The organism is Mobiluncus mulieris ATCC 35243 (genome assembly GCF_000160615.1).
Taxonomy (GTDB): domain Bacteria; phylum Actinomycetota; class Actinomycetes; order Actinomycetales; family Actinomycetaceae; genus Mobiluncus; species Mobiluncus mulieris.
In genome coordinates this window covers 1-57,036 of the sequence record NZ_GG668520.1, presented here as the reverse complement: position 1 = coordinate 57,036, position 57,036 = coordinate 1, and the positions used below count along the sequence as shown (strand labels likewise).

The 57,036-nt window shown below is 52.8% G+C and carries 52 protein-coding genes and 3 tRNA genes (1 of these 55 only partly in view); 32 read left to right on the top strand and 23 right to left on the bottom strand.

The window, feature by feature from the left end:
• Positions 1-417, top strand: partial view of a serine hydrolase domain-containing protein gene (locus HMPREF0577_RS08225; protein WP_004013353.1) — the 3' portion only. The gene continues 549 nt to the left of window position 1, outside the view; only the last 417 of its 966 coding nucleotides appear in the window; its start codon lies off the left edge, out of view; the stop codon is at positions 415-417.
• Positions 418-430: 13 nt separating this feature from the next.
• Here the strand turns inward: HMPREF0577_RS08225 and HMPREF0577_RS08220 are convergent, their stop codons facing one another.
• The gene (locus HMPREF0577_RS08220; protein ID WP_036342755.1) at positions 431-1,099 is read right to left on the bottom strand and encodes a TrmH family RNA methyltransferase; all 669 of its coding nucleotides are present in this window, start codon (positions 1,097-1,099) and stop codon (positions 431-433) included.
• Positions 1,100-1,121: 22 nt separating this feature from the next.
• Here HMPREF0577_RS08220 and pyrE point away from each other — a divergent pair, with 22 nt between their 5' ends.
• Together pyrE and fbaA are read left to right on the top strand one after the other, a co-directional pair.
• A complete protein-coding gene (gene pyrE / locus HMPREF0577_RS08215; protein WP_004013351.1) occupies positions 1,122-1,691 on the top strand; it encodes an orotate phosphoribosyltransferase in 570 nt (189 codons plus the stop codon).
• A gap of 138 nt (positions 1,692-1,829) precedes the next feature.
• The gene (gene fbaA, locus HMPREF0577_RS08210) at positions 1,830-2,855 is read left to right on the top strand and encodes a class II fructose-bisphosphate aldolase (protein WP_004013349.1); all 1,026 of its coding nucleotides are present in this window, start codon (positions 1,830-1,832) and stop codon (positions 2,853-2,855) included.
• 136 nt (positions 2,856-2,991) lie between these two features.
• Here fbaA and HMPREF0577_RS08205 read toward each other — a convergent pair whose 3' ends face one another.
• Positions 2,992-3,861, bottom strand: coding sequence for an SDR family NAD(P)-dependent oxidoreductase (locus tag HMPREF0577_RS08205; RefSeq protein WP_004013348.1), 870 nt, complete (start codon positions 3,859-3,861; stop codon positions 2,992-2,994).
• Between the two features lie 65 nt (positions 3,862-3,926).
• On the opposite strand from HMPREF0577_RS08205, the gene HMPREF0577_RS08200 reads away from it, so the two are divergent.
• Positions 3,927-4,865, top strand: a complete 939-nt coding sequence (locus HMPREF0577_RS08200) for an HAD-IIA family hydrolase (RefSeq protein WP_004013347.1) — start codon at positions 3,927-3,929, stop codon at positions 4,863-4,865.
• 27 nt (positions 4,866-4,892) lie between these two features.
• Positions 4,893-5,759: an exodeoxyribonuclease III gene (locus HMPREF0577_RS08195; protein ID WP_004013346.1), complete on the top strand. Its 867-nt coding sequence runs from the start codon at positions 4,893-4,895 to the stop codon at positions 5,757-5,759.
• Positions 5,760-5,769: 10 nt separating this feature from the next.
• On the opposite strand, the gene HMPREF0577_RS08190 is transcribed toward HMPREF0577_RS08195, so the two are convergent.
• Together HMPREF0577_RS08190 and HMPREF0577_RS08185 are read right to left on the bottom strand one after the other, a co-directional pair.
• On the bottom strand, positions 5,770-6,990 hold the full coding sequence (locus tag HMPREF0577_RS08190) for a DUF4032 domain-containing protein (protein ID WP_004013910.1): 1,221 nt from the start codon (positions 6,988-6,990) through the stop codon (positions 5,770-5,772).
• A gap of 126 nt (positions 6,991-7,116) precedes the next feature.
• Positions 7,117-8,235, bottom strand: a complete 1,119-nt coding sequence (locus tag HMPREF0577_RS08185) for an ABC transporter ATP-binding protein (protein WP_004013344.1) — start codon at positions 8,233-8,235, stop codon at positions 7,117-7,119.
• 189 nt (positions 8,236-8,424) lie between these two features.
• Here HMPREF0577_RS08185 and HMPREF0577_RS08180 point away from each other — a divergent pair, with 189 nt between their 5' ends.
• The 6 genes from HMPREF0577_RS08180 to HMPREF0577_RS08155 all read left to right on the top strand — a co-directional run bounded on the left by HMPREF0577_RS08180 (position 8,425) and on the right by HMPREF0577_RS08155 (position 14,360).
• Positions 8,425-9,999, top strand: coding sequence for a serine/threonine protein kinase (locus HMPREF0577_RS08180; protein WP_004013343.1), 1,575 nt, complete (start codon positions 8,425-8,427; stop codon positions 9,997-9,999).
• Positions 10,000-10,109: 110 nt separating this feature from the next.
• Positions 10,110-10,182, top strand: a tRNA-Thr gene (locus HMPREF0577_RS08175).
• Between the two features lie 42 nt (positions 10,183-10,224).
• On the top strand, positions 10,225-10,926 hold the full coding sequence (locus tag HMPREF0577_RS08170) for a uracil-DNA glycosylase (protein WP_004013340.1): 702 nt from the start codon (positions 10,225-10,227) through the stop codon (positions 10,924-10,926).
• Positions 10,927-10,995: 69 nt separating this feature from the next.
• Positions 10,996-11,658 carry a LytR C-terminal domain-containing protein gene (locus HMPREF0577_RS08165; protein WP_004013339.1) on the top strand — a complete coding sequence of 221 codons (663 nt, stop codon included), beginning with the start codon at positions 10,996-10,998 and terminating at the stop codon, positions 11,656-11,658.
• Between the two features lie 185 nt (positions 11,659-11,843).
• Entirely contained in the window at positions 11,844-13,469 is a 1,626-nt protein-coding gene (gene groL / locus HMPREF0577_RS08160; RefSeq protein ID WP_004013338.1) for a chaperonin GroEL, read from the top strand.
• A 390-nt stretch (positions 13,470-13,859) separates the two neighbouring features.
• Positions 13,860-14,360, top strand: a complete 501-nt coding sequence (locus HMPREF0577_RS08155; RefSeq protein WP_004013337.1) for a hypothetical protein — start codon at positions 13,860-13,862, stop codon at positions 14,358-14,360.
• A gap of 110 nt (positions 14,361-14,470) precedes the next feature.
• Here HMPREF0577_RS08155 and HMPREF0577_RS08150 read toward each other — a convergent pair whose 3' ends face one another.
• The 4 genes from HMPREF0577_RS08150 to HMPREF0577_RS08135 form a co-directional block, all read right to left on the bottom strand.
• Positions 14,471-14,761, bottom strand: a complete 291-nt coding sequence (locus HMPREF0577_RS08150; protein ID WP_004013336.1) for a WXG100 family type VII secretion target — start codon at positions 14,759-14,761, stop codon at positions 14,471-14,473.
• Between the two features lie 141 nt (positions 14,762-14,902).
• A complete protein-coding gene (locus tag HMPREF0577_RS08145; RefSeq protein WP_004013335.1) occupies positions 14,903-15,952 on the bottom strand; it encodes an HD domain-containing protein in 1,050 nt (349 codons plus the stop codon).
• A 123-nt stretch (positions 15,953-16,075) separates the two neighbouring features.
• Positions 16,076-17,695: a sensor histidine kinase gene (locus tag HMPREF0577_RS08140; RefSeq protein WP_231282639.1), complete on the bottom strand. Its 1,620-nt coding sequence runs from the start codon at positions 17,693-17,695 to the stop codon at positions 16,076-16,078.
• 66 nt (positions 17,696-17,761) lie between these two features.
• Positions 17,762-18,487: a response regulator transcription factor gene (locus HMPREF0577_RS08135; protein WP_004013333.1), complete on the bottom strand. Its 726-nt coding sequence runs from the start codon at positions 18,485-18,487 to the stop codon at positions 17,762-17,764.
• Positions 18,488-18,717: 230 nt separating this feature from the next.
• Between HMPREF0577_RS08135 and HMPREF0577_RS08130 the strand changes: the two genes are divergently transcribed.
• The 5 genes from HMPREF0577_RS08130 (at position 18,718) to panD (ending at position 23,261) form a co-directional block, all read left to right on the top strand.
• Positions 18,718-19,734, top strand: a complete 1,017-nt coding sequence (locus HMPREF0577_RS08130; RefSeq protein WP_004013332.1) for a Rossmann-like and DUF2520 domain-containing protein — start codon at positions 18,718-18,720, stop codon at positions 19,732-19,734.
• A 20-nt stretch (positions 19,735-19,754) separates the two neighbouring features.
• Positions 19,755-20,243, top strand: a complete 489-nt coding sequence (locus tag HMPREF0577_RS08125) for a PH domain-containing protein (protein ID WP_004013331.1) — start codon at positions 19,755-19,757, stop codon at positions 20,241-20,243.
• Positions 20,240-22,006, top strand: a complete 1,767-nt coding sequence (locus HMPREF0577_RS08120; RefSeq protein WP_004013330.1) for a PH domain-containing protein — start codon at positions 20,240-20,242, stop codon at positions 22,004-22,006. Before HMPREF0577_RS08125 ends, HMPREF0577_RS08120 begins: the two co-directional genes overlap by 4 nt.
• Positions 21,984-22,823, top strand: coding sequence for a pantoate--beta-alanine ligase (gene panC, locus HMPREF0577_RS08115; RefSeq protein WP_004013329.1), 840 nt, complete (start codon positions 21,984-21,986; stop codon positions 22,821-22,823). Before HMPREF0577_RS08120 ends, panC begins: the two co-directional genes overlap by 23 nt.
• 87 nt (positions 22,824-22,910) lie before the next feature.
• A complete protein-coding gene (gene panD / locus HMPREF0577_RS08110; RefSeq protein WP_004013328.1) occupies positions 22,911-23,261 on the top strand; it encodes an aspartate 1-decarboxylase in 351 nt (116 codons plus the stop codon).
• A 217-nt stretch (positions 23,262-23,478) separates the two neighbouring features.
• On the opposite strand, the gene HMPREF0577_RS08105 is transcribed toward panD, so the two are convergent.
• Positions 23,479-23,742, bottom strand: a complete 264-nt coding sequence (locus HMPREF0577_RS08105; RefSeq protein WP_211579619.1) for a hypothetical protein — start codon at positions 23,740-23,742, stop codon at positions 23,479-23,481.
• A 109-nt stretch (positions 23,743-23,851) separates the two neighbouring features.
• Between HMPREF0577_RS08105 and lysS the strand changes: the two genes are divergently transcribed.
• Both lysS and gluQRS read left to right on the top strand, forming a co-directional pair.
• Complete coding sequence (lysS, locus tag HMPREF0577_RS08100; RefSeq protein WP_004013326.1) at positions 23,852-25,408, top strand: lysine--tRNA ligase; 1,557 nt, start codon at positions 23,852-23,854, stop codon at positions 25,406-25,408.
• Positions 25,408-26,391 carry a tRNA glutamyl-Q(34) synthetase GluQRS gene (gluQRS, locus tag HMPREF0577_RS08095; RefSeq protein ID WP_081443334.1) on the top strand — a complete coding sequence of 328 codons (984 nt, stop codon included), beginning with the start codon at positions 25,408-25,410 and terminating at the stop codon, positions 26,389-26,391. Before lysS ends, gluQRS begins: the two co-directional genes overlap by 1 nt.
• Here gluQRS and HMPREF0577_RS08090 read toward each other — a convergent pair.
• Positions 26,330-27,484 (bottom strand): NAD(P)H-dependent glycerol-3-phosphate dehydrogenase, encoded by a 1,155-nt coding sequence (locus HMPREF0577_RS08090; RefSeq protein WP_004013324.1) that lies wholly within the window; start codon positions 27,482-27,484, stop codon positions 26,330-26,332. The two genes, gluQRS and HMPREF0577_RS08090, sit on opposite strands and share 62 nt — an antisense overlap.
• 163 nt (positions 27,485-27,647) lie before the next feature.
• Here HMPREF0577_RS08090 and HMPREF0577_RS08085 point away from each other — a divergent pair, with 163 nt between their 5' ends.
• Together HMPREF0577_RS08085 and HMPREF0577_RS08080 are read left to right on the top strand one after the other, a co-directional pair.
• Entirely contained in the window at positions 27,648-29,072 is a 1,425-nt protein-coding gene (locus tag HMPREF0577_RS08085) for a DUF1727 domain-containing protein (RefSeq protein ID WP_004013323.1), read from the top strand.
• Positions 29,069-29,938: a type 1 glutamine amidotransferase gene (locus HMPREF0577_RS08080; protein ID WP_004013899.1), complete on the top strand. Its 870-nt coding sequence runs from the start codon at positions 29,069-29,071 to the stop codon at positions 29,936-29,938. Before HMPREF0577_RS08085 ends, HMPREF0577_RS08080 begins: the two co-directional genes overlap by 4 nt.
• Before the next feature lie 4 nt (positions 29,939-29,942).
• Here the strand turns inward: HMPREF0577_RS08080 and HMPREF0577_RS08075 are convergent, their stop codons facing one another.
• Both HMPREF0577_RS08075 and HMPREF0577_RS08070 read right to left on the bottom strand, forming a co-directional pair.
• The gene (locus HMPREF0577_RS08075) at positions 29,943-30,518 is read right to left on the bottom strand and encodes an NYN domain-containing protein (protein WP_004013321.1); all 576 of its coding nucleotides are present in this window, start codon (positions 30,516-30,518) and stop codon (positions 29,943-29,945) included.
• Between the two features lie 125 nt (positions 30,519-30,643).
• Positions 30,644-32,665, bottom strand: coding sequence for a TPM domain-containing protein (locus tag HMPREF0577_RS08070; RefSeq protein WP_248613770.1), 2,022 nt, complete (start codon positions 32,663-32,665; stop codon positions 30,644-30,646).
• Between the two features lie 225 nt (positions 32,666-32,890).
• On the opposite strand from HMPREF0577_RS08070, the gene HMPREF0577_RS08065 reads away from it, so the two are divergent.
• The 3 genes from HMPREF0577_RS08065 to HMPREF0577_RS08055 are packed head-to-tail and all read left to right on the top strand — an operon-like array spanning position 32,891 to position 35,579.
• Positions 32,891-33,268, top strand: coding sequence for a cold-shock protein (locus HMPREF0577_RS08065; protein ID WP_004013319.1), 378 nt, complete (start codon positions 32,891-32,893; stop codon positions 33,266-33,268).
• Between the two features lie 43 nt (positions 33,269-33,311).
• Positions 33,312-34,085, top strand: a complete 774-nt coding sequence (locus HMPREF0577_RS08060) for a DUF3027 domain-containing protein (RefSeq protein WP_004013318.1) — start codon at positions 33,312-33,314, stop codon at positions 34,083-34,085.
• 45 nt (positions 34,086-34,130) lie between these two features.
• On the top strand, positions 34,131-35,579 hold the full coding sequence (locus HMPREF0577_RS08055) for an NCS2 family permease (RefSeq protein WP_004013316.1): 1,449 nt from the start codon (positions 34,131-34,133) through the stop codon (positions 35,577-35,579).
• Between the two features lie 69 nt (positions 35,580-35,648).
• Here the strand turns inward: HMPREF0577_RS08055 and serC are convergent, their stop codons facing one another.
• Positions 35,649-36,776, bottom strand: coding sequence for a phosphoserine transaminase (gene serC, locus HMPREF0577_RS08050; RefSeq protein WP_036342749.1), 1,128 nt, complete (start codon positions 36,774-36,776; stop codon positions 35,649-35,651).
• Between the two features lie 111 nt (positions 36,777-36,887).
• On the opposite strand from serC, the gene HMPREF0577_RS08045 reads away from it, so the two are divergent.
• From HMPREF0577_RS08045 to HMPREF0577_RS08030, 4 genes are all read left to right on the top strand, one after another.
• A complete protein-coding gene (locus tag HMPREF0577_RS08045; protein WP_004013313.1) occupies positions 36,888-37,601 on the top strand; it encodes a metal-dependent transcriptional regulator in 714 nt (237 codons plus the stop codon).
• Positions 37,602-37,746: 145 nt separating this feature from the next.
• The gene (locus HMPREF0577_RS08040; protein WP_004013312.1) at positions 37,747-38,583 is read left to right on the top strand and encodes a C40 family peptidase; all 837 of its coding nucleotides are present in this window, start codon (positions 37,747-37,749) and stop codon (positions 38,581-38,583) included.
• A gap of 115 nt (positions 38,584-38,698) precedes the next feature.
• A tRNA-Arg gene (locus HMPREF0577_RS08035) sits at positions 38,699-38,774 on the top strand.
• A 132-nt stretch (positions 38,775-38,906) separates the two neighbouring features.
• Positions 38,907-43,097 (top strand): hypothetical protein, encoded by a 4,191-nt coding sequence (locus HMPREF0577_RS08030; protein ID WP_004013311.1) that lies wholly within the window; start codon positions 38,907-38,909, stop codon positions 43,095-43,097.
• Positions 43,098-43,386: 289 nt separating this feature from the next.
• Here HMPREF0577_RS08030 and HMPREF0577_RS08025 read toward each other — a convergent pair.
• From HMPREF0577_RS08025 to HMPREF0577_RS08005, 5 genes are all read right to left on the bottom strand, one after another.
• Positions 43,387-43,459: transfer RNA gene (locus HMPREF0577_RS08025), tRNA-Ala, on the bottom strand.
• Positions 43,460-43,599: 140 nt separating this feature from the next.
• Complete coding sequence (locus tag HMPREF0577_RS08020; RefSeq protein WP_231282638.1) at positions 43,600-44,676, bottom strand: hypothetical protein; 1,077 nt, start codon at positions 44,674-44,676, stop codon at positions 43,600-43,602.
• 105 nt (positions 44,677-44,781) lie between these two features.
• The gene (locus tag HMPREF0577_RS08015) at positions 44,782-45,438 is read right to left on the bottom strand and encodes a GNAT family N-acetyltransferase (RefSeq protein WP_211579632.1); all 657 of its coding nucleotides are present in this window, start codon (positions 45,436-45,438) and stop codon (positions 44,782-44,784) included.
• A 38-nt stretch (positions 45,439-45,476) separates the two neighbouring features.
• Positions 45,477-46,667, bottom strand: a complete 1,191-nt coding sequence (locus tag HMPREF0577_RS08010; RefSeq protein ID WP_004013308.1) for a molybdopterin molybdotransferase MoeA — start codon at positions 46,665-46,667, stop codon at positions 45,477-45,479.
• Positions 46,667-47,590, bottom strand: a complete 924-nt coding sequence (locus HMPREF0577_RS08005) for a UTP--glucose-1-phosphate uridylyltransferase (RefSeq protein WP_004013307.1) — start codon at positions 47,588-47,590, stop codon at positions 46,667-46,669. The genes HMPREF0577_RS08010 and HMPREF0577_RS08005 overlap by 1 nt, the downstream gene beginning before the upstream one ends.
• A 69-nt stretch (positions 47,591-47,659) precedes the next feature.
• Between HMPREF0577_RS08005 and HMPREF0577_RS08000 the strand changes: the two genes are divergently transcribed.
• Both HMPREF0577_RS08000 and HMPREF0577_RS07995 read left to right on the top strand, forming a co-directional pair.
• The gene (locus tag HMPREF0577_RS08000; RefSeq protein ID WP_004013306.1) at positions 47,660-48,325 is read left to right on the top strand and encodes a 5-formyltetrahydrofolate cyclo-ligase; all 666 of its coding nucleotides are present in this window, start codon (positions 47,660-47,662) and stop codon (positions 48,323-48,325) included.
• 135 nt (positions 48,326-48,460) lie between these two features.
• Positions 48,461-49,057 carry an RcpC/CpaB family pilus assembly protein gene (locus HMPREF0577_RS07995; RefSeq protein WP_004013305.1) on the top strand — a complete coding sequence of 199 codons (597 nt, stop codon included), beginning with the start codon at positions 48,461-48,463 and terminating at the stop codon, positions 49,055-49,057.
• Positions 49,058-49,130: 73 nt separating this feature from the next.
• Here HMPREF0577_RS07995 and HMPREF0577_RS07990 read toward each other — a convergent pair whose 3' ends face one another.
• The 3 genes from HMPREF0577_RS07990 to trpX are packed head-to-tail and all read right to left on the bottom strand — an operon-like array spanning position 49,131 to position 52,030.
• Entirely contained in the window at positions 49,131-49,976 is an 846-nt protein-coding gene (locus tag HMPREF0577_RS07990; RefSeq protein ID WP_004013304.1) for an ABC transporter ATP-binding protein, read from the bottom strand.
• 28 nt (positions 49,977-50,004) lie between these two features.
• Entirely contained in the window at positions 50,005-50,925 is a 921-nt protein-coding gene (locus HMPREF0577_RS07985) for an ABC transporter permease (RefSeq protein WP_004013303.1), read from the bottom strand.
• Between the two features lie 52 nt (positions 50,926-50,977).
• On the bottom strand, positions 50,978-52,030 hold the full coding sequence (gene trpX / locus HMPREF0577_RS07980; RefSeq protein WP_004013302.1) for a tryptophan ABC transporter substrate-binding protein: 1,053 nt from the start codon (positions 52,028-52,030) through the stop codon (positions 50,978-50,980).
• Positions 52,031-52,398: 368 nt separating this feature from the next.
• On the opposite strand from trpX, the gene HMPREF0577_RS07975 reads away from it, so the two are divergent.
• Positions 52,399-52,668, top strand: a complete 270-nt coding sequence (locus HMPREF0577_RS07975; protein WP_004013301.1) for a hypothetical protein — start codon at positions 52,399-52,401, stop codon at positions 52,666-52,668.
• Between the two features lie 233 nt (positions 52,669-52,901).
• On the opposite strand, the gene HMPREF0577_RS07970 is transcribed toward HMPREF0577_RS07975, so the two are convergent.
• Together HMPREF0577_RS07970 and HMPREF0577_RS07965 are read right to left on the bottom strand one after the other, a co-directional pair.
• Complete coding sequence (locus HMPREF0577_RS07970) at positions 52,902-53,531, bottom strand: MarC family protein (RefSeq protein WP_004013300.1); 630 nt, start codon at positions 53,529-53,531, stop codon at positions 52,902-52,904.
• Between the two features lie 47 nt (positions 53,532-53,578).
• Positions 53,579-54,427, bottom strand: coding sequence for an undecaprenyl-diphosphate phosphatase (locus HMPREF0577_RS07965; protein ID WP_004013299.1), 849 nt, complete (start codon positions 54,425-54,427; stop codon positions 53,579-53,581).
• A 155-nt stretch (positions 54,428-54,582) separates the two neighbouring features.
• Here HMPREF0577_RS07965 and HMPREF0577_RS07960 point away from each other — a divergent pair, with 155 nt between their 5' ends.
• Together HMPREF0577_RS07960 and HMPREF0577_RS07955 are read left to right on the top strand one after the other, a co-directional pair.
• Positions 54,583-55,569 (top strand): ABC transporter ATP-binding protein, encoded by a 987-nt coding sequence (locus tag HMPREF0577_RS07960; protein WP_004013298.1) that lies wholly within the window; start codon positions 54,583-54,585, stop codon positions 55,567-55,569.
• Complete coding sequence (locus tag HMPREF0577_RS07955; protein ID WP_004013297.1) at positions 55,566-56,843, top strand: ABC transporter permease; 1,278 nt, start codon at positions 55,566-55,568, stop codon at positions 56,841-56,843. The genes HMPREF0577_RS07960 and HMPREF0577_RS07955 overlap by 4 nt, the downstream gene beginning before the upstream one ends.
• The last annotated feature ends 193 nt before the right edge of the window (positions 56,844-57,036 follow it).

Sequence of the window (57,036 nt, the reverse complement as noted above, 5' to 3'; positions counted from 1 at the left end):
CTGGTGGGTTCACCCGCCTGGGGAGCCACCAGCCCGATAAACGATTTGGCTAAATTAGCCGCCGAGCTGCTCAACCCTACCAGAACTCCGCTGAGCTCCAGTGATATCGCGGGCTTCGCCCGCCCAGTACGCCCAGGTTTGCGCGGCATGCTGCCCGGATATGGACACCACCGCGACAATCTGTGGGGAACCGGGGTCGAGATTCACGGACATAAAACCCCGCACTACCTGCCCCCAGAGTTTCCTTCCGAGGTCTTTGGACACTTTGGACAATCGGGTTCCTTTATCTGGGTTGACCTTGGCGCGGGGGTGGCCGGCGTTTTTTTGGGAGGCCAAAACTTCGGTTCCATCCACAAGGCGCTATGGCCACAGTTAAACACCCAGATGCGTCACTTGGCGCTTAGTGCCCAAGGCTAGGCTCCGCCAAGGCCTAGGGGAGCCGGCGGGGATAGGCTCGCACCCACGCCCACATCGAGATAGCGGCCGCGTGTCCCACGTTCAAAGAACGGGTGGAACCATACTGGGTAATTTGTATCAAATGGTCCAAAATCTCTTGAGTCGCGGGGGTGATACCCGAGGACTCTTCCCCGAAAATCATCAAGCAACGCCGGGGCAGCTCGCAGCTCTCCAAGTTTTCGGCGCCAGGAAGGTTATCCATCCCCACAATAGTCAAGGCTTTTTCAGCAGCGTAGGTCGCCAAAGCGGCTGGCACCTCATGAAATTGCAGATGCAGATAGCGGTCGGTAACCATCGCGCCGCGACGATTAAAACGCCTCCGCCCTAAAATATGCACCTGGCGCACCCCCAAACCGTTAGCGGTGCGGATAATCGAGCCGATATTGAAGTCATGCCCGATATTTTCTACGGCTATCTCCAGGCAGGGTGCGGATAAATCCTCGGGATGTGGGTTTAACTCCCAATCCAACTGGGCGGTGATAGCCGCATTGCTCCAATAGCGAAACCGGTCGGGAACATTGCGCCGGTCACCTTCTCTCAGTAAAGCCGCGTCGTAACAATCCCCCATGGGCAGCGGCTGATCGGTCGGCCACGGTCCCACCCCAACCTCAGATTCTTCATCAGAATAGTTCGTTTCTTGCACGCATTCACTCTATGCTAGGAATGTGAAAAACAACGACCCGCAACTGTCAAGACTAACCGAATTGGTAAAAACCCTGTCCGTGGTGCACGGCAAAGTCACCCTAGCCTCCGGGAGGGAGGCCGATTTCTATGTGGATATGCGCCGCGCCACCCTACACCACGAAGCCGCCCCGCTAATTGGGCATGTCATGATTGATTTACTCGAAGAAAACGGCTTCCCCATCTCCGAGATAGATGCGGTGGGGGGACTGACAATGGGAGCCGACCCGGTGGCTAGCGCCATGCTGCACGCGGCGGCCGCCCGGGGGCTAGACCTTGACGCTTTCGTAGTGCGGAAAGTTGCCAAAGACCACGGGATGAAACGCCAAATCGAAGGACCTGAGGTGGCGGGCAAGCGCGTGGTGGTGTTGGAAGACACCTCGACCACCGGGGGCTCGCCGCTCCAGGCTGCGAATGCCCTGGAAGCTGCGGGAGCTAAAGTGGTGGCCGTGGCCGTGATTGTGGATCGCGACACCGGAGCTCAGCAGCGAATTGAGGAAGCTGGTTATCCGTATTTTGCGGCCTTACACCTAGCGGATTTGGGTCTGTCCTAGAACCGGGGTTTACATTTGCGACTCGACGATACGCGAATTTGCGAACAACTGATTTTCTCCGGCCATCAAGGCGAAAAAAATGGAGAAAAGTGAAAGAATATAGGGGTCATATCGACAACAAAAAGAAGGAGTTTTACTGTGCCTATTGCAACCCCAGATGTTTACAAGGAAATGCTCAAGCGCGCCAAGGAGAACAAGTTCGCCTATCCCGCTATCAATGTCACCTCTTCGCAGACCTTGACAGCAGCTTTGCGCGGTTTCTCTGACGCTGAGTCCGATGGCATCATCCAAGTGTCGGTTGGCGGAGCGGAGTACTGGTCTGGTTCCAGTATTAAAGACCGTGTCGCTGGTTCCCTGGCTATGGTTGCCTATGCCAAGGAAGTTGCCAAGAACTACCCCGTAACGGTAGCGCTGCACACCGACCACTGCACTGAAGACAAACTGGCCTCGTGGACAGAAGCTTTGATTGACCTCGAAATTGAGGAAGTTAAAGCTGGCCGCTTGCCATTCTTCCAGTCCCACATGTTCGATGGTTCTTCTATCCCGCTGGATCGGAACCTGGAAGTCGCCAAGCGCTTGTTGCCGAAGGCTGTGGCTGCCAATACCGTCCTAGAAGTTGAAATCGGTGTTGTTGGTGGTGAAGAAGACGGTGTGGTTGGCGAAATCAACGAGAAGCTTTACACCACCACTGCAGACGGCATCAAGACGGTAGAGGCTCTGGGTCTGGGCGAAAAAGGTCACTACCTTACCGCCTTGACTTTCGGGAATGTCCACGGCGTGTACAAGCCGGGTCATGTGAAGCTGCGCCCGGAACTGTTGGGCACCATCCAGCAGGAAGTCGGGGCGCACTTCAAGGCGGGTGACCGCCCCTTCGACCTGGTGATGCACGGTGGTTCCGGCTCTACTGCCGAGGAAATCGCCACCGCTGTCGCCAACGGTGTAATTAAGATGAACGTCGACACCGATACCCAGTATGCCTACACTCGTCCAGTTGCTGACTGGATGTACAAGAATTACGAGGGCGTACTTAAGGTTGACGGCGAGGTTGGTATCAAGAAGCAATACGACCCGCGTGCTTGGGGCAAGGCCGCCGAAGCTGGGATGGCTGCCCGCGTGGTTGAAGCCTGCCAGCGTCTTGGATCCGATGGCACTATGATGAAGTAATTCCAGCCTTAGAACTGAGCGTTGGGGGAGTCCGTAAGGGCTTCCCCAACGCTTTTAGCTTTGTACCAACCGGTTCAAAATCCAGTTTGTGCGACCGAATCAATCGGATTCACAGCGCAGTGCAAAACAACCTATTTCACAGTGCCCGGTTGAAAAAATGTGAACCAAAGTACCGACGCATCAACCAGCGGGGTGCGAAACGAGAGGCCGCTAATACAATTTTGTAACGAATGGTCGGGGTGACCAAGGCTCGGCGACGGCGCGCCGCCTCAATAGTTTCTTGTACCACTAGAGAGGGGTCGACGAAACTAATTTTTGGCCATACCCCGACGTTCATCCCGGCCGCTTCATGAAACTCGGTGTGCATCAGCCCCGGGGCTACGGCGGTGACGGACACGCCGGAGCCACGCAATTCGGTGCTTAGGGATTCCGAGAAAAACCGCACCCAGGTCTTTAGTGCCGCATAGGTTCCCATAGCGGTGTAGGCGGTCGCAGAGGACACATTGATTATTACTCCACCACCGTGTGGCTGGGAAACGGGGACTCCACAGCGTAAAAAGTGTACCGCTCGGTACAGTGTGGGGTTTTTTCTGTGGGGTTCATGAGGCGCCACTCGGGAAACTCGGCGTAGCATCGCGCGTGCCCCTTCCCAGCTTAATCGAGCCACGACACGTCCCATCAGCTCTAAAGCCTTTTCTTCCTGTGTCCAATCTCCGGACACAAATGTTTGTCCGAGTCCGAAGCCCGCATTGTTAACCAACACGGCAACGGGGCGCGATTCGTCATGCAGACGCCTAATTACCGTATTTTGTCCTGCCGCAGTGCTTAGGTCTGCCGTTAAAACTTCGACTTTCACCCCGAGGGTGGCGCGGATTTTCCCGGCCAGGGCTTCGAGACGATGTGCTCGTCTGGCTACCAGAACCAGGTTAAGGGGTTCGGCGGCCAGTTGCCAAGCAAATTCTTCCCCTAAGCCGCTGGAAGCCCCGGTGATTAGTGCCCACTTCATATCGTATCCTTTGTGTTTTCAGGTTTTGTCCTTTAACCTTAAAATGAACAGTACGTCGTAGGCCAATGTTGTTCTCGCTGGTGTGTCGGCGAGGATTTGTGGCGTTGGGAAATCCCCAACGATTATCAGGGGGGAAGTTCGCTTTGAAAACCAAAATTACCGACCAGCTAGAAGCCATGATGGATGCCACTTTTGGCACCAAGCAACAACGTGAACAGGAGATTAATCCGCCAGTTAAAGAGCTCAAGTACTGGCTTACTGATATGGATGGGGTTCTGGTTCATGAGGAGCAAGCCATCCCCGGTGCTGCGGAGTTTTTACAAACCTTGCGGGATAAAGAGCGTGAATACCTTGTACTGACAAATAACTCGATTTTTACCCCACGTGATCTTTCAGCGCGTTTGGCGGCTTCCGGGTTGGAGGTTCCCGAGGAACGTATCTGGACTTCAGCCTTGGCCACGGCCTCTTTTTTAAAGACCCAATCCCCGAAATCTACTGCCTACGTGGTGGGAGAAGCTGGGCTGACTACGGCTTTGTACCAGGCTGGCTATGTTATGACTTCGACGGATCCCGAATACGTAGTATTAGGAGAAACCCGCTCCTATTCTTTTGACCAGATTGCCACGGCGGTGCAGCTGATTAGCAAGGGTGCGAAGTTTATTGCCACCAATCCGGATACCACCGGACCGACAGCGGACGGTCCGATTCCCGCTACCGGGGCGATAGCCGCGATGATAACTGCCGCCACCGGAAAGAAGCCGTACTTTATCGGTAAGCCTAATCCGGTTATGTTTCGCACTGGATTAAACAGAATTGGGGCTCACTCCGAGGAAACCGCGATGATTGGTGACCGCATGGATACGGATATGCTTGCTGGGGTCGAATCCGGACTGCATACCTTCCTAGTGCTGACGGGTTCTACTAAGGCCGAACAAATTTCGGATTTCTCGTACCGCCCCAATGAAGTCATGCCCTCCATAGCGGATATTATCGAACGGGTTTGAGTGTGACCTTTAGATAAAGGGAAAACGGTGCGTATTTCCACTTGGAACATTAACTCTATCCGAAGCCGCTTGCCCCGGGTGTTGGATTTTTTGTGCCGCTCAAACGTTGATGTCCTTGCCATGCAAGAAATCAAGTGTCGGGTTAGTCAGTTTCCCGTTGAGGCTTTCTTGGCTAGTGGGTATCAAGTTTTTGTTAATGGCTTGAACCAGTGGAATGGGGTGGCTATAGCAGTGCGCGCCGATTTGGACGCACAGGTTTTAGGCACTGAATTTAGCGGGAAAATTCCCCAGCCACCTTTTGGCAAACCGCCGGTAGTTGAACCGAGAGCCTTGGGGGTTCGCGTGGCGGGAATCGAGTGCTGGTCACTCTACGTGCCCAACGGCAGGGAAATAGATAATCCCCATTTTGCTTATAAACTGGCGTGGTTAGAGGCTCTGCGTTCTCATGCGCACACCCTGTTAGCTGCTAACCCCACAGCTTTAGGTCTGTTCATGGGAGATTTTAATATTGCCCCTTGCGACGAGGATGTCTGGGATATTCAGGAATTCGTGGGAGCAACCCATGTTTCCGTTCCAGAACGCGAGGCTTTTGCGCGGCTGCTCCAATCCGATACTCTGGCACAGGCTGTTAGCCTGGATGAAACTGCAATTTCCCGTATTGGAACAGACAGTACAAATTGCGGGGGCTTAGTGGAAGTGACCCGACAGTTCGCGCCGGGATGGACATACTGGGATTATCAAAAAGCTAGGTGGCGGCGCAACCAGGGTATGAAAATAGACTTCGCCCTGGCCACCCCAAATTTGGCGGACAAGATTACGGGAGCTTTTATTGGCCGAGAGGAGCGCGACGGGGAAAAACCCTCCGATCACGTCCCGGTGGTATTAGAACTATAAGTCTGAGAGTCTAGGCTCCCAAGAGTGCTGCCTCATCAGGTTTCGAAGGCAAAATCTTGCGAATATAAGAGTCAATAGCCTCTTTCATCGGAATCTCTCGTTTGGCATTTTCCGAGAGGAACCAGCGGTGTTCTAGCACCTCATGAAAAATTTGAGCGGGTTCCAGCTTAGCCTGTAATTCCGGGGGAAGCGCGGCCACAATCGGTTCAAAAACCTCGGTGAGCCAACGATGCGCTACCAATTCCAGTGGGGCGTCATTGAGATTATTTAAGGCTCGGTAGGTTTGCATGTCGTTAATCATGCGTCGTCCCTGATTTTCTTGTACATCCAGGCCAGTTAGGCGCATCACCTGGCGGTGATAGTGTCCAGAATCCACCACCTTCGGTTTAATCAATAACCTCGAAGTACCACCGGTTTCATCAGCCTTCATTCGCAGCTCGCCCACGTCGAAACCCAGGTTGTTCAAACGGCGAATCCGGTCTTCTACCCGCCAGCGCTCCGAAGCGGAAATGGCTTCTTCCGACGTCAGTTCGTTCCACAGAGCGTCATAGCGGTCTTGAATAAGATTTCCGATTTCAATGGCATCAGCATCTTCGTCCAAAACCCCACCCGCCTGGAGATCCATCAGTTCCCCGATAATATTCGTGCGTGCCAAATCAATATCATAAGACCGTTGTCCAAAGGACAAGCCTTCGGGATGTAGCTCTCCGGTTTCTGCATCCACCAGATATCCGGCAAAGGCTCCGGCGTCCCGACGAAATAGGGTGTTGGACAAGGATACGTCGCCCCAAAAGAATCCTGCCAGGTGGAGGCGTACCAAAAGTACCGCCAAGGAGTCAATCAGACGCGTAGCGGTTTCGGGTCGCATCAATGAAGTGAACAAAGCTCGGTAGGGTAGAGAAAAAGGCAGATGCTCAGTGATTAAGGCACTGTTGAGTTCTTCGCCGGAATCGCTGGTGCGGTTGGTGACAACTGCTAAAGGGTGAACGGTGGGCTGCTCGAGGCGAACTAAATCCCGCAACAGGGCGTATTCTCGTTGCGCCACCTCGGCAGAGATTTCCTTGACTGCCAAAATACGTTCTCCCAGGTTCACGAAACGCACCACGTGGCGAGAAATTCCGTGAGGAAGGGAGGCGATAAAAGGCTCGGACCACTCTTTCAGTGGCAGATTCCACGGTAAATCGAATAAATCCGGCTCGGTAGTAGCAGCGGTAATAGATAGTGCAGACACGTTCAAATTCTTATCTATTTTTCTCTCAAATGCTAATTACATACAGCATTACTAGCCCCGAGTTAGTCGGTCGGAGACGGGTAACCGTCTCCGACCGACTAACTCGGCAAGGAGTAATTAACCTGACTATTCCGGCAAACGCATCCCGGTGGAAGCACTGAAAACGTGCTGGTGTCCGGGGTTAATCTTTACATTTAACACGCTGCCTGGCTTGGGGGCGGTACGCGGGGGAACCCGAACCACTAGGTGGTCATCCGTAACTGAACCCGAGGTTCCGGCTTCGTCGCCCTGGAAGTGCCCATAAACATAAGCGTCGGATCCCAGTTCCTCGGTAACATCAACAATCACTGGCATAACTCCCGGGCCTTCTTCGGTGGTTATGGACAGGTCTTCGGGGCGGAATCCGATGGTAACCTCACCGTTATCCGCATCCACCATGGCGGAACGCTGTGCTGGGGAAATCGTTAGCGTGGCTCCAAAGAGTTTAGCTACCTCGCCCTCGACTCTGAACTTGCGTAGGTTCATGGAGGGGGAACCAATGAAGCCGGCTACGAATTCGTTAGCCGGAACCTGGTACATTTCATCGGGGGTTCCTGCCTGTTGGAGGATGCCGTCTTTTAGCACTGCGATGCGGTCGCCCATCGTCAAAGCCTCGGTCTGATCGTGGGTCACATAGAGTGTAGTGACCCCCAGGCTACGTTGCAGCGAGGCAACCTGAGTGCGGGTTTGGACACGCAGCTTGGCATCCAGGTTCGACAGGGGCTCGTCCATCAAGAATACTTGCGGTTTACGAACAATGGCTCGTCCCATGGCCACGCGCTGCCGTTGCCCACCGGAAAGTGCCTTTGGTTTGCGATCTAGATACTGCGTCAAGTCCAAGGTCTTCGCAGCTTCCTCGACTCGGCGATTAATCTCGTCCTTGGGAGTGCCGGCAATTTTGAGGGCAAAGCCCATATTGTCGCGAACTGTCATATGCGGGTACAAAGCGTAGTTCTGGAACACCATAGCAATGTCCCGATCTTTGGGTTGCACATCCGTGACATCCTTATCGCCGATTAATATCCGACCGGAGTTGACCTCTTCCAAACCGGCCAGCATCCGCAGCGAGGTGGATTTCCCGCAGCCCGAAGGCCCCACCAGAACCAGAAACTCCCCGTCCTTAATCTCTAAATCTAGAGCATCAACTGCGGGAACAGTAGACCCTGGATAGATACGGGTGGCCTTATCAAAAGTAACAGTAGCCATATCAAATTCATCCTTTCACCGGCAGGTACGTGCCGGACGTTCCGAGTAAAAGGTAGTAGCCTAAGGGGCGGAAACGGCTCCATTGCCCTACCGTCGAAGTTATCGACACCAAATAGTATGCCAGAAAATCCAGAGCGTAGCTAAGTTTTTATCTCGTGTTTGCCCGATTTCTTTCGGTATTCTGAAACTATGACCGATTCCCGCCACCTGTTAGGACAAGATGTTGGTGGATATGTGCTGGAAAGACCCCTCGGGAAAGGGGCTTCCGCCACTGTCTATTTGGCGCGTAATATCGAGGGTAATCAGGTGGCTTTGAAACTTTTGTCCCCTGATATTTTCCTGGGGGAACGCCGTCATGAGGATGAATTACCCGGTCGGCAGCGACTGCGTGCCGAGGCGGCGGCTTTAACCAAACTCGATGTGCCGGGAGTGGCGCACGTGTTGGATCTAGAAATTGACTCGGACGTGGCAGCGTTTTTAGTAACCGAATACATTGCCGGTTCCACCCTGGAAGAAGATGTGCGCCAAGGCGGGGCGTGGCGACGCGAAGATGTCTATGAATTGGGCACATTGCTGGCAAAAACTTTGCAAGCGGTTCATGCCCGAGGAGTGTGTCATCGGGATATTAAACCGGCCAATGTAATTCTTGGAACGAATGGTCCAATTTTGATTGACTTCGGGATTGCCTTTGCTACCGGGGAGGCGCATCTGACACAAACGGGTTTGGTGGTTGGTACCCCGGGGTTTATTTCTCCCGAGGTTATTTGTGGTAATCCGCCAAGTTACGTTGATGACTGGTGGTCATTAGGAGCCACTTTACTATTTGCTCTCACTGGGAAACCACCCTTTGGGGCAGAATCTCAAACTGTGCAGATTTCCAGGGTTCTAGCTGGTAATCCGGCTGTTGAAACGCTTGATGTAGATTTAGCAACCGTCTTTAGGGATGCATTAGCTCCCCAAGAGTCCCGGAGCGCTGACTTTAATGCAATTCTGAAAGCGTTAGCTGTTCCGCTGCAAATTTCGTTGCACGATAAGGGTGGTTGTACCGAGCGGTACAATATAGAGTCTCCCACAACTGTATTAACCCCCGCCGTAGAAATAAGTCCGATTCCGTCAAGCCCAGAACTTTCCTGGCAACTAGAGGCTTCCCCTGAGCGTGGTGAAGAAGAGGAAACCGCTCCTGATTCGAAGTTAATCCCCCTGCTGGAGTCAGAGTCCCCATTAGAAAATGAAGATTCCGAGACCTTGTCGGTTTTCACTCCAAGAAGACTGCCTTTCTTGGTGCTAGCAGGGATTGTTTCCTGGGCTCTTTTGGGAACCCGCGAAGAACTCATTGCCGGGGTGGCGGCACCGCTAATTTTGTGGCTGTTCGCGGCTGCGGGCTGGCAAACACGTGCGAAACATAAACTCTTTTCTGTACCTACAGCGTTGGTTAAAGGGCTGTTTACTGCTCTGCCAAGTGCATTTGTTATCGGATTTTTCTTGGGTGGTAGCCTTGCAATCAAAACCGGATTATTCCCCCACTTTCCTGGAATTAACACCACGATTCTTGGTTTTTCTGGACTAAGTATTCCACAAACTATGGTCTTACGACTAGGGATGCTGGCGATAGGGGGCGCTTTAACCTGGTGGCTGCCGAGCTCTGCCCCCGCCAGAACCGGGGCACGTATCGTACTGCGGAGGTTTTTTCCACAGTGGGGAACCCGGTTTTTGGTCGGGGTAGTACTTTTATCCGCCGCGTTTTTCGTCGTCGTCCGAGCCTGAAATAGTGAGATGCTGGCAATATAATGGGGATTTCGAACCGTGTCAGGCCGCGATGAGTGCAAACTTTGGTTTATATCCCAAGATGTGAGAAAATCGCTATGAAAGCAACCGCCACTTTAGCTCAGTTGGTAGAGCACCCGCCTTGTAAGCGGACGGTCAACAGTTCGAGTCTGTTAAGTGGCTCCGTTCCAACGGATACCGAGTCGGTTTTCGGTGTTTCTTCGGATGATTAAACCCAGAAATAAGGATGGAACCATGAGTGGCTTGGAAAATATCATGGCACCTGATTGGGCCAAGGTGATGCAGCCAGTAGAATCCCAGATTCACGCCATGGGAGATTTCCTTCGAGCGCAAAACGCAACTGGGCGTGGGTATTTGCCTCCGGGAAAGCAAATATTCAACGCATTTACCCGGCCGATGTCTGCAGTGAAAGTACTGATTGTGGGGCAAGACCCCTATCCCACCCCGGGGCACGCTATGGGTCTCGCCTTTTCGGTAACTCCAGGTACAGAAATCCCGCGATCCTTACAAAACATCTTTAAGGAACTCGAAAGTGACCTTGGTTTTAAACCGCCCAATTCAGGGGATTTAACTCCCTGGGCGAATCAGGGAGTGATGCTACTCAATCGTTGCCTCAGCGTGCAACCCGGGGCGGCCGGTTCCCACCGGGGCAAAGGCTGGGAAGTCATCACAGAGTTCGCGATTCGAGCCCTGGCCAGTCGGAAAGATAAAGCTTTGGTGGCTATCCTGTGGGGGAATGATGCACGTTCTACCAAGCAATTCATGCCCCAGATTCCGGTTATTGAATCCGTGCATCCCTCGCCACTTTCCGCTGCTAGAGGTTTTTTCGGTTCGAGACCCTTTAGCCGAGCCAATCAGCTACTCCAAAGCTTGGGAGCCACTCCTGTGGACTGGCATCTGGCCTAATTCGGCGTGTTTAATACATTTAGGCGTGGCACATAGCAAATCCCATTCTGATTAGCTACCTTTAAAACTGTGAGTGAAGCGCAGTATCCCGAGGACGAATTCGACCGGATTGGTAAACGGCTGCCGCAAGGGGCACACCGACCCGGTCAGCCCTGGTGGCACGGGTTTTTACCCTTCGTTATTGCAGTTATTGTCGCCCCGTTACTGGCCTGGGTTATGTTACTGTTGATAAACTCCCATCCGGCGGATACCAGCACCGCCGACGTATCCTCGAAAGCTAGTCAGCCCGCAAATCAAAGTGTTTCGTCTGAGGCTACGCAAACACCTCATGAATCGGAAGCCGGAGACGAAAGCCCGGCCGCCCCGGAAAGTCCCTCTACCAGCGAAAGCCCCACGACCCCCGAAACCACGGGTACTTCGGCGGACAGCTCGAATGCTGCCCCGCAAGAGACAGAAGGGGGTAGTGTTGACAAATCCAGCTCGGTGGAGGTGTTTAATGCTTCTGGGATTAATGGTTTAGCCGCAGGAGTTAAAGCCAAAATTGTGGCTAAAGGATACGCCACGGTGACTGCCAGCAACTTTACGGGAACCAAACCCAAACAAAACACCATCTACTACTCGGCCAACCACGAAGCTCAAGCCAAAGAGATTCAACAGGTGCTGCAGATCGACATGCTGGTGCAGCAGCAAGGAATCAGTGGGGTGCAAATCGTGTTGGTCGAGAAGCTTTGAATCTGTAAAACTTGCACTCTCGAGTCTAGAGTGCAAATATTGAGTTAGCACTCGGATAAGGCGAGTGACAAAAAAGATGGTGAACGAGGTAAGTCTGCACCAGAGACAGGAACTGGTATGGTCAAGCCGTCCGTCGCGGGCGTTCCCCATCACCGCAATACTTACTCAAGCGGAGGTAAAACTAAATGGCAAAGATGATTGCCTTTCAGGAAGAGGCTCGTCGCGGCATGGAGCGCGGCCTGGACTTGCTGGCTGACACGGTGAAAGTTACTTTGGGACCCAAGGGTCGCAATGTGGTGTTGGAGAAAAAGTGGGGTGCACCCACGATTACAAACGACGGTGTATCAATCGCCAAGGAAATAGACCTGGCTGATCCCTACGAAAAGATTGGGGCGGAACTGGTCAAGGAAGTTGCTAAAAAGACTGATGATGTGGCTGGTGACGGCACCACCACCGCAACTGTTTTGGCACAGGCTATCGTGAAAGAAGGATTGCGTAACGTCGCTGCCGGAGCCAATCCGATTGCTTTGCGCCACGGTATTGAAAAGGCTGTGGATGCGGTGGTGGAACGGCTGATTGCTGATGCGGTTGAGGTCAACACCAAGGATCAGATTGCGGCTACCGCCTCGATTTCTGCCGCTAACGAGGCTATCGGCGAAATGATTGCCGAGGCCATGGAAAAGGTAGGCGAGGAAGGCGTTATCACCGTTGAAGAATCCAATACTTTCGGTTTGAACCTCGAAGTCACCGAAGGGATGCGTTTTGACCGGGGCTACATTTCCCCGTACTTTGTTACCGACGCTGATCGTCAAGAAGCCGTTCTGGAAGATGCCTACATTCTGTTGGTAGACCACAAGATTTCCACCATCAAGGACTTGGTGCCGTTGTTGGAAAAGATTATGCAGGCCGGGAAGCCATTGGCGATTGTGGCCGAGGATGTTGACGGCGAGGCATTAGCCACTCTAGTAGTCAACCGAATTCGTGGTGCCTTGAAGGCCGTGGCTGTCAAAGCACCGGGTTTTGGGGATCGTCGCAAGGCTATGCTGCAAGACATGGCGATTTTGACTGGCGGTCAGGTTGTTTCCGAAGACGTCGGTTTGAAGTTAGAAAATGTGGGTATCGAAGTACTCGGTACCGCCCGTAAGGTGGTTGTCACCAAGGATGACACCACTGTTGTTGATGGCGGGGGAGATAAGGAGCTCTTGGCGGCGCGCATCAAGCAGATTCGTGCGGAGATTGAAAAGACGGACTCTGACTATGACCGTGAAAAACTCCAGGAACGTCTGGCGAAACTTGCCGGTGGGGTAGCGGTTATCAAGTCTGGTGCAGCCACCGAGGTGGAACTCAAAGAGCGTAAGCAACGCATCGAGGATGCGGTGCGTAATGCCAAAGCTGCTAAGGAAGAAGGCCTGGTTCCCGGTGGTGGGGTGGCTTTGATTCAAGCCGCCAAGGAAGCCTTTAGCACCTTGAAGCTCGAGGGTGACGAAGCCACCGGTGCCAGTATCGTTGAAGTTGCGGTCGAAGCTCCGTTGAAGCAAATTGCTACCAATGCGGGTCTTGAAGGTGGGGTTGTGGCCGAGAAAGTTCGTAACCTGCCTAAGGGACAGGGGCTGAATGCTGCCACTGGTGTGTATGAAGACCTTCTGGCTGCTAAGGTGGCTGACCCGGTGAAGGTAACCCGTTCTGCTTTGCAAAACGCCGCTTCTATCGCAGGTTTGTTCCTGACCACCGAAGCCGTGGTTGTGGACAAACCAGAACCTCCGGCTCCAGCGCCGGCGGCTGGTGGTGACGACATGGGTGGGATGTACTAGACCACTACTCCGGTCGGTGACCGATAGCTAGATACTTTGGGCGGGACGGCTTAGGCCGTCCCGCCCAAAGTATCTAGGGCAAGATTCGGGTTAGACCTTCCCAGCGAATCGCGGGGCACCTCTTGGCGATTTAATCCAAGTTTTTGGGTATCACAATGCGTTTGAGACCTTGAATGTTAGGACAAAACCTGATTGTTTAACGTTGGAAACCTGGGGTTTTACCCAAAAAATATCGAAAAAAACCTAATAAAGCCTGAGAGCTTCCCGAAAAATAAAACTAAGGATACAATAGTATCTGTCAGGAAAAACCGCAGACCTTCACATCTACAGGGAAAAATGGTGAACTAGTCGCCAGGAAACCTGAATGAAGGCTTAGAGTTAAGGCAGGATATGATGAAACGACTGATTGGTGCAGCAATGGCGCTAGTGCTGAGCGGATTTATGGTTCCTCTAGCCGGTGCGGCCGCCCAGGCTCCCTCACCCGAATCGGTTCCGGGCAAGTCTGGTTCCTCGGTTGAATTTGTGCAGCTTGATACCCTGACCGATGGTCCACAGGTTCGCGCTCAGGGTGCTTCCTTGGCGGCTGGCGAAAACAACCAAAACCTGGGTAATGACTTGTCTGTTCCTGCCGGGCCGGAAGTTGTCGGGCAGAGCCGTCCAGTTGCTAAGTCCGGAGTTATGCCGCAAGCCCCGCAGGCCGCCCCTAAAGGTGACGTGTCGAAAATCAACCCTAATTCTCCCCGAGCTTTTGTGGCATCCCCGATTCAGTCGGTTCCTGGTGTGGTTTCGTTCCTTCTAATCATGGGGCTGTGTGTGGGCGCTGGTCTTGGAGCCGCCTGGGCTATTTCTTTGATTACCGGCAAAAAGATAGACCTCGGTTTCTCTCGCTAGAAACGTTTCCCTCTTTTGAGGAGCATCCAATAGCTGAGATAATTCTAATGAGCGGAAGGCAAAGGCCTTCCGCTCATTAGAATTATGGAGGTATTGAACACGGTTAATTCTTAGGAAACCGCAAAAAGTGAGGCTGCTTGGGATTCGGCTTGTGCATAGGTTTGGGAAGCAGTAGCTAGTTGTAAACCAATCTGGCGCAGATTATCCTCAACTACGGTTTGAGTGGCTCGCCATTGCTGCGCCAATGACTCGAAAGCGGCTGATGCCGTGCCGGTCCAGGTGGATTGCAAATTCACCAGATTCGCCATCATCGCTGAAACCTGGTTCCGAACTTCTTCCGCGCAAGCCTGGGTTTGGCTCGATGCCATCGAGACGGCTTCGCTATCGACTTGTAACTGCATATTCTTCTCCTTTACGTAGGTTTTTTAGGATGAAAGCCGTATTGGCTTTCTGATACCCAGACTAGAGAAAACTGGCCGCATGGCCTAGTAAAAAAAATTCACCCTGTGGAAACAGGGCGAAAACAATTTCTTGTGGAAAACTTACTTTTTCGGGTCTGACATGGGCTTTAATAAACTTTCCTCGGGTTTTAAGGCTTTAATAACCATGGTGTCCATAATCTCTTCGACGTTTTCCAAGCTGGACCCCAAATCAGCATCGTCTATGGGAGCCAAGGGATTCACTTCTTCCGTATCAGTGGAGTCTGTTGGGCTTGGCGTCAGAGCTTGTGTCAATCTGGTTGCTGGCTCCGCCGTCGTGTCGGTTGCCGGGGTGGCTGCTGGTTGGGTAACCACAGGGGCTTGAAATCCTACAGCACTCTTCCTCCCTTCGGCGGGTATGGATATTTTTTTGGAGGATACCTCGGAATCCTCCGAAAAATCACCAGGCTGGTGAGTCTGGGGGGATTCCGCCGGCAGCCCCCCAGCCTTTAGGAGACGTTCCTGCTCGGCTCGTATGTTTTCTCGTGCCGGTTCTTCCCAAGTACTAGCCATGTGCGTATAGAACAGTTGCGGGCGTGCCAGGAGGCTTACGATGATGCTCAGGCGCGTCTGGCGGAACTCGGCATCAGAATAAGCGTGATACTCCTGGCGAATTAAGCGCAAATAATCCAGATAATCTTCGGGATCAGCGGCTAAAACTGCTAAATCAGCATCGGATAGCACTTGGGCATCAATATCTTCATTGGATTTGTGCTGATAGAGGCTTTCAATCAAGGCTACAACCTTGGCCACAGTCTCACGGGGCATACCTACTGATTCTAATTTTTCGGCAGCAAAACGGGCGGAAGCGAGAATATCAATGCCACCTAGTCCTTGTGCTATCGCGTCTGGGGAAACATCAAAGATAGCACCGTGAAACCACGCGGCTAGCCGCAAGGCTTCAATATCGCGCGCCTGCTCGGCCAAGAACTCAACATTTTCCAGGGTGTCTTTCAAATGGGTGAGGTTGTGATAACAGCGCTCTGGTGCAGACCAAACCTGAGCCAACTGTGTGGCCAAAGCCTCTAGGTCTCCACGACTGGCGGTGGCACCCAAATTGGAACTAGACCGGGCAAAACCAGAAATGAGCCACTGAGGAACTGTCTCAGTCATACCCTCGACACCCCATCTTTCCTTTGTAAGCCGTTAGTGATTGCCCATTCGGACATCCCTGGCAACCACGCCAGTATATCTTGAATCAAAGTTTCGGGGTAACTTAGCCCCAAATACCTTCATTTAGGTATTTGGTGGTGGGGGCGGTGGCGGGGGTGGGGTTGGTTTTGACCGGGTATGCATGGTGCTTTCCGCTGGTACATGAGGTGCCTGACAGGGCAGCTTGATGCGGACGGTAGCCCCACCACCCGGGGTGGTCAGCATCGCCACCGTGCCGTTATGTGCCGAAACGATTCCCGAGACAATGGCTAAGCCCAAACCGGTACCGCCCGTGGTGCGAACCCTCGAAGCATCGGCGCGGAAAAAACGCTCGAATACTTTCTCGGCATTCTCCGGATCTACCCCTAAACCATGGTCACGAACTTCAATAACGGCACAGCGTTGATAAGCCGGAATCTTAGAAGCCTCCGAGACCCGTAGGTTACGTCCCATTTCATCGGGCCACATGCGGTAGCCAACCGCAATTTCCACGGCGGTACGCGGTGGTGTGTGCTGACGTACATTGGACAACAGATTCGCAATTACCTGAGAAATTTTTTCTGAATCAACCACCGCGTACACCGGTAGCACATCTTCGATACTTTCGTTACCTAAATTCAACAGCGCCACGGGGCGTTCGGGATCAATCACCGTCTGGTCGGAAAGTGCATTGCGTGCAATCGCAGTCAAATCGGTGCGTTCAAATACCATGGGACGGCGTTCGTCTAGACGTGCTAAAGTCAGTAAATCTTGTACCATGTTTCCCATGCGGGTAGCCTCTGACTCGATTCGAGCCATGACTTCGGCTTGCCGTTCCGGCTCCACCCCACCCATCCGGTATAACTCTGCGTAGCCTCTGATAGCGGCGGTGGGAGTGCGCAGTTCATGAGACGCATCCGAAACAAAACGGCGCATTTTTCGTTCGGAGAGCTCCACAGCTGAGAACGCCTGTTCCAAGTGCGAAAGCATGATGTTTAGTGAGTTTGAGAGGGAACCCACTTCGGTGGTGGTAGGAGCCGGAGGGATACGTTTGCTCAAATCCCCCGCCGCGATTTTATTCGCCACGCTTTCTATCTGATGCAGAGGTCTAAACGCCCGTCCTACTAAAATGTTGCTCAAAAATGTGCCAACCATGGCGATAATCAGGGTGGAAATCATCACGGTAATGGTCAAAGCCTGAATCATGTTCTTTTGTGGAGCCATCGACAGCCCTACCGTCACTGCCCCTGCAACCTTTTTATTTTGGGTCAGCATGATAGAAAGAATCCGCCAGTTTTGCCCCTCCTTAGTTGAAGGTACGGTGGTACCTGGCATTATCAGGGAAGAAGAAGTGGCGATAGCGGGAATATCTTTTTCGGTAGGCAGGGAGCTGAAAGTAGGCACCCCCGCCTCACGTTTGGTGGTGTCGGTGACAAACTCACGGTCAGGTTTGTTAAAGCTCTTCATGAAATGCACATAGACGTAATAGTCATTGGGCAGCATTTTGTATAGTTGTGAGTAGTCTTCGAGATTAGCCGCATTGGGGCCAAGCACCCGTGCCGCCGCCGAGAGTTGGGCATCTTGCTGATTCGTCAGATAGGTACTGAGAGACACGATGGTGACAATTCCACCAGTGGCTAGGGCAATCAGCATAGAGAGGGCAAACAGCACCGTTAATCTGGTCGTCAAAGCCAGAGAATTCCACGTTTTAGTCGGTGCTCGCACTGGCTGCCCCTTTGCGCTGTTAGAAGGTCAAAACATTTTCGTAACCATGGGTGATTGCGAACGATTCTATTCGTTGGGATCGCGCAGCAGATAGCCCACTCCGCGACGGGTTTGAATCAGCGATGGGGGGATATTCCCGTGTTCATCAGGCACATCTAGTTTGCGCCGCAGATAGGAAATGTATGATTCCACAATCGCTGCATCGCCTTCCCAATCGTATTCCCACACATGGTCGAGAATCTGGGATTTGGATACTACACGTCCCTCGTTGACCATCAAATAACGCAGCAGCTTAAATTCGGTGGGGGACAAATCAATGAGTTTTCCGTTGCGATGCACCTCGTAGAGATTGTCATCCAGCTCCAAATCTGCTACCCGCAGCAGTGGCTGCTCTGAAGAACCGTGTTTGGTGCGACGCAAAATCGCGTTGATACGCGCCACAACTTCTTCCAGCCCGAAAGGTTTGGTGACGTAGTCGTCACCGCCGGCCTGCAGTCCCTCTACCTTGTCGCGCATGTCGTCTTTAGCGGTCAGGAACAGGATTGGCATATCAATCCCGGCGGCGCGAAGTTTTCGGGTGACCGTAAAGCCGTCCATATCAGGCAGCATTACATCAAGAATCACCAAATCGGGTTTCTCAGTGGTGGCTAAACGCAAGGCTTCGGTGCCATCTCCGGCGCTAAACACTTCATATCCGGCGAATCGGAGCGATGATGCCAAAAGATCACGAATATTTGGTTCATCGTCAACAACGAGAAGACGTGCTTCAGTCACTGCAGGTTCCATAACCATCCCTCTAACTCGGTAGCTTTGCTTTGAACTTCGGTTTCGCACCCCCCTCAGGATACTCTATCGCTGGGTACAAAAACGGGCAAAGCGCTTAAGTCAATCCTAGTAGCAAATGGTGGGTAATGGTTGAATCTGGAGGCAGTTTCGGGTGCTTTGGGTTCATGAGGTGCTAACGGGACTCCGTCTCGAAGTGAGATTACCCCACGAGGTTTCGAGGGTTTAGCATTTGGGTTATGAACCAAGATTTTGAACCCGAGTGTGCCCAGACCCCGATGGCAGCAATCGCGCCCCCGATATCGGTGCCGATTACTCGCAGCGCTACCCTAAATTTCGGAGTTATCGGGATGGGCGCGGTGGGACCAGTATTGGCGGCTGCCTGGAAACAGGCGGGGCATAATCTGGTGGGGGTTACCGCGCGTTCCGCAGGTTCCCGAGAACGCGCGGCGGCCATGCTGCCAGGGGTGCAATTTGTTTCACCCCAGGAACTTTGCGCCCAAGTGGATTTGCTGGTGTTTACGGTGCGAGATATTGAGTTGGCGGATTTGGTCGAAAACCTCGCTTCGCAGGGGGTTTTTCGTACCGGACAGCTGGTGGCTCACACTGCTGGCGCCTTTGGCTTAGAGGTTCTATCTCCGGCTGCGGAATCCGGAGCCATTCCTTTGGCTTTACACCCAGCGCAAACATTCTCGGGAACATCCTTGGATCTAGCTCGCCTGCATGGATGCTTCTGGGCGGTAAACGCACCCTTAGCGTTGCTGCCGGTAGCTCAGGCTTTAGTGTTGGATATTGGGGGAATCCCACGAGTGTTGGCGGATGGAGCCCGCCCGCTTTACCATGCTGCCCTGGCGCATGGGGCGAATCACCTGGTCACCTTGGTGACGCAAACGCTTCGGGCACTTCAAGTGGCGGGAATTGAAGATTCGGCTAGTTTCGCGCAGCCTCTCATGAAAGCAGCTTTGGAACGAGCGTTACAAGAAGGGGAAGCAGGACTGTCCGGCCCCATCAGCCGCGGGGATGCCCCCACCATAGCCAAACATCTGCGGGCTTTAGAAAACGGGCAATGGCGCGATTCCGAAGATTTAGACCCGGCCTTGCCCCGAGATGACCTTGCCGATTTACCCAGTACTTACCGTGCCCTGGCTGCAGCCACTGCCGCGCGGATATTGAATCGTGGGGGGATAAACGAGTTGCAATACAAACAAATTGAAGGCATTCTAGGGAATTGTGCTCCTGCCAGGCAAGAAAGGTAAATAGTAGCTAAGATGGAGCTATGGACGCAGATATATTTAACCCTGCTGGGGTGAAATTCAAGCCGATTTCGCTGAAATCTATTAGTGCTCGCTACATAGTGTTGTTTATTTGGATTGCCGTTATTGCTATCGCTATCGCGTTAGGGGCTTTTTTTTCACACCAGCCCTTAATCTATACTGCGGAAGCCGTTCCTGCTGTGTTGTTGATATGGCGGATGTGGTTGATTCCACGCCAAGTGCGTGCCTGGGGCTATGCTGAAGGGGAAAAAGATCTTTACATCCGCCGGGGTATCATGTTCAGGAAAATGTGGGCGGTTCCTTACGGGCGGATGCAATTTGTGGATGTGACCCAAGGTCCCATAGATCGGATGTTTAGGATTGCTGATGTGAGCTTGAAAACAGCGTCCGCAGAATCCGATGCTTCTATTCCAGGATTGCCGCGAGAGGAAGCCGATCGAGTTCGTGTGATTTTGACCGAACGTGGCGAAGCATTGCGGGCGGGATTATGAGTGAGAGTATTTCCCTTAACAGCGGTATTTCACCTGATTCCCCCAACGATAAACCCGTTTTGGAGGCGGGTTCCGCGCAGCATTCTGTACCAGAAGGTACAGAGGTGCCTTTGGATGTTAGGGTCGCTGCATCTGAGGCAAATCTTGTTCGGGATGCGGATTGGAAGCGGGTGCATCCTTTTACCCCGTTAGCGGATTCCTGGGCTATCATCGCAGCTTTATTTTTAGCGTTAGGTAGCCAGTTACAGGACAAAGATATTTGGGAAATGCTGAAGTATGTTGGACATACTGGACAGCTCGTATGGCCTTTTCTGCTTTTCGTGGGGGGCATAATCCTGGTTTTAGTGCTAGTAGTGCTCTACAGCTACCTGGAGTGGCGGGTTACCAAATACGCTATTACCGACCAAGCGGTATTGTTCCGCAAAGGCTTGATTTCTAAGAAAGAACGCCATATGCGTTTGAATCGCATCCAAGCAGTGGATGTGATAGCACCCCTGCTGCCACGATTGTTGGGTTTGGCGAAACTACACGTGGATTCGGCGGGAGCCTCGGGATCCGAGATAGACATAGCGTATTTGAAAGTTTCGCAATGTCAAGATTTGCGTGCCGAAGTGCTGGCCAAAGCTGCCGGTTTAAAGACGCAATCCGCTAATTCCGCAACTGGTGATGTGAAAGCCTTGGAGGTGGCATCCTCGGGCATTGTGGGGGATTTACCCGCTGCTGCCATGCAGGCTCCAGAGGTGCCCCTTTACGAGATTCCCACCGGTATGCTGATTGAATCTAGACTGCGATCCATCAGCACCTGGGTGTATATCGGATTGGTTGCGGTATTTATTCTTGGACCAATCTGGCCGGCTCTGATGGTTTATCTGTCCGGGAAAGAAGAGAACCTAACCGCCGCCCTTATCGCTACTCCAGCAATGATTGTCGGGGTAGTGGTGGTGCTATCCGGGGTGGTTGGCTCGATTATCAGAGATTTAAACAAAGGATGGAACTTTACTGCGGCCATGTCGCCAGATGGAATTCGCTTGCGACACGGACTGACCACTCATGATGCCCAAACCATTCCCCCTGGGCGAGTTCACGCCGTAGTACTCGAACAGCCTTTCCTGTGGCGTGGCAAAGACTGGTGGAAGGTAGAACTGACTATGGCGGGTTATCAAGGCAATGACCAAGCCAAGAAAAACACCAGCTCTCATGTGTTACTGCCGGTGGGAACTCGCCAACAGGCCTTGCAGGCTTTGTGGATGATGGAGCGGAACCTGGGGGTGGTTACTGACCTTGATGGACAAGAAATTGGAACAGCTGGTACAGACCTTTTGGAAACCATGATGTACGGTTCTGGGGCGGCACCGGGTATGTTTGTGCCTCCGCGTCGTGACCGCTGGTTGGACTGGATTACCTGGAATCGCAAGGCAGCCATGGTGACCACCACGATGATAATGATTCGTGATGGGCGAATTACCCACCGGGTTTCTTTCGTGCCACATTCCCGGATGCAATCGGTAGCAATCGACCAAGGACCGCTGGAACGGTATCTAAAGCTAGCGAATGTGCATCTGCACCTGGTGCCAGGTGTGGTTCCCACTTGGGTGTATCATCTCGAAGAATCCCAGGCCGAGCGATTGTGGGAATTGCAGGTACGTCATGCGGATATGGCTCGGGAGAAAGAACCGCCTGCGGAGTGGATGAAACGCATTGTCAATGCCTTTACCAAACAATCTGAGGAGACGAAAACCAATGCAAATACTGAAAACGCGTGAGGAACTTGCAGCTTGGCGCGAGACTGTATCTGGAACGCTTGGTCTAGTTATGACCATGGGAGCATTACATGAAGGGCACCTGGAGCTGGTGCGAGCCGCCCAGGACTTTGCTGACACGGTCTTAGTTACCGTGTTTGTGAATCCCACCCAGTTTGCCCCGGGTGAGGACTTTGAAACTTACCCGCGCGACCTGGAAAGCGACGCTGAAAAACTCCGTCAAGAAGGCGTGGATGCGTTGTTTGCCCCTACTCCTGAGGTAATGTACCCCGAAGGCGAGGCGCAAGTGCGCTTTGATCCAGGACCGGCCGCGAAGATTCTGGAAGGAAAAACCCGTCCCACTCACTTTGCTGGCGTACTGTTGGTGGTCGGGAAAATGTTCCACCTGACCCGCCCAGATATTGCCTGTTTTGGCAGGAAAGATGCCCAGCAGTTGGCAATCGTCACTCAGATGGTGAAGGATTTGGACTTTTCGGTACAAATTGTGCCGGTGGAAATCTGTCGCGAAGAAGACGGCTTAGCCATGAGCTCGCGCAACCGGTATCTGTCCACCGCACAACGCGAGACTGCCTTGGAACTGTCGCGTAGCCTACAGTGGGGTGTGGAAAACGCCGGGGAATACGGCTCACAGGCTCTGGCAAGCGCGGTTCATGAGCGGCTAGCCGCAGTTCCGGGCATTGAAGTGGACTATGTGGCTTTGGTAGACTCCGAGGGATATGTGCCGATTACACAGGCGGGCTATCACGGGAAAGCCACCTTGGCTCTTGCTGCCAAGGTTGGGAACACCAGATTGATAGATAATGTGGATTTGTGGATGTAAGACAACAGGGGCTGGCACCTCATGAATCCGTACTTTTGTGAAAACGGAGCCCTGCCGTAACCTATAAACGCGAAACAAGGGGGAAACATGCGGATGCGCACCATGATGAGCGGGAAAATTCACCGTGCCACGGTAACCGATGCCGACATTAATTATGTGGGGTCTATTACTGTAGACGAGGAACTTTTGGAGCGCGCTGATATTTTGCCTGGAGAGCGAGTGGATGTGGTGGACATCAATAATGGCACTCGACTGACTACATACACGCTGGCTGGAAAACGTGGCAGCGGCACAATCCAGATGAACGGGGCGGCCGCCAGACTGATACAACCTGGAGATCTCGTAATCATCATTGCCTACGCCACCTTGGACGACGAAACCGCGCGCAGTTTCGAGCCGTGCGTAGTTCATGTAGATAATGAAAATCATCCTTGCTAGTTTGCTGTTAATTCGTAGAATGGGTGTGTAGCCCAAACGGATTTAAGCACAAACTGAAGACGGTTTGCCCCACCCCAGAACCTGGGGGATATCCGAAACCAGACACAAGCAAAGAAGTATCAATGGCGCACACGGTAAGATGAAAGCCTGTCCCTCGTTAGCGCCGAAAAACTTGTGGAAAATCGCGGGAAACCCTCGAGGCAGATAAGGCCAGGACTTAGTCCAGATTCAAGAACAAGTGTTCCAAATGTCTGATGTTTTCGGTCTTTTCCGTCTCGGAGGCACCCGCAGTTCCTTGCAAACTGGACACCATCAGGGCGAAACTGGCTCGATCCAGCTGCTTGGAACAACTGTTCAACTTTGTGATTAGGGTAGCAGCATCCGGGTGGCGGTCAACCATGGCGAAAATCTCGTCTAAGTTCTGCCTGGCTTCAAGCAAACGCGCCAGGAACGTGTCTGTGTCCGTTTTATCTAAATGCATTTTTTCCTCTGCTAGTGCCTTGCCGGGATGCGGGTGCTTTAAAAGGATTTTACCCACGTCTTCAACCGTGTAAAGGGTTTTTAGGGCGAGAAAGATGGATTAGACTGGGATGGTGGCTAATAATCAAACTGTGAACAAAGAAACAATGGCGAGCGCAAACCCGGAACCTGGTGATGATGCTCCCGAGCAGATGCGGATACGCGCCGAAAAACGCGCCCGGATGCTCGGAGCTGGCAACACACCCTATCCGGTTCATGTAGATATCACCACAACCATCACCGAGATTCGTGAAAAATACCCGAATCTCGAGGCCGGCGAAGAGACCGATGACCTGGTAGGAGTGGCTGGTCGGGTACGGCTAATGCGCTCCTCGGGCAAACTCGCTTTCGCTACCTTGCAGGAAGGCAACGGGAACACCATTCAAATCATGATATCTCAAGGGGAAATCGGATCCGATTCTCTTGCGGCGTACAAAACAGATGTAGACCTTGGTGATCACCTCTATGTTCACGGGAGAGTGATTAGCTCCAAACGTGGTGAACTGTCTATTTTTGTTGATAAATGGCAGCTGACATGCAAATCTTTGCGTCCCTTGCCGAAAACCTATACCAACGACAAAGGAGAGGAAGTCACCCTGTCGGAAGACACTCGGATACGCCAGCGTTACCTAGATATGATTACCCGCCCTGCCGCCCGAGACATGGTGCGAAATCGTGCTAGGGTGGTGCAGTCCTTGCGGCGTTACCTCGATGAATGCGGGTATATCGAAGTAGAAACCCCGATGCTGCAAGTGATTCACGGTGGGGCAGCAGCCAGACCCTTTGAAACCCATATGAATGCCTATGATATGCAACTATATTTGCGTATCGCCCCGGAGCTGTTCTTGAAACGATGCCTGATTGGGGGAATTGACAGGGTTTTTGAGATTAATCGTAACTTCCGCAACGAAGGCGCGGATTCCTCGCATTCACCAGAGTTTACAATGATGGAAGCCTACTGTGCCTACGGGGATTATCACCAAATAGCGGATTTAACTCGCGAAATGATTCAACGCTGCGCCCGTGAAGTTTATGGTACCGAAGTAGTGACCCTCAATGAGGGGCAGAAATTTGACTTGTCCGGGACTTGGCGGTGGATGGATTTATACGGTTCTTTATCGGAGGCTTTGGGACAGCAAATTGATGTCAATACTCCACGTGATGCTCTGGTGAAAATCGCAGGAGAACATGACATCGAAGTGGAGGACTACCATGTGACTGGCAAGATTGTCGAAATGCTGTGGGAAACCCTGGTTGGAGATCAAATCTGGGAGCCTACCTTTGTGGCGGATTTCCCCGAAGACACCTCTCCGTTGGTCAAGGGGCACCCCGAGAAGCCTGGCCAGGTGCAAAAATGGGATTTGATTATTCGCGGCTTCGAAGTGGCCACCGGGTACTCGGAACTAAACGACCCGGTAATTCAGCGAGCAAGATTCGAAGCACAGTCCCTTGACGCTGCCAAAGGGGATCCCGAAGCCATGCAGTTAGACGAGGACTTTCTGGTGGCTATGGAACACGGTATGCCACCAGCTGGTGGCATGGGCATGGGGCTCGACCGGTTGCTTATGACCTTGACCGGGCTAGGAATCCGTGAAACCATCACCTTCCCTCTGGTTAAACCAATCTGATGCCTGGAGCCGGCAGATTCGCTCCCAGTCCCAGCGGGCGGATGCATTTCGGGAACCTCCGCACCGCCGTAGCGGCGTATCTTTTTGCCCAAACTACTTCCCGGCAATTCCTGGTTCGTGTCGAGGATATCGACACTGGTCGTTCGCGTTCTGAATACGCTGCGGCAGGATTACAAGATTTGCGGGCACTGGGATTGGAATCCGAATTACCAGTGGTATACCAGTCGGAACGCCACACACTTTACGAGACCGCTTTGGAACGACTGATACAAAAAGGCTTGGTGTACGAGTGCTACTGTTCCCGGTCGGATATCGCAGCTGCGGCTAGCGCTCCGCACGGAAAACCGGGAATATACCCAGGAATCTGCAGGGATTTGCCGCAAGCTGTGCGAACTACGAAACGGCGGGAATTGGCACAAAAAGGTCGTCAGCCAGCTTTACGGTTGCGTGCTCCTGAGGGGGTCGAGTTCCAGGTACAAGACGATTTGCTGGGTACCATCACCGGGATGCTCCACGATTATGTGTTGCGTCGCAGTGATGGGGACTGGGCCTATCAACTGGCTGTGGTGGTTGACGATATGGAGCAGGGCGTTGACCAGGTGGTGCGGGGAATGGATTTGTTCTCCTCGGCGCCTGTTCAGGCCTGGCTAACGGAAACCCTGGGCGGCGCAGCACCCCGATACGCGCACATACCGTTGGTATTGAACGGAAATGGCCAGCGTCTCGCCAAACGGGATGGTGCAGTAACACTGCCGGAATTGTGCGCCCAAGGTTGGGACAATCGAGGGGTGCTACTGCGGATTTTATCCAGTCTAGGCTGGGAAGAAGCCGCTAATTCCCGCTGGCGGGATTACTCGATTCCAGAAATACTGGAACAGGCGGTACATTCCTGGAATCCACGAATGGCACCTCATGAACCCGTCATTTTCGGTGGAAACGACGGAAAATTCGCGAAATTCTCCACGGTAAATGCGAACCGGTAGGCTTCCACTCTCGACTCCAAGTTCCGGCGTATGATTTTATCTGTTCCTCGGCCGGATAAGCCGGCAGAGCCGCGTTAACCAACACAGTTCGGATATCCACCTCGCCGGCTACTGCGGCAGCCACCGCCTGGAGCAATGGGAGCTGTTCCAATAAATCGGGAACCCGTTGTTCCACTAGTTTCAACGCCAAAGGCGTGGTGGGAACACCCTCGACCGTATGCCCTGCTGCCCGCATTTGAGCCTCGGCATCCCGGGGATGCTCACCGCGCCCCAAGCGCATTCCAAAAAATTTATTGCGTCCCGAAACCCCCGTGACCTCTAAATCTCCCACCCCGGCCAGGCCGATAGCGGTTTCTTTGCGTCCCCCCATGGCTTCACACACCAGGGACATTTCGCGAAGCGCTTGAGCGAAAACCGCCGCACGCAAATTGGACTGAGGGGCACCCGTGGCCTCTTGGACACCCTCCGTCACCCCCAAGGCAATCGCATAGACATTCTTCAAAGGAGCCAGCACCTCGATTCCCGCCACATCATCGGTGGGAAAGGCACGGTAATAATCAGTGCGTACCGCTCGGGCATAATGTACTGCCGCCCCCAAATCATCGCAGGCAAATACGGTGGCTGTAGGTTCAGAAAGTGCGCACTGCCGAGCAATCACCGGTCCGCCGATAGACAACACCGGCGGTAACGTCGCGCCTTCGGCCGCAGCAATCTTTGACATCGCTTCGGCTAACAGTAAAATCTGCCCTTCCGAGGTTTCCACGAAGCCCTTTGTAGTCAGCCACACAGCCCGCACCCGGTCAAAATAGGGCGCGAGACGTTTGGTAATAGCCGGAAGACCGACCGAAGCCACACAAATAGCCAGCACTTCTGATCCGCGTATCGCGGCCTCAAGCTGACGTGACCGAAAAGTTTTTACATGCGGCGCCAGGGGGGCTTTAGTCGCGGGATGCGGTTTGCCAGCCGCATAAGTATCCAGAACCGCATCATCAAACTCGGTTCCCCACAGAGAAACGTCCCAACCCGTGTCTATCAACGGACGACACAGTGCCGAACCCATCGCGGAAGCGCCGATAACTGCTATTTTTGCCATATCTACACTCTAGCGCTTTCTGTCCGGTATATCGGCCAGGTATCCAGGATGTTTAACGGGATAAACAACGATTCCGCCGTATTTTGTATCGAACGATACAAATTTTGGTGGCGGGCTGGGAATTATCGGAAAGTAGCGTGTGTTTAGCGGTAGGATTTCCCTTATGCTGCATCACACTGTTGCCTTGAGCGCGCGCGACCATTTCGCTATCTTCCTGGGACGTTTCGCGGCCAGAGCTTCACGCCTTACTGGGCATGGCAGCGGTGGGATGATAGGAGGGGAGGTTGCGATGCGGGTTGCCCCGAGGTTGCTGGAACACTTGGCTCGCGGTAAACGTATCGCGCTGATTACCGGCACCAACGGGAAAACTACTACCACTCGGATGCTGTTTCAAGCCTTAAAAACCCAATCCGAAGTAGCCTCTAATCAGGGCGGGGACAATATGACGGCGGGGATTCTAAACGCCTTGATACGTTGCCCCCAAGCTCCGCTTGCCGTTTTAGAAGTTGACGAAATGCACCTGCAAACCGTGGCACAAGCCACTAAGCCAGCGGTGATTGTCTTACTAAATCTGTCTCGAGATCAGCTGGATCGAGTGGGGGAAATAGCAGTAATAGAACGCAAAATCCGCCAGGCCGTAAACGAAAATCCCCAGGCACAAGTGGTGGTAAATGTGGATGACCCCCTCATGACCTCGGCGGCTTGGGATGCGTCTCAGCCGGTGTGGGTAGCTGCCGGTAAAGGTTGGAGCGGGGATTCCCTAACTTCGCCGCGCACCGGTGGGGCGATTATCTACACTTCGTCCCCGCCAAAATTGGGCACAGAAACAGCTGGGACAGAGGGCAGAGAATTAGCTGATAGCGTGGAACCGCTTGCTTCGGGTAGTGACACTTTGGTGTACTGGCAATCCGTGCCTATAAATACTTTGCTTTCATTAGGTGATAGTCGGAAACTTGAAGCAAACCCCGAGGTTTTCGCCCGACCGAGTCCCCGTTGGATTTGGCGTGCAGACAGTTTCGCCGCCGGCGATAAGCTCTGCGCCATAAATATCCAGTCACATACCGAGACCGAGTTCAGCGTCAATCTTCCAGGTCGAGCCAATCGCAGCAATGCGCTACAGGCTTTGGTGGCTGCCTTGGCGTTAGGCGCAGATGCATCCGAGGCAGCACAGGGTATTTCGAAGGTGCAAAACGTGGCTGGACGCTATGCCCAGCTCGATATCAAGGGGCGTAAAGTTCGGATATTACTGGCCAAGAACCCCGCCGGGTGGATGGAATCTCTGACGATGTTGAACCCAGATGCCCGGCTGATTGTAGGAATAAACGGGCAGCGTGCCGATGGCATAGATTTATCCTGGCTCTGGGATGTAGATTTTGAACGTTTACAGGGCAAAGCCGTTATCGCAACCGGGGAACGGGCAGCGGATTTGCAGGTGCGTCTCAACTATGCAGGGTTGGAAACCATCTGGGCATCTCGGCCAGAAGATGCTTTGGAAAAGGTGGAACCTGGAGCCGTAGACATGTTGCTCAACTATACGGCTTTTCGAGATGCCTGTGCTGATTTTCGGGCGAAAGGATGGATGCCATGAGCCTTCCTGATGTCTTTAAAACCTCAACCTTGCGTATCGGGGTGCTCCTGCCGGAAGTGTTGGGTACCTACGGTGATGGGGGCAATGCGGTGGTATTGGCGAGGCGCAGTGAATTACGCGGTGTCCCAGCTGAAATTCAGCGTATTGGGGTTACAGAGTCTATTCCAGACAGCCTGGATATTTATACCTTGGGTGGAGGCGAAGATGTGGCGCAAACTATTGCCTCACGTCGGCTTCAACAGGAAAAAGGACTTTACCGAGCGGTACAAAATGGGTGTCCAGTTTTGGCTATCTGCGCAGCCTTTCAAATCCTGGGGGACTGGTATACAGATTCTCGCGGTGAACGTAGCCCCGGGGTAGGAATCCTGGATGCGGTGACTCTTCCGCAAGGAGCACGTGCTATCGGAGAGCTGGTAACCTCGGCGCGAGAACTTGATTTAGGAGTGAGCTTGAGTGAGGCTTTAACAGGATTCGAAAATCATGGAGGATCAACCGTTTTAGGTTCTCAGGCGCAGCCTTTGGGTTTCGTGCAAGCCGGGGTAGGTAATGGCCAACCCGGTGTGGCGCCAGAGCTTGATGACGGTATCAGCCGGGAAGCGCGAACCAGTCCCGAACATGGACTCACGGTGGAAATTCCCGACGGATACCGGGCTTTCCAGGATGGTAAACCTATCGAAGGTGCGGTACAAGGATCGATTATTGCTACCTATATGCACGGACCCTGTCTGGCACGTAATCCGCAACTGGCTGATTTACTGCTGGCACGCGCGTTTGGAACAAGTATTCCAGATTTGCCGTCAATGGAGGAAATCCCCGGGGTGCGACGTTTGCGCCAAGAACGCTTGGCAGCGGCGGGACTTAAATAGCGCCTCAGATAAAGGCTGCCGGATTGTAATCGTCGAGGTTTATTACCTGGATGCGTGGCAGTGGAGCGTTAAAAGCGTGAATCTCGCGTTCTAGGTCAATAATTTTTAAGCCCTGTTCCTCAAGAGAACGCAGCTCACCACTTAGGAATTCGTCGAACCCCACCACGGCCACCCGGTGCCCGTTACGTAACAAAGTCTGTAGTTGCGGTTCAAAGTCGCCATCGTGAGAAACCAAAACAATATTACCTTCACCCCTGGCGGCAATAGCATCCAGGGTGCGCTGGATGCCAACGTCCACCACCTGCTCGGTTCCTTCGGAAGACAGCGGAATGGGAAGATAGTTCATAGCTAAGAGTGCCTGGACAAAGGTCATGGGCATGTGTGCGGTGGCGTTGAGAAAAAACAGTGCCTTGGTTTCACCGGCGTTGTTTTCTGCTACGTAGTCTCGAACCCGATCCCAGCGAGGACGTTCGTCGGGATCGGGACGTCTTTGTAACACGCTCAAGCCTAGGGTTGCGTCGATGTTCTCGCCATCAACCAGTAAATAGGTAATTTCTTCTTCGGGTATTTGTAGTTTCATGCTGGATTATTTTCAACCTATACATAGAGTTTTTGTTCAATTTATACGGATTTAAACAACTCTGGCAAGTTTACTTGTCTGATAAGTGGGTTTTCCAGTGGAAATACAACATATCCGCCGCAACGTTAACCAATCTTGGCTTGGAAACCAGCGGGTAAATCGTTTTGAACTTGCACCAGCATCTCGGTGCATGTGTTCAACATTGACATGGCTATGGTGGAATCCTGGTGTTGCTTCAGCTGGATTTGCGCCAGCAACTGGTCACAGCGTGCCAAATCCACCAGCATCCTGGGCTCCAGATTCTTGCGCCGCAATCGCAAATCAGTTTCCAACAGGGAACGCAACTGCTTGGTATGCTGGAGGCTCGAATCAAAGTCCGCCGGCAACTCTCTAAACTTGGATTCGATTTCCGCTTGCTGTGCATAGGCATAGTAAAGACTTGCCTGAGCGCTGCGCAGCTTCACCAGTGCTTCGATAGAATCAGCCTTTCCCATTAAGGCGGCATTCGCATTATTCAAGGCACGTTCCGCCATGGTGATTTCTGGGCCAGAGGCATTGCTGTCTTGGCTGCGGATACTATCCACATCCAGACTCAAGTTGACTTTCAAAGTACTGAGCTCGTCACTAACCCACCCGAGGTAATCCTGTAGTTTCAAAATATTATCCGCCGCGAGTTTGGCTTGTACTATGGCTCGTTGCGCCCCGCGAGCATAGCGAGAAGCTGTCTGCTCATCGCCCTGCTTGATACTTTCCTGCCCAGAGAGAATCCCCTTATAGGATGCTTTGAGCAATTTAGTTGCCTGGGATAGATTGGCGCGAGAATGCGCGATAGGGGCAGAAAGGTAGGACTCATTGAGGATTTGCTGCGCGCTTTGCGCGCCAACTATCTCCTTGCGGATTTGGTTCCAAAGAGATGCCAACCGGTTCAGGTCTGACTTTATAGCTCCAACTGGGTGGCATTGCTTGGCGTACTGTGAAACTTCAAGAGTGATATCTTGGCGTAATTTCGCGATTTCTTCAGTTATTTCCTGGCTGCGTGGAGTGCTGATGGCACCATCTGTTCCGGCCAGCTCGGCCAGTAAAGCAGCGGCACGATTTTGGGTGGCGCCTAATGAATCCGCAAAAGGAGCCGCAACCGACGCACCCAGCAGCAACTCGACGATACGCAAGTCCTCTTGCGCGCCCCAAGACAGCACTGCCAGTTCAGAAATCTGGTTCAAAACCATGGTATAGTTAACTTCCTCTTGGGAATCAGATATACCCGCATCGGAATCCACATTGGTTGACATGTCTCTATCGGTGGCAACGGCGACTGGAGGTGTCACTTTCATGAGGCGCTGGTTCGCGACAGCCCCTTCGATGGGAGCATTTGCGGTCGGGGGACATTTATCCACAGCCTCGTGTTCTTCGTCACGGTCAGCTTGCTCCACTGAGTCAAAATCAACCTTGGTGCGTTTGTGCGGAGCTGTAGAAGCACGTCGATACAGCGCTACCGCCAAAAACACGGCTACCACCATAGAGGCTAGCAAAACAACAATTAGCCATCGGTTCGTCGAAGACTGAACAGCCTCTCGCGTGGCAGTTTCGGCAGGATTAGTGGGAGTAGCAGTAGAACGCATCAACAGTTGCTGAGCAAAAGAGCTGATACCCGAGGCAAACTCACCGGTAGAAAACTGTGGAGCCGCCGCGTTCTTAGCCAGTTCATCAATCTGAGCACTATTGAGTTTTGAACCGCTGGTGGCCGTGGCCGAGAACTGTTTGTCAGCCATGTTGAGAGACAGATAGTAAGTGTCTGGTTCATTACTGGTGAGCTCGGCGGTGCGAGTATTCCATTCATCCGGCGTGAGTCCTGAGTAGTCGTCGAGGACGGCGACATAAAGTTTCAGACCGTGGGTTTTCAGGGATTCCACCGAGGATTTCACCTGGTAAATGCCGTCCTTCAGTACATCCATCGGGTCATATATCTGAGATTCGGAAAGATCCAGGGGATTAGCAGCGGGTAGGATGGTATTGCCTGCTGTGCCGGTCATGCTAGCCAGCGACTGTGTCGAGGTCACAGTTTCACAGGAAGCAAGTGGAGCAGCGTCAAAATCGGAAGGACGTGCGGTCAAGGCTAAAGCGCTGGTGGTGCCGGTGAAACTTGCCATGATAAGGGTCAAACCGGCAGCTAGGGCATGTATTCGTTTCAATGAAGTTTCTCCGTTACTTGTTTCAGGCTGGAAAATTCCAACCTGTATGACTAACTTTATCTTAGCGCCGTCTTGATATTAGACTGGTTAGGCGCGCTATTTTGGAATTGATGAGCGCAGACTTGATTATCGTGGAGTTTTAGCGAGGACCAGGCAAGACCTGTGGTCAATAAGGAGTAAGCAGTGCCAAACGGAAAGGTAAAGTGGTACGACGCGGACAAGGGGTTCGGCTTTATCACTGGGTCGGATGGGATTGAAGTATTTTTACATGCCTCCGCTCTGCCCCCTGGTGTCACCGAGCCCAAAGCCGGAACGAGAGTTGAGTACTCTGTGATAGACGGTAAACGTGGAGCACAAGCCATGAACGTGACCATACTCGAGGAGATTCCTTCTCTAGCCAAAGCACAGCGAAAAAAACCGGGAGATATGGTGGTTATTGTGGAGGATCTCATCAGGTTGCTCGAAGATGCCTCTACCCGGCTGCGTCAGGGGCACTATCCGGATAATGGCAAGAGAATCGCAAAGATTCTAAAAGTAGTAGCCCAGTCATTCGAAGCCTAAACGAGCTACGATAAGTAAAGAAACCAAGGATTTTGGGGGATTCGTGGTAAGTAAGAAAGTATTGGAAAACACCACGGCACAGCCCGATAGTGTACTGGCTAAACAGGTTGACTTCGCCCGGGAGGCTTTGTCAGATATCGCCAAGGCCGAAGAAATTGGGGAACACCTTCGGGTTGAATCTGCCGGTGAGCGGGTGGTCACCCACTTTTTTCAATGCCTGAAATTCGGATACCGTGGCTGGACGTGGGCGGCAACTCTGGCGAGAGTTCCGCACGCCCGTTTGGGAACCGTGTGCGAAACCGATTTACTGCCTGGCGAAGACGCCTTGTTGGCGCCAGCCTGGACTCCCTGGGCGCAACGCTTGCAACCGGGGGATTTGGGTCGTAAAGATGCCACTCCTTACAATCCCGATGACCCGTTTCTTGATCAAGGATACGAAGCCAGCGGGGAAGACGCGGATGAGCTCGCCTTGTGGGAGCTAGGCTTGGGACGAAAGCGTGTCATTAACCGAGCGGGACGAGATGCGGCGGCCAAACGTTGGCTCCATGATTTACATTCCCGCACCGAACTTGACCGGAACGGCAATCTTCCCGAAAACCCCTGTTCCACCTGTGGGTATTTGTGGAAAGTTGATGGCTCGTTGCGTCTTGTTTTCGGGTTGTGTGCCAATGCTTGGAGTCCCGATGATGGGCGTGTGGTGGCGATGAACCACACGTGCGGAGCACATTCCGAAACAGACACCGACATGACCCCTAGTTCTTTGCCGGTGGGTGGGATTTTTCTTGACGATAAATCCCTTTTGATAGAAGACCTTTAATCCGGGGTTTGCCAACCACTAGTCGGAAACGTTAGCTTATTAGTCGTGAGTAGTAGTGTAATAACGGGTGCCGCCCCGAATACTCTTAGCGGCAAAATCGACAGTTTTTTTGAAATTTCTAAACGTGGTTCTACCTTCGGCCGCGAGGTTCGTGGCGGGTTTGTAACTTTCTTTGCGATGGCTTACATCCTGGTGTTGAACCCGATTATCTTGTCTCACGCCCTGCCCAAAGGTGGGTCTATTGCGATGCCCGATATCGCAGCCGGAACCGCCTTGATTGCGGGGATTATGACTATCCTGATGGGGGTGGTGGCGAATTATCCTATGGCTTTGGCTGCTGGGCTGGGGTTAAATGCTATGGTGGCCTTTACCCTGGTGCTTGGTTCCGGGCTGAGCTTTCAAGAAGCTATGGGATTGATTTTCTGGGAAGGCGTGGTTATCACCGTATTGGTGCTCACCGGCTTTCGTGAAGCCGTGTTTCGTGCGGTGCCTCGCCAGATGAAAACCGCTATTTCGGTTGGGATTGGGCTGTTCATTGCGTTTATTGGACTGATTAACGGCGGGATAATCCGTCCCCAAGGCGGTACGGTAGTGGGCTTGGGCATCAACGGTTCGCTAATGGGTTGGCCGGCCTTGGTTTTCGTCTTTGGGTTTTTTCTCACTGTGGTGCTCTATGCCGCGCGAATAAAGGGATCCATCTTGATTGGCATCATGAGCTCCACTGTATTAGCTGTAATCGTGCAGTTGTTTGCCAAACTCGAAGTGAAATCCGACAAGGTTCCTACCGGTTGGGGACAGACTGTGCCACAGTTGAGCGTTGATTCTTGGCATCTGCCTAGTTTCGGTTCCCTGGGGCAAATCGACTTTTTCGGGGCGTTCGGGAAAATGGGACCAGTGGCGGCTCTCTTGGTGATTTTCTCGCTGATGTTGGCGGATTTCTTTGACACCATGGGTACTATGGTCGCAATCGGCGAAGCAGGGAATCTTTTGGATAAAGAAGGTAATCCCCCTCGTACCAAGGCGATTTTGATTGTTGACTCGTTGGCGGCTATTGCCGGCGGCTTGGGTGGAGTGTCCTCGAACACTTCCTATGTGGAGTCCTCTACTGGGGTGGGGGAAGGCGCCCGCACTGGTTTTGCCGCTGTGGTTACCGGAGTGTTGTTCCTGGTATCGATTTTCCTGGCTCCCTTGGTGGAAATTATTCCCTCCGAAGCGGCTTCAACCGCATTGGTGTTTGTTGGTTTCCTGATGATGGTACAGGTGACAGAGATTAACTGGAAGAACCTAGAAGTCGCGATTCCTTCCTTTATGACCATTATCTTTATGCCATTTGCATATTCGATTTCGGTGGGTATCGGGGTTGGTTTTGTGACTTTCCTGGTGGTGAAACTGGCGCGTGGCAAGATTCGGGAAATTTCGCCGTTGATGTGGATTGTATCGATTTTGTTCGTAATCTACTTTTGTCTCGGCCCCATCCAGGCATTGTTATCTTAGACGGCTTCATGAGGTGCTTGCCCGAATCTCGGCGCGTATGTCGAGATTCGGGCAAGCACCTTTTCGGGTCTAAAGCCTGTCGATGATGTAATCCAAACAGGCTAGTAGTGCCCTGGTGTCATCCGGATTAGTGGCGGGGAAGGTGCCGATACGCAGCTGGTTTCGCCCCAAAGAACGATAGGGATTCACATCTACAATTCCATTGTTTCGTAGCGTTTTGATGAGTATAGTCGTGTCAATATCATCCGAAAAATCAATGGTAGAAACCACTGGAGAACGTTTTTCCGGGTCAGCAACGAAAGACGTGGCGAAGCTCTTGGATTTGACCCAAGTTTGAATCGCCTCGGAGGATTCACGCACCCGCTTTTCAGCTCCTTGCAGTCCCCCGAGCTTGTCTTGAATCCAACATAACTGAGAGTGCAGCAACTCCAGGGTTGCAATCGCTGGGGTGTTCAGGGTCTGGTTTTTACGTGAATTGTTGATAGCTTTTTCCAGGTTCAAAATAGCGGGAATCCAGCGGTTTTCTTCTGGGTTTGCGGTGATTTTGGCAGCGCGAGCCACTGCCGCCGGGGAAAGGAACGCGAACCACAGGCCGCCATCAGCTCCCAGGGCTTTTTGGAGTGAAAAGTAATAAGCATCGGTTTGTGAGATGTCGACTGGCACTGCACCGGCAATGGAAGTCGCATCCACCAAAACCAGCTGTTTTGGGTCACCTAGGCGAGTTACTGGAGCTACTGCTCCCGTGGATGTTTCTTGTTGCGGCCAGGCATAAACATCGACATCAGTGGCTACATCCGGCAATATTGAGTCTCCTGGAGTGGCCGAGGTGAGTCGAGGTTCTTGTAAAAAGGGAGCTGCTGTGGTTTCGATGGCAAATTTGTTGCCAAATTCTCCAAATACGGCGTGAGCCGCCCGGTTTTGCACCAGACAACAGGTAGCTATCCCCCAAAACGTGGTGGCACCTCCGTTTCCCAGCACTACCTCGTAGTCTGTCGGCAGCGAAAAAAGTTCGGCTAGTTGATGTTGACAAGCCTTGACTAAATCCTTAACTGGAGTCTGGCGGTGTGAGGTGCCCATCAACTGGGAATGTTCTAATTCCTGGAGCTGTTGGGGTCTTATCAGGGATGGTCCGCAGCCAAAGCGGCCATCTTGAGGCAGTAGTTTATGGGGAATTTTGAGATTTTCGATATTGCTCACGTTTTGATTATGCCATGAAAGACTGCTGGGTTCGGGTTTTGATAGCGGGGCAGAGTGCTAGTTTTTTTGGTAAATTGGTGGTGATACCCGACCCAGGCTACGGAGTTACCCATGAGTGAACTAGTGGATACGACAGAAATGTACTTGAAATCCATCTACGAGATGTTGGAAGACGGGGTTCCGCCGATGCGAGCACGCATTGTAGAACGTTTGGGGCACTCGGGTCCTACCGTATCCCAAACCGTAGCGCGGATGGAGCGTGACGGTTACGTAGCGCTCGAAGAAGACCGCCGCATTGCTTTGACTAAAAAGGGGGTATCTTCTGCCACCGAGGTGGTTCGTAAACATCGCCTTGCCGAGCGACTGCTTACTGATGTAATCGGTTTGCAGTGGGAATTGGCACATGAAGAAGCTTGCCGTTGGGAGCACGTAATGAGTGAACAGGTGGAGGCGCTGCTGATACCGTTGCTTAACAACCCACAGACTGATCCGTATGGAAATCCTATTCCGGAAAAACCTCAAGCCGGCAAGAGTGTGAAAGCCATTGACGGTGGGGTGTCTCTCGAAACTTTTTTCCGTAAGAATCCTCGGGGTGGTGAAGCCACGATTTTGCGAATTGGGGAGCCTTCCCAGGCAGTTCCCGGGTTTTTGTTCAAACTTGCTGCTGCCAAAATGTTACCTGGTTCCAAGGTATCTTTCAGCTTTGATAGCTTGGAACGCCTAGGAATTGCCCTAAACATATCCGCAGGTGAGACTACAGATGGCAATGAGAAGTCCGTGGAAATTCCCGAGCTTCACTTCAAGCACTTCTTTGTAAAGCTTTAGTAAAATCTGTAACGTTTGGGTCTCGAAACCGAGAAATTGTTATCCAAATGTGACTTTTTGTTTTTCTTGTAGTACGCTAGAAGCACCTTCGCGGCGAGGATGAAACTGCGGAGTCAAATCTGAAGGATTACGAAGGAGACATTCGTTGGCAAGTACGACTTCTCGGGCGCGGCATCGCGCTGCCACCAAGCCGGTTACAGCTTTTGATACTCTGAAAGACACCCTATCTGCGGTAGATGGAAAGAAAGGGCTGATGGTGGCAGCCACCACCGGTCTGGCTCTTGGGACTGTCTGGGCGGGAACTGCTATAGCTTCTCCGGAGGCTCAGGAAACTGCCCCGCAGGCTGCGGCACCGGTGGCGACCCAGGTGGGGGATGCGGTAGCCCAAGCGCGCTTGGCAGTGGCCGCTAATCCCGAGATTAACGTGCCCGAAAATGCTAACTGGGTCGAGGGGCAGGTAGAGATTCCGGTTCAGCAACAGGCTGAACCCGAAGCGCCTCAGGCTCAAAGTAACACTGCGGAGAATCAGGGCGGCAGGGATACTGCACGCAAATCAGTGGCTCGTCAAGCAGCCACAGTATCGCAGGGCACCAACACGGGAGCCTGGGCGGGGCAAAGCGGAGTGGCTGCTTCCATCCCCACTAATATCGCTGGCGGTTCCATTGCCGATATTGCATTGCGCTACCAGGGGGTTCCCTACGTTTATGGGGGCACCACTCCTAGCGGTTTCGACTGCTCTGGTTTTGTCGGTTATGTTTATCGTCAGGCGGGAATCTCACTGCCTCGTACCTCCTGGGGACAAGGTGCTTCTGGTTCAAAGGTTTCCGCAGGTGAAGCTGGTGCGGGGGACATCGTCTACTACGGTGGGCATGTGGGCATCTATCTCGGTGAAGGTAAAATGATACACTCCCCGCGTCCCGGTGAGCGAGTGGAAGTCGTGAATGTTTACGGATCTCCTAGTTACGTTCGTGTAGGGAAATAACCTGGATTTTGCTGGAGGGGTTTGCTGCCCCTCCGCTTCCATATTTGCATCCTAGATAGATTCTGACTTTCGGTTTCTCGAAATGTGGATGCACTCATTAAGATTGGTGCTGTTGGCCCTCGTAGCTCAGGGGATAGAGCAACCGCCTCCTAAGCGGTAGGTCGGCCGTTCGAATCGGCTCGGGGGCACCATTGCGACTTAGAATCGGGCTCCCGTGCATCCCCGATTTAGAGGTGCCCTAGAATGGTTTCTCTTTACTCTGAAACGGTACCTCTTTGGCGTGGTAACGCGACTTTCAGGCCTGTAGTCAGTATCGTGGACTTGTGGAGAACGAAGCGAGTAATGCCGATTGCGAGACAGAGGCGCTGGAACCGGTACGAATAGATTCGGTAGCCTCTCGAATCGAGCAGTGGTCTACAGAGGCTAACCAAGCGCCGGGGGGTAGTGCGTTGCGAAACCTTGACTCCCTAGATAACTTGCTGGATTTAACTGGTTCCCATCCCGCCGGTATCGCCCAGCTCTACGGAGGCAGACCTACGAAGCTGTCTGCCTTGTTCAGAGATCCTCTAGACTTAGGATCAGCGCGTTCGGTGTTGTCTCGAATTGATACCGAGAAACAACAGTCACTGGCTCGTTATGGACTGTATCCCACCTACTTGGTGATGGGGGTGGCCTCATGGACGCAGCTACCACCCTTTAGAGATGAAGAAAGAGGATTGCGACCCGATTTATCTCATTTCCGGTTGCAGCACTTCAATTTGCCGGTGTTACTGCGTCCTTTGGAGCTTGAAGCCACCGGTTCAGATTTCACCCTGGTGATGGGTGGAGAAGTTATTGTCAATCCCGTCTTCGAAAAGGCATTTGCCGACAGGAACATCACCCTTGATTCCCATCAGGTCTTAGAGCTGGATACTCGCACTGATTTTGATTTTCGCCAAGCCTTGCAAACGCTTAGAGAATTAGGTTTAAACCACATTCCTAGTTTTGATTTAAAGGAAAATTTGCTGGTAGCGAATCTAGGGGTTTCGGGGGCAATCCTAGCTAGTGATTGGAACAAGATTTCGTCTATTGCCTTGGAAAATCCCTTGGTAAGAGCCTTTGCCGGTGATATGAGCGCCAAGGAAGAACTGCTGTCTCCCCTGGCAGAGACCTCGCCAGAAGACCGTGACCCAGACTACGAACGCGGAATAGGTGATCTCGATGTTTCCCAGGCACGGGTGATAGAGATTGCGGCATCGGGCAGATCCTTGTTTATGGATGTTCCTCCCGGCGCCCCCGGTGCCGCCACAGTGGAAGCAGTGGTGGCAGACGCAGCAGCTTCAGGCAGACAAATCTGCTATGTGCCTGGGGTGCGTCGTATCGGTAAGACAGTCTTGAACGGACTGAAACAAGCCAACTTGGGAGATTTTATTCTCGACCTCACGGGTTCCAAAGAGTGGCGAGCAAGTTTACGCGACCAGCTTTTAGCTACCCCGAACCAAAACGAGCCGATGGCGCCGGTGCCCTTAGAAGAGCTAAGCGTGGCGCACACTAAATTACGCGACACCAGAGAAAAACTTCAAAACTACACCAGGCGTTTGCACATGTCTCGACAACCCTGGCAGGTCTCGGCTTATCAGGCCTTGCAAGCCCTGGCAGATTTAACCAGCGTTAAGCCAGGGCCTCGAACTAAGGTGAAACTGGAGTTGGGAACTCCCCTAATGCGCGACCAACAAGGGCGCGAGTCGGCGCGGGTTTTGTTGCAGCGGGCTCAAGAAACGGGATTGTTGGATCCCCAGTTGGAGTATTCTCCATGGCGCAGCGTGGTGCTATCTACCGAGGCTGATGCCCAAGATGCGATTTCAAGAATCCGCATTCTGGCCACTGAAACGCTGCCTGCCTTGCGTCGATACCAAAACCAGGTATCTGAGCAAACAGGACTGGTACTTCCCGGAACGCTTAATGTCTGGAAGGAACAGCTCGGGATGCTCGAAGGAGTGGCGCGAGTCCTTGAGGTATTCAAACCAGAGGTTTTTGAAAAGTCTGCTGCAGATATGGTGATTGCCACTGCCAGTAAACGCTGGCGTCAAGAACGTTCTTTGCCGATGAAATGGAAAGAACGCAGAATCTTGGTTAAACAGGCACGTGATTTGGCTCGCTCTAAAACCACGCCGCGTGGTTTCCACCACGAGCTGGTAAAGGTACAAAGCTATCGAGATTTGTGGCGCCGACACGCCCTGCCGGGTGCTTGGCCGCGAGTTCCCGAAGATTTGCCAATAGCAAAAGAGCTATCGGAGGAAGTTTTTTCGCAACTTAATGCTTTGGAACCCATCCTTACCCAGGCCGATGGTGTCTCTGGACGGGTTCCCACAGCCTTGCCTTTTGCCGAATTAGAAGCTTTGTTGCATTCTTTGAATGCCACCAGTAGCCAGGCGCAACAAATGCCCTCTCAAGTGCAGCTGCTAAAGGAAATGCAACAGATGGGGCTAGAGCCTTTGTTGGATGACTTGCGAAACCGCAAGGTAGCTCCAGATTTAGCTATGCAGGAACTAGATCTAGCTTGGTGGTCCTCAATCTTGACCGAAATCCTGAAGAGCGACCCGATTCTCGCAGCCGTAGACGGTGCTGCTCTCCACGACATGGTATCTCGACTCCGCTCCCTGGATTTAGCTCAAATTGAGTCTTTGTTCTATCCAGTGGCGCGCGCTATTTCCCTGCACACTAAACAGGCACTGAGTAGTGACCCACAACTAGAACAAAAACTGCATTCGGTGCTTGACTCCGCTAGCGCCAGGGAGCTGGGGGATTACAGTCGTTTGGCTCCGCTAGTCAAAGCCTTGCGCCCAATCTGGGCAGTGTCGCCCTTTATTGCTGGCCAGCTCTATGGCACAAATACTATCGATTTACTAGTTTTAGATCACCTTGACTATTTGAGTGTTCCTCAGGTGATGCCGCTGATAGCGCGGGCACGTCAGATTGTAGTTTGCGGGGACGCGCGGAGGGTCTGGCCGGGTTTCACCCAAACTGCGGCCAAAATTTTACCCACGGTTGCTCTGAAATCCGATTTGGGCGAGATTCCGGAACAGGTTGCGGCTTTCCTCGCAACTCATGGATACGAAAACGCAGTTATACCCGTCCCCTCACCAAGACCTGCCTCTTTAGTGAACCTGCACCTGGTAGCCGAAGCGAAAGCCCCATTGTCTCGCGATCATACCCTGGTGATTTCACGTCCCGAGATACACCGGGTCGTGGAACTATGTCTAGACCATGCCCTGAACCGTCCACAGCTCAGCCTAGCCGTGGTGTGTTTCAACCCGGCCGCAGTTGGAAAAATCCGTAAGGCTCTGGCAGATGCTCGCGTAAAAATCTCTCAAGCCCAGGCGTATTTCTCTCATCCCCACGGGCGGCCTGCAGTGGAGCCCTTTGTGGTAGTGGATTCTTCCCAAGCGGCGGGTTTGCGTCGTGACGTGGTGATTTTGTGTCTGGGGATGTCTAAGACACCCCAAGGACGAGTGCAACTAAACTTTGGTCCGGTATCGGGTGCCTCGGGGGTGGCTCATGTGGTGGGTAGCCTGGAGGTGGTGCGACAAAAACTCGAGATTGTGTCGGCCTTCGCAGCCGAAGAAGTTGATGCCAAGAAAGTCAAGAGTCCTGGAGGGAAAATGCTGATAGAACTTTTGGCCTCAGCCGGAAATCCCGAAGGGATGGCGCGCGCGCTTACCACACCAGAATCATTCAAAGCCGAGCCCGATCGGCTACTAGTAGATTTAGCGGAAAGGTTGTGGCGGCAAGGGTTAACCGTAGTGCCCCGTTTCGGGCTGCCGCACGGCATACAGATTCCGCTTGCAATTGGCCATGCCGATTTACCCTCAGAGTTGCTAGTGGCAGTGCTGAGCGACGATGACACCTATGTGCAAGAGCCTTCATTGCGGCGGCGTGAAAGGCTGTGGCCGGCTAGGCTAGAGGCCGCTGGGTGGAAGGTAGTAACTTGTTACACCAACGAGGTATTTGCCGATCCTCAAGCCCAGGCACAACGCGTGTTCAATACCCTATCGCAAGCGTTAAATGAGCGTAAAGGCCAGCTGTCGATTCCGATTATCGCTACTCCACAGTTTGAAACCGAGCCCGAGGAAGAAAAAGATTCGCTTGCGGCTAAACCTGTTCCCAGCAGCGAGGCGGAAGCCCAAGAACCTAAAGAAAAATCAAAAAAGAAAACGGGCAAAAGCCCGAAGGGAATCCAAAAAGAGGGAAGGGACTCAAAGGATTCTGCGGGAAGTAAGAAAGGTAAAGCCAAGCTGCAGCTAGTTGCTAAGAAGCGTGGAGTTCGTCCTCCTATTGCTAAAGGCTTACCTCTGGCAGCCTACGGAGATGACCAGCTAGACGAACTATTGGAATGGATTTGTTCCGACGAGATAGAACGCAGTGAGGATGAACAGGTCAAGGAGCTGCGTGAAGCTTTAAACCTGGCTAAGCGTGGGGCGCAGGTTGACGCGGTGTTGCGCCGCGTAGTGCAGCGTCGCAGTGCCGCATTGTAGGTGTCCGAATGGAGCATATTGTACCCACTCGTGCACGCCACCACCGACGTGTAACGTTTATCGCCCCACAGGATCGTGGGAAAACCGACCCTTTCGCTCCGGCTGGATTTAGCGCTATGGAACCATCTCCCGAGACCCCAACTGAAGTTGATTCATCTAATGACAAGCGAACCATTGAAAACCTGCCCCCGCATTTCGGGAGACTGTAAAACTTGGAGACATCATGGGCTGTTTTATCCCCAATTTCGCAACCCTGAATATCCTCCGACCTGCGATTTTATCTGTCCGGTGGAGCATAGGGGATTCGAACCCCTGACCTCATCATTGCGAACGATGCGCGCTACCAACTGCGCCAATGCCCCAAGCGACATTGATTCTATCTCAAAACTAAGCCTGAATGCCAATCCGGACTTGGGCGTGTCGAGAAAATGGCTCTCATCAGTGAAGAATCACCAAAATTTCAATGGGTGTCGGGTGTCCGAGCGCGGTTGCGGCTAGGTTTTTAGGCGCGGCGGCGATCTAGAATATTTTGCAGATTAATCGTGCCACCCTGGATTTCCTCGCTGGACAGGGCTGTGTCAGCTGGGAGGACTCGTGCCGATTTCGGACGCATCGGTACCGCTGCCTCTTCCCAGTCCGAATCGGTAGCTGCGGCGCTTATCACCACTTCACGGTGCTGGGCATCGGATTGCAAGGTATAGGTAGGAGCTGGGATTCCCACCAGTTCCCACTTTTTGCTATCACGAGGGGAATCGACCAGTGGCCGGGCAGTCGTTTCAGCGTCCGCCTTCGGGCTCAGTTTACTGTTTTGGGATTCCTGCGTGATGGTTTTGTTTTCACGGGCTACCTCTTCGATACTTTGTACCGACTGGTCAAGGCTCTTGGTCTGAACCACTAGTTCAGGAATGGTGTGTTTCTTGGTGCGCAGTAAAGCATCTGACAAAGTTCCCTCCGAAGCGTTACGCAGGGATTCCTGAGCTACCTTTGCCCAGTGGTTATTGTCACGGTTGCGTCCGGAAATCAACGCTGCACGGCCGGTCGGGCTCTTTTCCAGACGACGTTCGACTTCCCGAATATCCGCAATGAACTGTAAATCTTCTTTACGTCCGTTTTTCGCCGAAACAGTGCCCCACGCCAAGGTCAACAGGACTCCGCCGACTGGACCAGTCAGTACCCACCAGGCGAGGAAGCCAAAAGCTGCGAAGCTGGAAACCAAAATACCCACCAAAAGCAGTAGCGCCAACAGAATTGCTCGCAGGCGAGCCGAATTGGCGCGCGCGGAAGTGGCTGCAGCACGTTGTGCTTTGAGGTTTGTGTAGCGTCGTAAATCTTGGGCGGTTTTAATAGGGCGGGTTGCGGGGTTACTGTCAGTTTTAGAGTTATCTCTGCGATAAATTGCGACTTCTACTGAACGGTCGGCATTGGGAGTGTCCGTCACGTCCAACACCCGCACACCCTCGGAGAAACGGTCATTGTTGCGAGACTGCCCCATCATGCGTCGAGACTTCGCAACTTGGGGCAACAGCACCACGGTAACTACAAAAGTCAACCCAATTAGAATCCAAGCAGAGATACTCACACCCTAAAAATAGCGACCGTTTGGTGCAAAACAGCGATGCCACTCCGAGGACGGGTTTTCTTTGTCACCAGACCCAGTCCCACTAGATAACGACAGTCACAGCATTCACTTTGGCAACAACTGGGAGATGAAATAGTCAGGTTGCCATTCCTCTAAAGTCACCGCAAAGCAGCGATGATCCGACCAGGCTCCGTTGATATAGAGATAACGTTGCCGCAGTCCCTCCTCGCGTATTCCAAGTTTTTCTGCCACCCGTAGAGACGGAGCGTTTTCCGGGCGAATATTAATCTCTACGCGGTGCAAGCCATACTCGCTCAGGCACCAGTCCAGTACTGTAGCCACTGCCAATGGCGCCAAACCTTTACCTGCAAAACTCGAGGCCACCCAGTACCCCACCGCTGCGCTCTGGCTGGCACCGCGCTGGACGCTGCCAACTGAAACCTGTCCCGCTAAATGTCCTTCGGGCAGAATCGCAAAGCACAGTCCCAGTCCTTCCCGGGCGTTTTTCGCCATCGAGGCAATGTATTCTTCCACGGTGATGGCTGGAGCCATGCCCGGAGGAGCATTCGATTCCCACGGTGCCAACCAGGCGTGATTACTGGCACGAAGGCGTTCTACAGCATAGAAATCCTGGCCTTTCAAAGAGCGAAGTTCCAGCCAATCCCATGCGGCGGACAAACTGCGGGTGTGCAAATCTAGCTGCTGTATAGACACCCGCGAAGAGGCTCCCGGGTAATAGCGTCGTTTTCGCGTTTTACGCATCTTTTTGTCAATCCACTCGCTAAACAAAGCCACACCGTTTATTGTAAAACCATGCAGTGCAGCATGGTGTCGGGTTCTACCTGAGTTACGTCCTCGGGAACCACCGCGAAAGCATTGGAACGAGCCAAAGCTGCTAGCCTGGCTTGAGGATGCCGGCCGAGAACCTCCCCCCGATAGTGTCCCGGATTCCCCGTCAAAGCAATGGGGACGAACTCGCGCCTTCCCGCTGGAGATGTCCAGCCTTGAGTCATGGTGGCTGGTACGGAGGTGCGGTACAGTACGGATCGACCCGCCATTTTGCGTAAAACCGGGCGGATAAAGGTTTCAAAGGCTACCTGGGCGGCTACGGGATTACCCGGCAAACAATACACCGGGACTTCTCCAATTTTGCCGACTCCGAGCTGCCTTCCGGGGGCAATCGCTACATTGTCAAAACGCATTTCACCCAAGGAAGTCAACACATCCTTTACCGTATCTGCGGTTCCATAGGACAAGCCGCCGGTGGTTAAGATAACATCGGCACGAACCAGCTGATCTTCGATGGTTTCGCGCAGCTTGCCCCGGTCATCCCCGACCAAAACTCGAAATGTTTTTGCATCGCATTCCTGGCAAGCGGCTGCGAGAGAATGCCCGTTAGCGTCATTTATCTGACCCGGCTCTCGACTTACCCCGGGTTCTACCAGTTCATCACCTACCGCAATCACCACCACTCGTACTCGAGGATGTACCCACACGTGGCTTAATCCCAGGGCAGCTAACAGAGCGATTTTCTTGGCATCGAGTCGTTGTCCAGCATCTAGCAATACCGCGTCGGGTGACACGTCTATTCCTTGGGGAATCACAAAGGAACCTTGGGGGTAGGACTGACGGATTTCTACCTCTGAAAGACCCATATCACTGGCCTCGAGAGGCACCAAGGTGTCGGCTCCGGGGGGGATGGGTGCCCCGGAAGCAATCCTGATGGCAGTGGCGGAAACCAGCTGAGTCCAGGTAGTGTCTCCGGCCAGAATTTCAGCCGTTACCGGCAGAGTATAGGGGGGGGCTCCTACGGTAGCACTAGCAATAGCGTAGCCGTCAATTCCTGCGCGGTTAGTATCTGGTAAAAACGAATCCGAGACAATATCGCGGGCTAAAACACAGTCAACGGCATCTTCCAATGGTACGGCCAATCCCGGGAGCGGGTCGGCGGCCAGTAAACACAGGTTAAGATGCTCCCCTACCGAGCGCATCAGTTGTTTCCTTCCCCTTCCGTAGTTTCAAGAGATGAGGTGGTGTTTCCCTCACCCTGGCAAAGTAGGTGGCGCAAGCGTTCCTGCAAATCGGTACCCAGGAACTTGTGTTCCAAGGAAAGCTCGGCTTGAGCACGAAGGTATCCTCTCATATTGCCAGTGTCAAAATGACGTCCCCGAGACACCACGCCCCAAACACCCCCACCCAGCTCCGGGGGCGTATCCGCTAGGACGGCCAGCGCATCGGTGAGTTGAATTTCGTCATTGCGGCCAGGGGGAGTGCGTTCCAATACTTCGAAAATCTGAGGACTCAGCACATAGCGACCCATAATTGCATAGGGGGATTGTACTTGTTCCGGGGTGGGTTTTTCGACAATCCGGGACAATCGGAATACCTTGTGGTTCCCGGTTATTTCCGCAGTGAAGGTTTCACGTTGCGCGGCAGTGGTGGAATACGCCCCGACTTCCTCCAGGCTGACTTCCATAAGCGCCACTACACAGCCCGAAGTATGCTCATGTACCCGCAGCATGGTTTGTAACAGCGGGTCTTCTTCGTGGAAAATATCGTCGGGCAGCTGCACCACAAAAGGCATATTTCCAATGGCTTCTTTCGCCTGGAGCACGGCGTGTCCCAAGCCGCGAGCCTGTTCTTGCACTACAAAGTTCACTTGGGGAAACTCTATGCGTGGGCATGGATTTTCTTCTGGTTCTGGACTGAAAAACTCGCGTAAAGCTGGTTTCTGGGGGGAAGTCACTACGTGGAACTGTTCGATTCCAGCCCGAACTCCCTCTTCCATGACGGTGAGAATAACGGGGCGATCTACCAGGGGTAGCAGTTCCTTCGGGATTGATTTTGTCAGTGGATACATCCGATTTCCGCGGCCTGCGGCAGGGATGACAGCAGAGGCAACCTTTTGTTTCATAGCTCAAGCCTAAATGTATTGTTGAAGTAAATCCTGACAAACGGATCGAAAATAGGGCACAATGGTTAAGTGATTGCAACGGAGCTTCGTCTTCCAGACCTGCGTGGTCAAGAACCGGAGGACGCAAAACAGCAGTTGAGGGGGATAATTCGTATCTCTCGTAATCGGCTTAACCCTTCGCAAATCGAGGATGCGGGTAGGAGTATCAAGGCTCGAGCCCTGGAGCTGGCCGCTGATTTCCAGACGGTGGCCTGCTACATTTCGGTGCGAACCGAGCCTCCCACCTTGGATTTGGTCGAAGAACTATATCAACAAGGTAAAAACATCCTGATTCCGAAGTTGGGGCCGAGGCTCAACCGTGACTGGAGCTATTATCGAGGTAAGGAAGATTTAGCGGATTTGTCCCCTAATCGTCCCAAGGAGCCCTCCGGGGATGCCCTGGATTCCTCGGTGCTGGCTGCGGCTGAATTCGTGTTTACCCCGGCGCTGGCAGTGGATCGGGAAGGCAATCGTTTGGGACAAGGAGGCGGCTGGTATGATCGCGCCTTGCCCTATGTCAAGACCGGTACTCCTGTTTTCGCGCTGCTGTACAGCAATGAACTGCTGGATAACATTGTTTTACCAACCAATAAATACGACTATCCCGTGACTGGGGTGGTGACCCCGGACTTCGCGTTCGAACTGGCTGACTCTTCGTTCCAAACCGAGGGTATTTTGCCGACTCAAACCGGTTAACTTTGCTGGAATTGCCGTAAAATCTCAGGTAGATGCACGTTTGTAGGTTTTTCCACAGGCTGTCGTTTGGGTCGTAATTCACAGGGCGTGGCGGCTTCATTAGGTGCCAGTGAGGGGCGTTCGTAGCCTGAAGGTATGAGATTTAAACGATTTTGGAATTGGCGCTTTCCCCTGGCGGCGGCCTTGGCTGCGTTAGCACTAGTGGTGGGTGCGACTATATTTTTGCCCCGTCCTGCTGGGACTAGAGCCTTAGTGGCGCGTGTCCCGATTTGTGCGGGATGCGAAATTAATCCCAAAGATTTGCGCGAACGTCGGCTTGATCCAGGTGCTTTACCTCAGCATTACTTTGTGCAGGCCGGTGAAGTTGCCGGGAAAAAGGCTGCCGTGGCTCTAGAACCAGGTACAGTTGTGGCACCGGGTTTATTGTTGGAAAACTCTTTGGCTGATTTGGCACCCGGAGAAGTTGCCTTTGCTCTCTCGGTGGAAGACCCGGCGGTGGCTGGGTTTTCGAAGACCGGGCAAATCGTAGAAATCTGGAGTTCCAGCCCGAGTGTGGACAATCAGCTGTTGGCCACTAATGTGCGAGTTTTAGGAATGGAGGCTGCCAAAGACAGTCTGCTAGGAGCCACGAGTTCCAAGGCAATCGTCTATTTGGGGGCCAGTGAAGAAGCAGCGCGCAAGGTGGTGGCGGCGAAGTCTTCCCATGACTTGTCTTTCGTGTTGCGAGGCTAGGGTTCATGAGGGGTTGGCCGAAACGGGTGTTGTCCCCCCAGGCCTCTGGGGGGACAACACCCGGGGCGAGGATTTAGACTTCAGGTCGGTCTAAATCCTCGAGTTCACCCACCATGGTGTAGAGTTGCGCATCGGTCATCCGCGATTTGGCGGCGGCATCAAAGTCGTGGGCAATTTCCCCGTGATTCATCACCAACATCCGGTTACCAAAGTTCAAGGCATCCTTTAGGTGATGGGTAATCATGATTGCTGTCAGCCTGTGTTCGGCCACCACGTTTGCGGTGTAGTCTAAAATCTTGTGCGCGGTTTTTGGATCCAGGGCAGCCGTATGTTCATCGAGCAACAGCAACCGGGGGTTTTTCAAGGTGGCCATAATCAGTGCCACGGATTGACGCTGTCCCCCGGATAGCACCCCGATTTCGGTGTCGAGGCGGTCTTCTAGTCCCAGTTTCAAGGGAGCCAATAATTGACGAAACTCTTGGCGTTTGCTTTCGTTCATCGCGATTTTGAAGCCGCGTGGTTCGCCGCGTTTAGAGGCGAGCAACAGGTTTTCCGCCACGGTCATGCGTGGAGCAGTGCCCTGCTTCGGATCTTGGAAAACTCGGCCAATCATGGCGGCGCGATCTTCTTCCGGCAGTCGGGTTACGTCAGTTTCATCAATCTTGACCCGCCCAGAATCCGCCAAAATAGAACCCGCAATCACATTGAGCAAAGTGGATTTTCCGGCTCCGTTTCCCCCGACGATAGTAATGAAATCCCCTGCAGAGACCTCTAGGTTTACCCCGCGCAAAGCGCGGTAGGCGTCAGCGGTGCGTTGGTGGAAGGATTTTTCCACCTGTTCCAAACGCAACACGGTTTTTGTACCGCTCGTTCCATTTCTGGCCGGGATCTTCGATCCAGAATCGGGTGCAGTTTGCATGTTTTCTCTCCTTTTTCCGAATGGCACCTCATGAATCCGTTCCTTGTGACGCCGCCGTTTCCCGGGACAACCCACGGCGAATCTGACGCTGGAAAAAATACCTTTGCAAAGTCGGAATCGACAGGCACAGCCCCAGAATCACAGCCGAGAATAACTTGAAGTTATTGGGGTCAAAGTTGAAACGTAACACCACCGCCAACAACAGCCGATAGACCACCGAACCGAAGAAAATTGTCAACAGTCGCACCGGCAAGGACACATTGGGAATCACGACTTCGCCGATAATGATAGCTGCTAGTCCTATCACAATCGAACCAATGCCCATCGAAATATCGGCATAGCCATTATCGGAAGCCACCAAGTAGCCGCTCAAGGCAATCAAGGCGTTACCCAGCATGTATCCCAGCATCGTCATCTCGGCGGTAGAAATTCCCAGGGACTTGGCCATTGTGGGATTATCGCCAGTCGCAATCAGGGCTTGCCCCATATCGGTGCGGAAAAAGAAGCTCAACAATCCCACCAAGATTCCGATTACAATGAGCCCTAAAACCAAGGTGTCTACGTTGCGCGGCAGCCCCAAGTTTCCCAGCCAGGTTTTCAGCGAGGACAGTCCCGCCACCGAGAGATTCGCTCTTCCCATGAAACCCAGATTTATGGAATACAGCCCGGTCATGGTGATAATTCCGGCCAAAAGTGAGTTGATTTTGGCTTTCGTAATCATCAAGGCAGTGATGGCGCCGGCCGCAGCCCCCACCAGCATTACTACCAGTAAAGCCAGCAGCGGGTTTACCCCCAGGATCAGCAGCGGCGCTCCCACCGCAGCCCCCAGCGTGAAGGAGGCTTCGGTGGTCAAGTCGGGTTCGTTGAGGATACGGAAGGTGATATAAACTCCCATTCCCATTACGGTCCAAATCGCGCCTTGGGATAATGCGCTCAAGATAATATCCATGTTGTTTCTTTCGGTTTCGTTTCATGAGGTGTTAGCCGCAGTCTAGGCGTAGCTATTCTTTAGAGGCATCCTTGGCTTTCGCCATAATGTCTTTAGGAATCTTGATGCCCAGTTCCGTGGCTACCTTAGAGTTAATAACGGTTTCCAGCTTATTGGTGAACACGACGGGGTAGTCTGCGGCTTTTTTACCTTCAATCAGGTCGGCCACAATATTGGCGGTGTCTAAACCGAACTGGCGTTGGTTGAGTCCCACCGTGGCCAGTCCGCCTTCGGCAACCATGCGATCTACTGCGGGGATAACCGGAACCTTGTGGGCATTGCAGGCCGAGGCGAGGGTGGGCATTGCCGAAGCGATGGTGTTGTCATTAGGGGCGAAGACCACATCTACATCCTCGGCGAGCTGTTCGGCTACTTGGGCGAGTTCATTGGTGGTGGTGATGGTGGCTTCTTTGAGAGTCAAGTCGTATTTGGGAGCCAAGGTGCGAACCTCGCCCAGGAGTTCCGCCATGTTTTGGGAGGAAGAGGAATAAATTATTCCCAGGCGTTTGGCGTTGGGTAGAACTTGTTTGAGGAATTTCAGCTGTTCTTCGACGGGATTGTGATCGGCCACCCCGGTGACATTCACTCCTGGTTTGTCGTTGTCTTTGACCAAGCCGCTGCCTTTGGGGTCAGAGGCGGCCGAGAAAATCAGGGGGATGGAGTTTTGAGCAGAGTTAGCCAAGGCCTGGGCACCTGTGGTGGTGATTCCAACCAGGTAGTCCTTTTTGTCAGCTACGAACTGGTCAGAAATGGTCTTGAGTAGGGTTTGGTCACCCTGGCCGTTTTGATAGTCAATCTTGATGTTTTCCCCGTCCTTGTATCCCCGGTTGGCCAGGCCATCGTAGATGCCTTGGCGAATATCGTCCAAGGAGGGGTGACTCATGAGTTGTAGCAGGCCAATCTGGATGATTTTGCCCGAGGCATTCTTGGTATCGGGGCTGGTGGTACCCGCTGCCTGGGCGGTCGTGGAGTGTTTCATGGTACTTAACAGCGGTAGGCACAGGACAAATACCAGGAGGCATCCGACGAGGATGGCTCCGAACAGAGAGATTTTCTTAGTTTTCATGGTTGTTTTCCTTTCTAGGTTTTGCTTGTGAAAAGCACTCTAGTCGAAGGAAAACCCCCATGACCAGCTCTTGCTTAGTATACGAGATAAAAACGTCCATATAATGATAATAATGCGAGGTTAGGGTGAAAGAGCGGGAAGTCTATGTGATTAATAAGGGGTGTATAACCAATACCAATAAGGCAAGGTGATTATTTTAAAAACACCTCTATAAGGTTTTGAAACAGTAAGTTTAGCTAATCCTAAAGTAAATTAAAGCCGGCTTGACCTGGGATTATGTGATTATCTTGTGATGGTCTTTACGAGGCTTACTAAAGTGCGCAAACTTAATTACGTAAGCCGCAATCGCAACCTGAAAGGATATTCAAATGACTACTCAACCTGTTGTTAGCAACTGTGCTTTGTTGGACTGCTCCTATAATCACGATGGCTGCCAAGCCATCGCTATGAACATGGGAGTCAAAGGATGCACCACGTTCATCGCGCTACCCCAAATTGGGGGACGTTCTGTAGCTGGTGCCGTAGGTGCTTGCCAAAAGGCTGACTGCACCTTTAACGAAAACCTGGAATGCCAGGCAGAAGCGGTAAAGGTTGGCGGAAAAGACGGAGAGTGCCTGACTTACCACAAGGCCGCGTAAGACGATTTAGTCTGTTTAGCTTTGCGCCGCGAGAGCGGCGCAAAGCTTTATTTAAATCTTGGGGGTCTGCCAAGGGCAGACCCCCAAGATTTAAGATACGGGCGCGCGAAAATGGCACCTCATGAAATCCGAAAAAGCGAAGATAACCGACGGGGCGAGCACCTGAAATTGGCACCTCATGAACCCGAAGCAAAACAGCGAAAAGGCGACTGAACTGGGACACGGGAAGCAGCTCATGGACGGGCGGCCACCACGTTACCCAAAACCGTAACCACCCCGGTAATCATCAACTGGGTGGCAATCGCCGCGAGCAACATGCCCGAAAGACGCGTCAAAACCGCCACGCCGGAACCACCCAAAACCCGCAAAATCGGGGTAGCAAAAAACATCGCTACCCACGAACACACCAAAACCAGGAACACGGCACCAGCCACCCCTATCATCAACAGCGGTTCGTGATGGGCAGAATCCATCTGTACCATCAAGGCCACAATTGCGCCCGGACCCGCCAAAAGTGGTGTCCCCAGCGGCACCGCCGCAATATTGAACTCGCCTTTTTCGTTATTCGGCTTTGACTCCTCGCCCGTGAGCAGCTGCAAAGCCACCAAAAGCAGCAACAGCCCCCCAGAGATTTGCAGTGCCGCTGGGGTAATCCCCAGAATCCCAAAAAGCTTGAAACCAAAAAACCCAAAAACCAACAGGATTACAAAGGCCAAGGCATTGGCTTCCCAGGCGGTGCGGCGACGCTGTTTTTCGTCCAGATGCGCTGTCAGCGACATGAACACCGGCAGGTTTCCCGGCGGATCAATAATGACGAACAGGGTGGCAAAAGCAGAAATAAACAGGCTCAACGCCGCAGTCAAAGTAAATCCCTTTCTTGAATCGTAGACACAGTGATTACTGATACAGGCTACACGGCTGGGATTATACCTGCTAGGAGGCAACAGGCGATAAGTCCGCCCACCACCAGGCGGTAGATAATGAAGGCGTTGAAAGAATGTTTAGAGACAAATTTCAGCAGCCAGGCAATCGAAAGGTAACCCACCACGAATGAAACAATCATTCCAATCGCGGTTGAACCCCAGCCAACAGTTTTACCAATCGTTCCAAAATTAGAGATGCCTTCCAAGGCACCGGCCGCTACCAGGGCAGGAATCCCCAGGAAGAAAGACAAACGCGTGGCTTTCACCCGGTCAAAACCCAGGAACAGTCCGGCAGAAATCGTGGCTCCAGAACGGGAAACTCCCGGAATCAGCGAAAAACATTGCACCAGGCCAATAATGAATGCCTGGGGGATGGTCGTGGCCGAATCGCGACTCATGCCCACGTGACTTTTGACGGAAAAACGATCTGCCCCAAAAAGCACCACCGACCAGAGCACCAAACCGCCGGCCACGAACCACATGGAGCGCAGCCCAGTTTCGATGAAGTCCTTGAGTGCCAATCCCACCACCGCAATCGGAATAGAACCCAGAATAATCGCCCAACCAAAGTGGTAATCGGGGGTGAGGCGCTTTTCTTTACTGACCAGTCCAGAGAGCCACGCCTTAGCGATGCGCCAAATGTCGCTCCAAAAATAAACTACTGCCGCCAAAATCGCGCCGATTTGGATTACCGCCGTGAAAGCTACCACCCCAACATCCGCTATGTCTTTTCCGAGGAAAAATTCGGCCATCGTGAGGTGTCCAGTCGAAGAAATCGGCAAAAACTCCGTAATCCCCTCAACCACACCGAGTAAAAGCGCTTCCCACCACGTCATGCGTTTATCCTACACGTCATCAGGTTTTGGGATGTACTTTGGGTGTCTGCTATGCCAGGAATTCACGCGAAAACCATCGCTAGTGTTTTCACGTGGCAAACAGGGGGGGTTGGTAGACTGAGAGAAAAATCTGTGCTCGACGGAAGGAGGAGTATATGCCTGAACAGGGAAACTCCCTAGAAGTTATTGACCTCTATAAAACATTTGGGGAACGCGAGGTACTCAAATCTGTGAGTTTCAAAGTAAGCCCTGGGGTGTTGATGGGTTTTGTGGGTGCCAATGGGGCAGGCAAAACCACCACCATGCGCATCATTATGGGGATTACCAAAGCGGATAAAGGTCAGGCGCTGTTTAACGACGCCCCGGTAGACGACACGGCGCGAACCCATATTGGCTATATGCCCGAGGAACGTGGCCTGTATCCCAAGATGAAGGTCGGCGAGCAGTTGGTTTACTTTGCGCGCCTGCATGGGCTTAGTAAACCGCAGGCGGCTAAAGCTGCGCATTACTGGATGGATTGTTTGGGAGTGCGCGAGCGCGAAAAGGACGTGTTGGAAAAACTGTCCTTGGGCAACCAGCAACGAGTACAGTTGGCGGCGGCGTTGGCCAGTAATCCCCAGGCTTTGATTCTGGACGAGCCGTTCTCCGGGCTAGATCCCTTGGCCGTAGACATCATGAGCGGCGTGTTGCGCGAGTACGCCGAGCGCGGAGTGCCGGTGATTTTTTCTTCCCACCAACTGGGATTGGTGGAGGATCTATGTACGCATGTGGCCATTATTTCTAAGGGAACCATTGTAGCTACTGGAGAAGTGGAAAGTCTGCGTACAGAGTTATCAACACCGGCAGTGCGGTTGCGAGGAAGCGCGGATGCATTAGGTGCCGGTGCGGATAAAGCCCGCGAATTGGAACGAACAGTACATAATTTTAAGAATGAACTGGTTGTGGATGTGGCCTCGGATTCCGCAGCGGCTAACCAGATTTTGGCGACAGCACTAGGAGCTGGCACTGTGAGTGATTTTAGCCCCGTAACCAAAAGCCTGGCGGAGATATTCCGTGCGGTAGTAGAACCGGAAGTTAGCGATGAATCGGAGGTAAAGTCCGGCGATGTGGCGAATCTTGAGGGGGAGGAGAAACAACAATGAAACAGGTTTTGCTAGTAGCGAAACGCGAATATGTCGTGCGGATGCGCTCCAAAGCGGCCATTATCTCCATGATTGTAATAGCTCTGCTGTTCTTGGGTGGTGGTACTGCGGCCAGGATTTTCATCCCCAACGGATTTGAACCAGACGTGATTGGTTTGACCACCCAAACTCAGGATTACGCTATGGCCTTTACTGCAGGAGCTACCGGCGATTCTGGAGGTGATGATTCGGCGGCGGGTGGTTTCACTCTCAAAGAAAATCAGTACAAGACGGAAATATACCCCAGTGAACAGGATTTGGAACGGGCAGTACAACACGATGAAGTGGTGGCGGGAGTAGGGGGAACCCTAGACGAACCGGTGCTGATTAGCAAAGGGAAATTCCCGGTGATGCTGCGCATGATTGTCCAGGCAACTCATGCCAGCGTGAAACTGAATCAATACGTAACCTCGCTGGGTGGGGATATGCGTGATTTGAGTAAGGAAATAGCCTCCACCCAGCTAAAAACCAAAAATCTCGAAACCGAACAAGCGGATGATACTGACGATGGGTACGACTTTGGCGCTTATCTGGGCGGTTTAGGGATGCTGTTGATTCTCTTCCTTGCCATCTTCATGTCTGGGCAGATGGTCGCCACTGGGGTGATGGAAGAAAAGGCCTCTCGTGTCATCGAAGTGTTGGTATCTGCTGTATCACCGGCGAGATTACTTGTCGGGAAAATCATTGGAATAACCGCAGTAGGGGTTACGCAACTGGTGGTGCTGGGCGGATCCGCCCTGGGAGCTATGGCAATTTCTGGTCTTTCGGGATCGTTCCAAATTGACTTAGGAACGCTGTCCGGCTGGCTGATTGTCTGGTTCATTCTGGGACTGGCAACTTACATGGTGCTCTATGCCGGAGCCGGGGCTATGGCCTCTAAACAAGAGGATTTGGGGCAAACCACGATTATCTTGATGCTGTTGCAAATAGCCGGCTTCTATGCGGCCATGTTCATGGTGGGATTCCCCGGCAAGAAGGATGTCCTCGACGTTGTGTCCATGCTGCCGTTCGTCAACTGCTACCTGATGCCGGCCAGACAGATTGTCTCTACCACGATGCAATGGTGGGAGCCAATACTTTCTGTGTTGATTAACTTGGCAATACTGCCGGTATTGATTTGGCTGGGTGCCAAGATATATAGACGTGGCATTTTGGCTACCGGCAGCCGCATACATCTGAAGGACGTATTCGCGCGACAGGATAGGCCTCGCGCGACACGCCGAAAGAATGGCTAAATTTAGCCAAAAAGAGGAAACCAAGTTTTCTCGATTTGACACCAACGTGCAGGTGCACTAAATTTATATACCGTTGCTGTTGCGGCCTGAAGCGGTCGATATGGTAACTATCAGGCCTTATGGCGAGTTTACGGAAGATCCGAAAGGGTTGTTCTGTGCTCGAAATAGGTCTCCCGACGGATGAGAGTCTGTG

What these genes read in the sequence shown, in the direction of transcription:
- HMPREF0577_RS08130 (WP_004013332.1), top strand. Translation starts at nt 18,718, where the DNA reads ATGAACCAAGATTTTGAACCCGAGTGTGCCCAGACCCCGATGGCAGCA.
- HMPREF0577_RS07990 (WP_004013304.1), bottom strand. Translation starts at nt 49,976, where the DNA reads ATGCAAACTGCACCCGATTCTGGATCGAAGATCCCGGCCAGAAATGGA.
- HMPREF0577_RS08145 (WP_004013335.1), bottom strand. Translation starts at nt 15,952, where the DNA reads ATGACTGAGACAGTTCCTCAGTGGCTCATTTCTGGTTTTGCCCGGTCT.
- HMPREF0577_RS08080 (WP_004013899.1), top strand. Translation starts at nt 29,069, where the DNA reads ATGAGCCTTCCTGATGTCTTTAAAACCTCAACCTTGCGTATCGGGGTG.
- HMPREF0577_RS08185 (WP_004013344.1), bottom strand. Translation starts at nt 8,235, where the DNA reads ATGGCTACTGTTACTTTTGATAAGGCCACCCGTATCTATCCAGGGTCT.
- HMPREF0577_RS08170 (WP_004013340.1), top strand. Translation starts at nt 10,225, where the DNA reads ATGATTAAACCCAGAAATAAGGATGGAACCATGAGTGGCTTGGAAAAT.
- HMPREF0577_RS08090 (WP_004013324.1), bottom strand. Translation starts at nt 27,484, where the DNA reads ATGGCAAAAATAGCAGTTATCGGCGCTTCCGCGATGGGTTCGGCACTG.
- HMPREF0577_RS07995 (WP_004013305.1), top strand. Translation starts at nt 48,461, where the DNA reads ATGAGATTTAAACGATTTTGGAATTGGCGCTTTCCCCTGGCGGCGGCC.
- HMPREF0577_RS08015 (WP_211579632.1), bottom strand. Translation starts at nt 45,438, where the DNA reads ATGCGTAAAACGCGAAAACGACGCTATTACCCGGGAGCCTCTTCGCGG.
- HMPREF0577_RS08105 (WP_211579619.1), bottom strand. Translation starts at nt 23,742, where the DNA reads ATGCATTTAGATAAAACGGACACAGACACGTTCCTGGCGCGTTTGCTT.
- HMPREF0577_RS08010 (WP_004013308.1), bottom strand. Translation starts at nt 46,667, where the DNA reads ATGCGCTCGGTAGGGGAGCATCTTAACCTGTGTTTACTGGCCGCCGAC.
- HMPREF0577_RS08155 (WP_004013337.1), top strand. Translation starts at nt 13,860, where the DNA reads ATGATGAAACGACTGATTGGTGCAGCAATGGCGCTAGTGCTGAGCGGA.
- HMPREF0577_RS08180 (WP_004013343.1), top strand. Translation starts at nt 8,425, where the DNA reads ATGACCGATTCCCGCCACCTGTTAGGACAAGATGTTGGTGGATATGTG.
- HMPREF0577_RS08085 (WP_004013323.1), top strand. Translation starts at nt 27,648, where the DNA reads ATGCTGCATCACACTGTTGCCTTGAGCGCGCGCGACCATTTCGCTATC.
- HMPREF0577_RS07975 (WP_004013301.1), top strand. Translation starts at nt 52,399, where the DNA reads ATGACTACTCAACCTGTTGTTAGCAACTGTGCTTTGTTGGACTGCTCC.
- HMPREF0577_RS08125 (WP_004013331.1), top strand. Translation starts at nt 19,755, where the DNA reads ATGGACGCAGATATATTTAACCCTGCTGGGGTGAAATTCAAGCCGATT.
- groL (WP_004013338.1), top strand. Translation starts at nt 11,844, where the DNA reads ATGGCAAAGATGATTGCCTTTCAGGAAGAGGCTCGTCGCGGCATGGAG.
- HMPREF0577_RS08070 (WP_248613770.1), bottom strand. Translation starts at nt 32,665, where the DNA reads ATGGCAAGTTTCACCGGCACCACCAGCGCTTTAGCCTTGACCGCACGT.
- HMPREF0577_RS08200 (WP_004013347.1), top strand. Translation starts at nt 3,927, where the DNA reads ATGTTGTTCTCGCTGGTGTGTCGGCGAGGATTTGTGGCGTTGGGAAAT.
- HMPREF0577_RS07955 (WP_004013297.1), top strand. Translation starts at nt 55,566, where the DNA reads ATGAAACAGGTTTTGCTAGTAGCGAAACGCGAATATGTCGTGCGGATG.
- HMPREF0577_RS08120 (WP_004013330.1), top strand. Translation starts at nt 20,240, where the DNA reads ATGAGTGAGAGTATTTCCCTTAACAGCGGTATTTCACCTGATTCCCCC.
- panC (WP_004013329.1), top strand. Translation starts at nt 21,984, where the DNA reads ATGCAAATACTGAAAACGCGTGAGGAACTTGCAGCTTGGCGCGAGACT.
- panD (WP_004013328.1), top strand. Translation starts at nt 22,911, where the DNA reads ATGCGGATGCGCACCATGATGAGCGGGAAAATTCACCGTGCCACGGTA.
- HMPREF0577_RS08075 (WP_004013321.1), bottom strand. Translation starts at nt 30,518, where the DNA reads ATGAAACTACAAATACCCGAAGAAGAAATTACCTATTTACTGGTTGAT.
- HMPREF0577_RS07960 (WP_004013298.1), top strand. Translation starts at nt 54,583, where the DNA reads ATGCCTGAACAGGGAAACTCCCTAGAAGTTATTGACCTCTATAAAACA.
- gluQRS (WP_081443334.1), top strand. Translation starts at nt 25,408, where the DNA reads ATGCCTGGAGCCGGCAGATTCGCTCCCAGTCCCAGCGGGCGGATGCAT.
- HMPREF0577_RS08005 (WP_004013307.1), bottom strand. Translation starts at nt 47,590, where the DNA reads ATGAAACAAAAGGTTGCCTCTGCTGTCATCCCTGCCGCAGGCCGCGGA.
- HMPREF0577_RS08045 (WP_004013313.1), top strand. Translation starts at nt 36,888, where the DNA reads ATGAGTGAACTAGTGGATACGACAGAAATGTACTTGAAATCCATCTAC.
- HMPREF0577_RS08150 (WP_004013336.1), bottom strand. Translation starts at nt 14,761, where the DNA reads ATGCAGTTACAAGTCGATAGCGAAGCCGTCTCGATGGCATCGAGCCAA.
- HMPREF0577_RS08135 (WP_004013333.1), bottom strand. Translation starts at nt 18,487, where the DNA reads ATGGTTATGGAACCTGCAGTGACTGAAGCACGTCTTCTCGTTGTTGAC.
- trpX (WP_004013302.1), bottom strand. Translation starts at nt 52,030, where the DNA reads ATGAAAACTAAGAAAATCTCTCTGTTCGGAGCCATCCTCGTCGGATGC.
- HMPREF0577_RS08205 (WP_004013348.1), bottom strand. Translation starts at nt 3,861, where the DNA reads ATGAAGTGGGCACTAATCACCGGGGCTTCCAGCGGCTTAGGGGAAGAA.
- lysS (WP_004013326.1), top strand. Translation starts at nt 23,852, where the DNA reads ATGGTGGCTAATAATCAAACTGTGAACAAAGAAACAATGGCGAGCGCA.
- HMPREF0577_RS07965 (WP_004013299.1), bottom strand. Translation starts at nt 54,427, where the DNA reads ATGACGTGGTGGGAAGCGCTTTTACTCGGTGTGGTTGAGGGGATTACG.
- HMPREF0577_RS07985 (WP_004013303.1), bottom strand. Translation starts at nt 50,925, where the DNA reads ATGGATATTATCTTGAGCGCATTATCCCAAGGCGCGATTTGGACCGTA.